47 protein-coding genes and 2 pseudogenes (2 of these 49 only partly in view) are annotated in these 57,671 nt (G+C 70.8%); 27 read left to right on the top strand and 22 right to left on the bottom strand.

What is annotated here, in order from left to right; genetic code table 11:
* From QFZ76_RS43360 to QFZ76_RS43315, 10 genes are all read right to left on the bottom strand, one after another.
* On the bottom strand, window positions 1–67 hold the 5' portion of the coding sequence (locus QFZ76_RS43360) for a nitrate- and nitrite sensing domain-containing protein (RefSeq protein WP_307678829.1). 1,937 nt of this gene lie to the left of the window's left edge; 67 of the gene's 2,004 nt are visible here — the first part of the coding sequence; the start codon lies at window positions 65–67; its stop codon lies off the left edge, out of view.
* Window positions 68–110: 43 nt separating this feature from the next.
* Window positions 111–920: an MHYT domain-containing protein gene (locus QFZ76_RS43355; protein ID WP_307678828.1), complete on the bottom strand. Its 810-nt coding sequence runs from the start codon at window positions 918–920 to the stop codon at window positions 111–113.
* 358 nt (window positions 921–1,278) lie between these two features.
* Window positions 1,279–2,982, bottom strand: coding sequence for an ABC transporter ATP-binding protein (locus tag QFZ76_RS43350; RefSeq protein ID WP_307678827.1), 1,704 nt, complete (start codon window positions 2,980–2,982; stop codon window positions 1,279–1,281).
* Window positions 2,969–13,945, bottom strand: coding sequence for a non-ribosomal peptide synthetase (locus QFZ76_RS43345; RefSeq protein WP_307678826.1), 10,977 nt, complete (start codon window positions 13,943–13,945; stop codon window positions 2,969–2,971). Before QFZ76_RS43345 ends, QFZ76_RS43350 begins: the two co-directional genes overlap by 14 nt.
* Before the next feature lie 57 nt (window positions 13,946–14,002).
* Window positions 14,003–15,790 carry an ABC transporter ATP-binding protein gene (locus tag QFZ76_RS43340; RefSeq protein WP_307678825.1) on the bottom strand — a complete coding sequence of 596 codons (1,788 nt, stop codon included), beginning with the start codon at window positions 15,788–15,790 and terminating at the stop codon, window positions 14,003–14,005.
* A 3-nt stretch (window positions 15,791–15,793) separates the two neighbouring features.
* Complete coding sequence (locus tag QFZ76_RS43335; protein WP_307678824.1) at window positions 15,794–16,852, bottom strand: iron-siderophore ABC transporter substrate-binding protein; 1,059 nt, start codon at window positions 16,850–16,852, stop codon at window positions 15,794–15,796.
* Window positions 16,853–16,963: 111 nt separating this feature from the next.
* Entirely contained in the window at window positions 16,964–17,803 is an 840-nt protein-coding gene (locus QFZ76_RS43330) for an ABC transporter ATP-binding protein (RefSeq protein WP_307678823.1), read from the bottom strand.
* Window positions 17,804–17,842: 39 nt separating this feature from the next.
* Window positions 17,843–18,919: an iron chelate uptake ABC transporter family permease subunit gene (locus QFZ76_RS43325; RefSeq protein ID WP_307678822.1), complete on the bottom strand. Its 1,077-nt coding sequence runs from the start codon at window positions 18,917–18,919 to the stop codon at window positions 17,843–17,845.
* Window positions 18,916–19,974: an iron ABC transporter permease gene (locus QFZ76_RS43320; protein WP_307678821.1), complete on the bottom strand. Its 1,059-nt coding sequence runs from the start codon at window positions 19,972–19,974 to the stop codon at window positions 18,916–18,918. The genes QFZ76_RS43325 and QFZ76_RS43320 overlap by 4 nt, the downstream gene beginning before the upstream one ends.
* A gap of 177 nt (window positions 19,975–20,151) precedes the next feature.
* Window positions 20,152–21,507 (bottom strand): lysine N(6)-hydroxylase/L-ornithine N(5)-oxygenase family protein, encoded by a 1,356-nt coding sequence (locus QFZ76_RS43315; RefSeq protein WP_307678820.1) that lies wholly within the window; start codon window positions 21,505–21,507, stop codon window positions 20,152–20,154.
* Window positions 21,508–21,755: 248 nt separating this feature from the next.
* Here QFZ76_RS43315 and QFZ76_RS43310 point away from each other — a divergent pair, with 248 nt between their 5' ends.
* Window positions 21,756–22,703, top strand: coding sequence for a methionyl-tRNA formyltransferase (locus QFZ76_RS43310; RefSeq protein WP_307678819.1), 948 nt, complete (start codon window positions 21,756–21,758; stop codon window positions 22,701–22,703).
* A gap of 131 nt (window positions 22,704–22,834) precedes the next feature.
* Entirely contained in the window at window positions 22,835–23,599 is a 765-nt protein-coding gene (locus QFZ76_RS43305) for an ABC transporter permease (RefSeq protein ID WP_307678818.1), read from the top strand.
* Window positions 23,600–23,627: 28 nt separating this feature from the next.
* On the opposite strand, the gene QFZ76_RS43300 is transcribed toward QFZ76_RS43305, so the two are convergent.
* Complete coding sequence (locus QFZ76_RS43300) at window positions 23,628–23,960, bottom strand: helix-turn-helix domain-containing protein (protein ID WP_307678817.1); 333 nt, start codon at window positions 23,958–23,960, stop codon at window positions 23,628–23,630.
* A 130-nt stretch (window positions 23,961–24,090) separates the two neighbouring features.
* Between QFZ76_RS43300 and QFZ76_RS43295 the strand changes: the two genes are divergently transcribed.
* Window positions 24,091–24,804 carry an anti-sigma factor antagonist gene (locus tag QFZ76_RS43295; RefSeq protein ID WP_307678816.1) on the top strand — a complete coding sequence of 238 codons (714 nt, stop codon included), beginning with the start codon at window positions 24,091–24,093 and terminating at the stop codon, window positions 24,802–24,804.
* 20 nt (window positions 24,805–24,824) lie between these two features.
* Here the strand turns inward: QFZ76_RS43295 and QFZ76_RS43290 are convergent, their stop codons facing one another.
* Window positions 24,825–26,084 (bottom strand): MFS transporter, encoded by a 1,260-nt coding sequence (locus tag QFZ76_RS43290; protein ID WP_307678815.1) that lies wholly within the window; start codon window positions 26,082–26,084, stop codon window positions 24,825–24,827.
* A 435-nt stretch (window positions 26,085–26,519) separates the two neighbouring features.
* Between QFZ76_RS43290 and QFZ76_RS43285 the strand changes: the two are divergent.
* A pseudogene (locus QFZ76_RS43285) lies at window positions 26,520–27,550 on the top strand (glycosyltransferase family 9 protein).
* A 67-nt stretch (window positions 27,551–27,617) separates the two neighbouring features.
* The gene (locus tag QFZ76_RS43280) at window positions 27,618–28,163 is read left to right on the top strand and encodes a kinase (protein ID WP_307678814.1); all 546 of its coding nucleotides are present in this window, start codon (window positions 27,618–27,620) and stop codon (window positions 28,161–28,163) included.
* A 42-nt stretch (window positions 28,164–28,205) separates the two neighbouring features.
* Here the strand turns inward: QFZ76_RS43280 and QFZ76_RS43275 are convergent, their stop codons facing one another.
* Complete coding sequence (locus QFZ76_RS43275) at window positions 28,206–29,417, bottom strand: glycoside hydrolase family 1 protein (RefSeq protein WP_307678813.1); 1,212 nt, start codon at window positions 29,415–29,417, stop codon at window positions 28,206–28,208.
* 26 nt (window positions 29,418–29,443) lie between these two features.
* Window positions 29,444–30,793: a mucin-1 gene (locus QFZ76_RS43270; RefSeq protein ID WP_307678812.1), complete on the bottom strand. Its 1,350-nt coding sequence runs from the start codon at window positions 30,791–30,793 to the stop codon at window positions 29,444–29,446.
* 181 nt (window positions 30,794–30,974) lie between these two features.
* Between QFZ76_RS43270 and QFZ76_RS43265 the strand changes: the two genes are divergently transcribed.
* The 4 genes from QFZ76_RS43265 (at window position 30,975) to QFZ76_RS43250 (ending at window position 35,329) form a co-directional block, all read left to right on the top strand.
* A complete protein-coding gene (locus tag QFZ76_RS43265) occupies window positions 30,975–31,997 on the top strand; it encodes a LacI family DNA-binding transcriptional regulator (protein ID WP_307678811.1) in 1,023 nt (340 codons plus the stop codon).
* Between the two features lie 77 nt (window positions 31,998–32,074).
* Complete coding sequence (locus tag QFZ76_RS43260) at window positions 32,075–33,415, top strand: sugar ABC transporter substrate-binding protein (protein WP_307678810.1); 1,341 nt, start codon at window positions 32,075–32,077, stop codon at window positions 33,413–33,415.
* 63 nt (window positions 33,416–33,478) lie between these two features.
* Window positions 33,479–34,483, top strand: coding sequence for a carbohydrate ABC transporter permease (locus QFZ76_RS43255; RefSeq protein ID WP_307678809.1), 1,005 nt, complete (start codon window positions 33,479–33,481; stop codon window positions 34,481–34,483).
* A gap of 3 nt (window positions 34,484–34,486) precedes the next feature.
* The gene (locus tag QFZ76_RS43250) at window positions 34,487–35,329 is read left to right on the top strand and encodes a carbohydrate ABC transporter permease (RefSeq protein WP_307678808.1); all 843 of its coding nucleotides are present in this window, start codon (window positions 34,487–34,489) and stop codon (window positions 35,327–35,329) included.
* A gap of 331 nt (window positions 35,330–35,660) precedes the next feature.
* Here the strand turns inward: QFZ76_RS43250 and QFZ76_RS43245 are convergent, their stop codons facing one another.
* The gene (locus QFZ76_RS43245) at window positions 35,661–36,371 is read right to left on the bottom strand and encodes an SDR family oxidoreductase (protein ID WP_307678807.1); all 711 of its coding nucleotides are present in this window, start codon (window positions 36,369–36,371) and stop codon (window positions 35,661–35,663) included.
* A 128-nt stretch (window positions 36,372–36,499) separates the two neighbouring features.
* Between QFZ76_RS43245 and QFZ76_RS43240 the strand changes: the two genes are divergently transcribed.
* Together QFZ76_RS43240 and QFZ76_RS43235 are read left to right on the top strand one after the other, a co-directional pair.
* Window positions 36,500–36,892: a MerR family transcriptional regulator gene (locus QFZ76_RS43240; RefSeq protein ID WP_307678806.1), complete on the top strand. Its 393-nt coding sequence runs from the start codon at window positions 36,500–36,502 to the stop codon at window positions 36,890–36,892.
* 382 nt (window positions 36,893–37,274) lie between these two features.
* Entirely contained in the window at window positions 37,275–37,703 is a 429-nt protein-coding gene (locus tag QFZ76_RS43235) for a VOC family protein (RefSeq protein WP_307678805.1), read from the top strand.
* A gap of 97 nt (window positions 37,704–37,800) precedes the next feature.
* Here the strand turns inward: QFZ76_RS43235 and QFZ76_RS43230 are convergent, their stop codons facing one another.
* The gene (locus QFZ76_RS43230) at window positions 37,801–38,184 is read right to left on the bottom strand and encodes a helix-turn-helix domain-containing protein (protein WP_307678804.1); all 384 of its coding nucleotides are present in this window, start codon (window positions 38,182–38,184) and stop codon (window positions 37,801–37,803) included.
* A gap of 101 nt (window positions 38,185–38,285) precedes the next feature.
* On the opposite strand from QFZ76_RS43230, the gene QFZ76_RS43225 reads away from it, so the two are divergent.
* A complete protein-coding gene (locus tag QFZ76_RS43225) occupies window positions 38,286–38,687 on the top strand; it encodes a RidA family protein (RefSeq protein ID WP_307678803.1) in 402 nt (133 codons plus the stop codon).
* A gap of 421 nt (window positions 38,688–39,108) precedes the next feature.
* Here QFZ76_RS43225 and QFZ76_RS43220 read toward each other — a convergent pair whose 3' ends face one another.
* Window positions 39,109–40,497: a glycoside hydrolase family 43 protein gene (locus tag QFZ76_RS43220; protein ID WP_307678802.1), complete on the bottom strand. Its 1,389-nt coding sequence runs from the start codon at window positions 40,495–40,497 to the stop codon at window positions 39,109–39,111.
* A gap of 254 nt (window positions 40,498–40,751) precedes the next feature.
* Between QFZ76_RS43220 and QFZ76_RS43215 the strand changes: the two genes are divergently transcribed.
* The 4 genes from QFZ76_RS43215 (at window position 40,752) to QFZ76_RS43200 (ending at window position 44,573) form a co-directional block, all read left to right on the top strand.
* Window positions 40,752–42,176 carry an amidase gene (locus QFZ76_RS43215; RefSeq protein WP_307678801.1) on the top strand — a complete coding sequence of 475 codons (1,425 nt, stop codon included), beginning with the start codon at window positions 40,752–40,754 and terminating at the stop codon, window positions 42,174–42,176.
* 26 nt (window positions 42,177–42,202) lie between these two features.
* A complete protein-coding gene (locus QFZ76_RS43210; protein WP_266450852.1) occupies window positions 42,203–42,421 on the top strand; it encodes a hypothetical protein in 219 nt (72 codons plus the stop codon).
* 142 nt (window positions 42,422–42,563) lie between these two features.
* A complete protein-coding gene (locus QFZ76_RS43205; RefSeq protein WP_307678800.1) occupies window positions 42,564–44,051 on the top strand; it encodes a flotillin family protein in 1,488 nt (495 codons plus the stop codon).
* Between the two features lie 75 nt (window positions 44,052–44,126).
* Window positions 44,127–44,573, top strand: coding sequence for a type II toxin-antitoxin system PemK/MazF family toxin (locus QFZ76_RS43200; protein WP_307678799.1), 447 nt, complete (start codon window positions 44,127–44,129; stop codon window positions 44,571–44,573).
* Here QFZ76_RS43200 and QFZ76_RS43195 read toward each other — a convergent pair.
* Entirely contained in the window at window positions 44,558–45,382 is an 825-nt protein-coding gene (locus QFZ76_RS43195; RefSeq protein WP_307678798.1) for a TIGR02452 family protein, read from the bottom strand. The two genes, QFZ76_RS43200 and QFZ76_RS43195, sit on opposite strands and share 16 nt — an antisense overlap.
* Before the next feature lie 312 nt (window positions 45,383–45,694).
* On the opposite strand from QFZ76_RS43195, the gene egtA reads away from it, so the two are divergent.
* The 5 genes from egtA (at window position 45,695) to QFZ76_RS43170 (ending at window position 50,532) form a co-directional block, all read left to right on the top strand.
* Window positions 45,695–47,095 (top strand): ergothioneine biosynthesis glutamate--cysteine ligase EgtA, encoded by a 1,401-nt coding sequence (gene egtA / locus QFZ76_RS43190; protein WP_307678797.1) that lies wholly within the window; start codon window positions 45,695–45,697, stop codon window positions 47,093–47,095.
* Window positions 47,092–48,432 (top strand): ergothioneine biosynthesis protein EgtB, encoded by a 1,341-nt coding sequence (gene egtB, locus QFZ76_RS43185; protein WP_307678796.1) that lies wholly within the window; start codon window positions 47,092–47,094, stop codon window positions 48,430–48,432. Before egtA ends, egtB begins: the two co-directional genes overlap by 4 nt.
* Entirely contained in the window at window positions 48,432–49,223 is a 792-nt protein-coding gene (gene egtC, locus QFZ76_RS43180) for an ergothioneine biosynthesis protein EgtC (RefSeq protein WP_307678795.1), read from the top strand. Before egtB ends, egtC begins: the two co-directional genes overlap by 1 nt.
* On the top strand, window positions 49,220–50,182 hold the full coding sequence (gene egtD, locus QFZ76_RS43175; RefSeq protein ID WP_307678794.1) for an L-histidine N(alpha)-methyltransferase: 963 nt from the start codon (window positions 49,220–49,222) through the stop codon (window positions 50,180–50,182). Before egtC ends, egtD begins: the two co-directional genes overlap by 4 nt.
* Window positions 50,183–50,316: 134 nt before the next feature.
* Complete coding sequence (locus QFZ76_RS43170) at window positions 50,317–50,532, top strand: dodecin (protein WP_307678793.1); 216 nt, start codon at window positions 50,317–50,319, stop codon at window positions 50,530–50,532.
* A gap of 51 nt (window positions 50,533–50,583) precedes the next feature.
* Here QFZ76_RS43170 and QFZ76_RS43165 read toward each other — a convergent pair whose 3' ends face one another.
* Window positions 50,584–51,075, bottom strand: a complete 492-nt coding sequence (locus QFZ76_RS43165) for a hypothetical protein (protein WP_307678792.1) — start codon at window positions 51,073–51,075, stop codon at window positions 50,584–50,586.
* A 98-nt stretch (window positions 51,076–51,173) separates the two neighbouring features.
* Between QFZ76_RS43165 and QFZ76_RS43160 the strand changes: the two genes are divergently transcribed.
* The 4 genes and pseudogenes from QFZ76_RS43160 to QFZ76_RS51985 all read left to right on the top strand — a co-directional run bounded on the left by QFZ76_RS43160 (window position 51,174) and on the right by QFZ76_RS51985 (window position 54,180).
* Window positions 51,174–52,388, top strand: a complete 1,215-nt coding sequence (locus QFZ76_RS43160; RefSeq protein ID WP_307678791.1) for a right-handed parallel beta-helix repeat-containing protein — start codon at window positions 51,174–51,176, stop codon at window positions 52,386–52,388.
* 55 nt (window positions 52,389–52,443) lie between these two features.
* Window positions 52,444–52,854 (top strand): (2Fe-2S) ferredoxin domain-containing protein, encoded by a 411-nt coding sequence (locus tag QFZ76_RS43155; RefSeq protein WP_307678790.1) that lies wholly within the window; start codon window positions 52,444–52,446, stop codon window positions 52,852–52,854.
* Window positions 52,855–52,926: 72 nt separating this feature from the next.
* Window positions 52,927–53,097 carry a 50S ribosomal protein L32 gene (rpmF, locus tag QFZ76_RS43150; protein WP_095750490.1) on the top strand — a complete coding sequence of 57 codons (171 nt, stop codon included), beginning with the start codon at window positions 52,927–52,929 and terminating at the stop codon, window positions 53,095–53,097.
* Between the two features lie 6 nt (window positions 53,098–53,103).
* A pseudogene (locus tag QFZ76_RS51985) lies at window positions 53,104–54,180 on the top strand (GTP-binding protein).
* Here the strand turns inward: QFZ76_RS51985 and QFZ76_RS43135 are convergent.
* Window positions 54,123–54,854 carry a DNA polymerase beta superfamily protein gene (locus tag QFZ76_RS43135; protein WP_307678789.1) on the bottom strand — a complete coding sequence of 244 codons (732 nt, stop codon included), beginning with the start codon at window positions 54,852–54,854 and terminating at the stop codon, window positions 54,123–54,125. The pseudogene QFZ76_RS51985 and the gene QFZ76_RS43135 overlap by 58 nt on opposite strands.
* A 156-nt stretch (window positions 54,855–55,010) precedes the next feature.
* Here QFZ76_RS43135 and QFZ76_RS43130 point away from each other — a divergent pair, with 156 nt between their 5' ends.
* The gene (locus QFZ76_RS43130) at window positions 55,011–56,021 is read left to right on the top strand and encodes an LLM class flavin-dependent oxidoreductase (protein WP_307678788.1); all 1,011 of its coding nucleotides are present in this window, start codon (window positions 55,011–55,013) and stop codon (window positions 56,019–56,021) included.
* Here QFZ76_RS43130 and QFZ76_RS43125 read toward each other — a convergent pair.
* Window positions 55,996–56,955: a DMT family transporter gene (locus QFZ76_RS43125; RefSeq protein WP_307678787.1), complete on the bottom strand. Its 960-nt coding sequence runs from the start codon at window positions 56,953–56,955 to the stop codon at window positions 55,996–55,998. The two genes, QFZ76_RS43130 and QFZ76_RS43125, sit on opposite strands and share 26 nt — an antisense overlap.
* Window positions 56,956–57,040: 85 nt before the next feature.
* On the opposite strand from QFZ76_RS43125, the gene QFZ76_RS43120 reads away from it, so the two are divergent.
* Complete coding sequence (locus QFZ76_RS43120; protein ID WP_307678786.1) at window positions 57,041–57,628, top strand: TetR/AcrR family transcriptional regulator; 588 nt, start codon at window positions 57,041–57,043, stop codon at window positions 57,626–57,628.
* On the opposite strand, the gene QFZ76_RS43115 is transcribed toward QFZ76_RS43120, so the two are convergent.
* Window positions 57,625–57,671, bottom strand: partial view of a 1-acyl-sn-glycerol-3-phosphate acyltransferase gene (locus tag QFZ76_RS43115; RefSeq protein WP_307678784.1) — the 3' portion only. The gene runs 751 nt beyond the window's last position; only the last 47 of its 798 coding nucleotides appear in the window; the start codon falls outside the window, past its right edge; the stop codon is at window positions 57,625–57,627. The genes QFZ76_RS43120 and QFZ76_RS43115 overlap by 4 nt on opposite strands.

Genomic DNA, 57,671 nt, shown 5'->3' with positions numbered 1-57,671 from the left:
GCAGGGCGACGATCTTGGCCCGGACCGACCTGGGACGCAGCCGTTCCGTTGTTCGGGTGACACGCATGGGATACCTCGAGAGGTGTGGTGCGGCGCTGCGGACGTACGGCTCAGACGGTCGCCGTGGTGGCGGGCGCGGTGACGGTCGCGGTGGAGAGCTCCACCTCGCGCAACAGTTCGGCGGCGACGGACTCGGCACGCTTGCCGGTCGGAGAGAGCGCGACGTACGCGGACGTGAGGAAGAGGAACGAGCCGAGCACGACGGCGAGCGGGAAGAGGAACTCGGTGGCCGTGGCCCCGGACAGTTCCGCGCTGCTGGGCGCGAGGCTGACGTCGACGGCGTACATGGCGGTGTAGTGCATGCTGCTGACCGCCAGCCCCATGACGAGCGCGGCGACGGCGGCGAGGACGGGACCGCGCACGATGAGGGTGAGGGTGAGCGCGGCGGTCGCGGCGACGACCGCGATCGCGACGGAGGCGACGACGAGGAGCGGGTCGTAGTCGACGGTGCCGTGCAGGTTGAGCGCGGCCATGCCGGTGTAGTGCATGGCGGCGACGCCCAGTCCGGTGCCGAGCCCGCCGAGCGCCACCGACACGACGCGCGAGCGCCCGTACCCGGCGGTGAAGACGCCCGCGCTCACCACGGCGATGGCGATGACGAGGCTGAGTACGGTGAGCGGGACGTCGTAGCGGATGGGCGTGCCCTCGACACCGAAGCCCATCATCGCGACGAAGTGCATGGTCCAGATGCCGGAGCCGATCGCGAACGAGGCCAGCGTCAGCCAGTTCCGTTTCGAGGCGCCGTCGGCCTCGAGGGCCCTGACGGTGCACCGCAGGCCGAGCGCCGAGCCGACACAGGCCATGACGTAGGAGAGAACGGGTGTCACCCATCCGGCGCTGAAGTGGTCCATGTGTCCCACGAGGAAACCCCTCTCGCCCGCCGGGCGGAGAGCTCAGCGCGCACGTAAGTACCGCCGGTAACAGAGACTCGGAGGAACGAGATCGCGCCACTGCTTGCCGGAGGTCGGTGAGGGTTAAAGTACTGCGGTGTGGGTTACGGACCCGTTTGCACGCAGGTGCTTCACATACCCCTTACGGGGCCTGTACGTTCGCCGCCGACACGGCTCGCCCGCGCCACAGGCCACAGGAGCGGCCGCAGATCCGGGCAGAAAAACGTCCAGGACGGCAGCGCTCCGTACACCCCGAGCATGGCCGAAAAGTGTCCAAGGAGCGGTCATCGAGACCTGGTTGGCCGCGACGACCCTCCGCTGCGGCGCGTCACCGGGCCACCGCCAGGCAGTAGTCCTCGTCGGTGGCCAGGAGGTTGCGATGGGTGTCCTCGGCCGTGATGACCCCGTCGTCCAGGACAAGGACACGGTCGGCGGCGTCCAGGAGGGCCGGGCTGCTGGCGATCACGATGGTGGTGCGGCCCCGGCGCAGCTCGGCGAGGTTGCGCGCGATGAGCTGTTCGGTGACCGCGTCGACGGCCGTCGTCGGGTCGTGCAGGACAAGGACGTCGGTGTCGGCGGCGAGGGCGCGGGCCAGTGACAGGCGTTGGCGCTGCCCGCCGGAAAGGTTCGCGCCGCGGTCGCGGACGGCGTAGTCGAGGCCTTCGCGGTGGAGGGCGACGACGTCCGTCAGCATGGAGGCCTCGACGGCCTCCGGGACCGTCCGGCTGGTGCCCGACGGGTCGATGTTCGTGCGCAGGGTGCCGGCGAAGATCTCCCCGTCGTACGGGTTCACCAGCATGTGCTCGCGGACCGCCTCGACCGACAGGTCCGCGAGTTCCTGCCCGCTGACCCGCACCACTCCCTCGTACGCGTCGGGCGGGACGTTCACGGCCAGGATGGACGCCAGGTCGGCCGCCGCACGCGGCTGGTAGACGGCGATCGCCACGAACTCGCCGGCGGACACGTGGAACTTCAGTTCGCGCAGGGACCCGTACCGGATGCCGTCGATCTCGAGGTCTCCGCCCGCGGCCGGACGCTCCGGGCCCGGGGTCGTCACCGGCGGCGCGGCCAGCACCAGCGCCATCCGCTCGGCCGACGCGCGCGCCATCATCACGTACTTGGGCATGTCCGAGAACAGCTTGAGCGGCTCCATGATGAACTGCGCCAGCCCCACGGCCATGACGAGCTCTCCGATGGTGATCCGGCCCTCGAACGCCAGCCAGCCCGCCGTCAGGGTCACGGCGGCGGCGAGGACCGCGTTGAGGGCCAGCGCGGTGCCCGCGTACACGCCGTTCACCCGGGCGACGGTGATCGCCTGGTGCTTCGCCTCCGTGCTGACCTTCCGGTAGGACCGGAACGCCGCGTGGTTGCCGCCGAAGCCGTGCAGCGGACGCAGGCCGATGATCAGGTCGGCGACCTTCGCGCCGGCCCGCGCCACCCGGGCCTGCTGTTCCTGGGTACTGGCGCCGATCCGCTTGGACATCACGCTCAGGATCGACAGGATCGCGACGGTTCCCACGATCACCAGCAGGCCGAGCCGGATGTCGGCCAGGCCCAGCGCGACGGCCGCGACAAGCACCGCGACCAGCGAACTGATCAGCAGCGGCACCACCTCGATGATGTCGGCGGTCTGGTCGGCGTCCTCGGTGGCGATGGTCAGCACCTCGCCGGACTTGAGGTCGACGTCCCGGGCCACCGGCTGGAGTCCGCAGGCCGCGACGCGCACCCGCCAGCGGTGCGCCTCGGTCGTGTTGGCCTTCTGCAGGACGCGCATCCCGAACCGCCACGACAGCGACACGGTCGTGATGATCACGGCCAGGGCGCCGATCGACAGGCCGAGCGAGCCGAGGTTCCGGTCCCCCTTCATCGTGTGTTCGACGATCAGGCCGAGCGCGATGGGGAAGGCGGTCTCCCCCGCCTGGTACAGGCCCATGAGGACGGTGCCCCAGACCATGGCGCCGACGTTGCGACGGAGTGCGGTCCGGATGATGTCGGCCCCCGGGCGGGGCCGCTGCGTGTCAGGAGTTGTCATCGAGGTGGTCATCGAGGTGGCGGGCAATCGCTTCCGGGGTTCGCAGGGTGAACAGGTCACGGATGGTGATCACTGGACCGTACTCCCGGCGGAGCAGCCCGATCAGCCGCACCGCCAGCATGGAGTGCCCTCCGAGGGACACGAAGTCGCTCACCGCGCTCACCTCGTCGTCGTCCAGGTCCAGTGCCTCGGCGAAGAACTCGCACACCGTGGTCTCGGTCTCGGTCTCGGGCCCGCGCTCCTCGGCCGTGGTCAGCGCGCCCAGCGGCTTGGCCTCCGGCAACGCCTTCGTGTCAGCCTTCCCGTTCACCGTCAGCGGGATGCTGTCGACCTGGGCGTAGTGCGTCGGGCGCAGGAAGTCCGGTAGCCCAGTGCCCACTTCGGCGGCGACCGCCGCCAGGTCGGCGGAGCCGTCGAGCACGAGGTAGGCGGCCAGCCGGTACGCCCCGTCGACCTGCGGGTCGGGCTGGGCGACCGCGGCGACGAACCGCACCGCCGGATGCGCCGCGAACGAGGCCTCCACCTCGCCGAGTTCGACCCGGTGGCCGCGGATCTTGACCTGCTGGTCGGTGCGGCCCAGGTACATCAGGTTGCCGTCGGGCCGCCGGATCACGAGGTCCCCGGTGCGGTACATGCGCTCGCCGGGTGCGCCGAACGGGCAGGCGACGAAGCGGTGCGCGGTCTGGGCGGGCTGCCCGAGGTAGCCGCGTGCGATGCCGATGCCCGACACGTACAGCTCGCCCGGAACCCCGTCCGGCAGGGGCCGCAACCACGGATCCAGTACATACACATCCGTGTTGTCGATCGCCACCCCCACCACCGGGTCCTGGCACTCGAAGGTGCCGACGCCGAGGGTGTTGATGGTGTACTCGGTGGGTCCGTACAGGTTGTAGCCGACCGTCCCCTCGGTCTCGGCGAGCCGCTGCCACAACGTCGGGGTGACGGCCTCGCCACCCAGCAGCACCAACGCAGGGCGCCGTGCCGGGTTGTCCAACAGCCCCTCGGCGACCAGCTGTTGCGCGTAGGTCGGGGTCACGTTGATGACGTCGATGCCGTGCTCCAGGCAGTACTCGACCAACCGGGGCGCGTCACGCCGCAGTTCCTCGTCGCAGATGTGCACCTCGTGGCCGTCGGCGAGCCACAGCAGCTCCTCCCACGACATGTCGAACGCGAACGACACGGTGTGCGCGATCCGGAAGACCCGGTGCTCGTGCTCCGCCAGCACCGGCTCGAAGATCCGCCGTTGATGGTTGATCAGCATGTTCGTGAGCCCGGCGTACTCGGTCACGACTCCCTTGGGCTTGCCGGTCGATCCGGAGGTGTAGATCGTGTACGCGGGGTGCCGCAGGCGGTCCGGGTCGTCCGGCGCGAACGTCACGAACGGGTCAGCCTCCGGCAGGGGGCGGTCCAGCTCGATGAGGTCGCCGGTCAATCGGGGCGACACGGCGCTCACGGTGAGGATCACGTCCGGGCGGGCGTCCGCGACGATCGCGGCGATCCGCTCGTCCGGGTGGTCCAGCTCCAGCGGCACGTACGCGGCACCGACGCGCAGTACGGCGAACAGCGCCACGATCGAGTCGAGGGAGCGCGGGATCGCGAGACCCACGGTCGTCTCGGGTCCGATGCCGCGCCGGGCGAGCACACCCGCCACCGCACGGCTGCGGTCCCGGAGCCCCGCGAAGGTCATGGTCGAGCCCTGGGCGACGAGCGCCACCCGCTCCGGGTCACGGTCCGCCGCCTGGTCGAACCGGTCGACGACGGTGTCCGTGCCGACGTCCGTCCGCGCCTCCTGCGAGGGCCGCGGCCCCACCCCCCGCAACGCACCGACCGGCCCGGTCGACCTGGCGAGGTCGTCGAGTACGCGCAGATAGTCGTCGAGGAGACGACGGGCACCCGCGGTGTCGTCGTCGCGGTACTCCAGCTTCACCGTGAGCCGGTCGCCGGGCGTGACGACCCAGGTGAACGGATAGTGGGTGGAGTCATCGGCCTTCACCGAGGTGATGCCGTGCCGGGCGTTCATCTCGGCGAAGGCGTCCATGTCCAGGAAGTTCTGGAGCACGAACAGGTTGTCGAACAGGGCGTCGTGACCGCTGGCCCGCTGGATCTCGCCGAGCCCCAGGTGCTCGTGCTCCATCGCCTCGACCCTGGCCGCCTGTACGGCCGTCAGGTAGGCGCGGACCGTGTCGTCCGGCCGTGCCCGCGTCCACATGGGCACGGTGTTGAGCAGCACGCCGACGATGTCGCCCAGGCCCTCGCCCTCCCGGCCGGAGACGGTCACGCCGAACACGGCGTCGCTGCGGCCCGTGTGCGCGCCGAGCAGGAGGCCGAACGCGCCGGTCAGCACGGAGTTCAGGGTGACGCCGTGCGCCCTGGCCGCTTCCCGCAACAGGTCCGACTGTTCGGCGGACAGGGTGTGTACGAGCGCGCGCGGCAGGTCGTCCGGAAGGGACGGCGCCGGTCCGGCGAGCAGCGTCGGGCCGGGGAGGCCGGCCAGGTGCTCCGCCCAGAAGCGTTCCGAGACGGCCGCGTTCTTGGCGTTCTTGGCGTCGAGCGCCCGGGCGTAGTCCTCGAAGCTCGGCGTCGCCGGCGCCGCTGCCGGCGCCTCACCCGCGAGGACGGCCTGATAGGCGTCGAACAGGTCCCGCAGCACGATCTCACGGGACCAGCCGTCCCACAGCAGCAGGTGGTAGCTCAGCAGCAGACCGTCACGGTCGTCGGGCAGCCGCACCACGGTCAGCCGGATCAGCGGCGGCTCACCGGGGTCGAACCCGGTGTCGCGGTCCCGGGCGCGCAGGGCTTCGACCTCCGCCTCCGTCGCCGACTCGACCGTACGGACGGCGACCCGCCGTCCCGCGCTGAGGACCTGGACCGGGTTTCCGTCGTCGTCGGTGGTGAAGCCGGCGCCGACGACCGGGTGCCGCGCGATCACGTACGCCATCGCCTCGGCCAGCGCGTCGGTGTCCAGGCGCCGGTCGAAGGTGAACCAGCTCTGCGCGACGTAGTGTCCGGCCGAGCCCGCCATCTGGGCCTGGAAGAACAGGCCCCGCTGGAGCGGGGTGACCGGTGCCGTGCGCTCGGCCGTCGCGGAGGCCTCCGCGATGTGCTCCAGTGCGCTGCGCCAGTGCTCGGTGATCTCGTCGGGGATGCCCTCGGCGAGCGTGAAGGCCGCGTGCAGGCTGCCGGTGGCCGCGTCGGTCCACGCGTTGACCTCGACGGCGTACGGGCTGCCCTGATCGCCGCCCGTGATGTGCAGCGCCTGGGACTCGCTGCCCCGGCCGAGGTAGTTGAACAGCACCTGCGGGCGGGCGTTCAGCAGCGGGGCCGTCTGCGGGTTGAGATACCTGAGCCGGCCGTAGGCAACGTGCCCGCACTCGTCCGGCTGGCGTTCGGCGACCTCGCGTGCCGCCGCGACGGGGTCGGTGTGCGCGGTGAGCCGCACGGGCGCGATGGAGGTGAACCAGCCGACCGTACGGGTGTAGTCGTGGTCTTCAAGGACCGGGACCCGGCCGTGCCGCTCCAGCTCGATGGCGAGATCGCCGGGCGAGGGCTGGATGTGGGTCAGCGCGGTGCGCAGCGCGCCGCACAGCAACTCGGTGAGACCGACGCCGAGTGCGGCGGGCGCGGTACGCGTCAGGCGGTCACTCGCTTCGGGGGCGAGTACGACGGTGGTCTCGCGCAGCCCCTCGACCGAGGGGAGCAGCGGGGGTGCCTGGAGGGTGGTGACCCAGTGTCCCAGGTCGTCGATCACCTGGGCGGACTGGAGCGTCAGGGCTTCGGCGTACTCGGCGTACGACGTGGTCGGCGGCGCCAGGGTCTCCCCGCGCAGTACGGCGGCCAGGTCGTCCAGCAGGACCAGCCAGGACACCGAGTCGACGGCGAGGTGGTGCACCGTGACCACCAGGGTCCGGCTCGTCTCCAGCCACGAGAACGCGATGACGTCCCCGGACTCGGGGTCGAGGCGCCCGGCGGCCTCGTTCGCCGCCGTTGCCGCATCGGTCGTGTCCGGCCGTACGACGGTGACCTCGCGGGCGGGTCCGGTGCGCAGTGCCCACACCCCGTGCTCGACGCGCAGCCGCAACCGGAGGGCCGGGTGCGCGGCCACGACGGCGTTCGCGGCGCGTTCCACGTCGGCGACCCCGGTGCCCTCGGGGGCCACCAGCGTCCTGGCCTGGGCGAACCGGGCGAGCGAACCGCCCAGTTCGCGCTGGCGCAGGATGATCGGCGTCGGGGGCAGCGGGCCGTTCTCGGAGCGGGTGGGGGCGGACGCGGAGGCCTGCGGGGTGCTCGTTCCGAGGTGCTCGGCGAGCGCGCGCGGTGTCCTGAGCAGGAACACGTCCCGTGGCGCGATCGGCAGGCCGAGCGCCCTGGCCCGGTTGATCACGGTGATGGCGACGATGCTGTCGCCTCCGGCGCGGAAGAAGTCGGTGTCGGCGTCCACGGTGATGCCGGGCAGCGTGTCGGCGAAGACGTCGACCAGGGCAGCGAGTGCGGAGTCCGGTGACGAATCCACGGGCCGGTGGGGGCTGGTCGCGCCCCGCGGCGGAGCCGCATATGGATTCAGCCCCGCGCCCTCGAGGGGCGCGGCCGCGCGCTCGATCAAAGCCTTCCGGTCCAGCTTGCCGTTGACCGTCAGCGGCAGGGCGTCGACCCGCAGCACCCGGCCCGGCACCATGTGTACGGGCAACTTCGTGGACAGCGACTCGACGAGGTCACCAGGCACCCGGCCCACGACGTGCGCGACGAGGTGGTCGCCGCTGTCCGCGACGGTGACGGCCACGTCGACCACACCGTCGAGTTCCCTGACCGCGGCCTCCACCTCGCCCAACTCGATCCGGAACCCCTTGAGTTGGACCTGGTCGTCGGCACGCCCCGCGAACTCCAGCTCGCCGTCGAGGGTGCGGCGGGCGAGGTCGCCCGTGTGGTACATCCGGGAGCCGTCGCCCGCGAACGGGTTCGCCACGAACCGTCCCGCGGTGAGCCCCGGCCTGCCCAGGTAGCCGAGCGACACCTGGTCGCCGGCGACGTAGATGGCGCCCACCCGGCCCGGTGGCACCGGGCGGAGCCGGTCGTCGAGCAGGTAGGTGGCCAGGCCGGGTAGGGGACCGCCGATCGGACTGACGTCGTCGCCGAGGCCGAAGTCCTCGTCCGTCAGCACCCGGTGGGTGACGTGGACGGTGGTCTCGGTGATGCCGTACATGTTGACCAGCTCGGGCGAGCCGGTGCCGTGCCGCTCGACCCAGCCGCGCAGCCGCCCGAGATCCAGCGCTTCGCCGCCGAAGATGATCCGGCGCAGTGACGTGACCGGCTCGTCGGCATGCCGGTCGGCCTCGATGAACTGGTAGAACGCCGACGGTGTCTGGTTGAGCACGGTGACTCCGCGTACGCGGACCAGCCGGTGGAACTCGACCGGGGAGCGGGTCAGCCCGTACTCCGGCACCAGCAGCTCACCGCCGTGCACCAGGGCGCCCCACAGCTCCCAGACGGCGAAGTCGAAGGAGAAGGAGTGGAACTGGACCCACACGTCGTGCGGGCCGAAGTCCATGTCGGGCCGGGTGTTCGCGAGCAGGGTCACCACGCTGGAGTGCGGGACGACGACGCCCTTGGGCCGGCCGGTCGATCCGGAGGTGTAGATCACGTACGCGGGGTCGTGCCAACTGACCTCGGGCTCCGGGGCACCGGTGGCGGCCGGCGGCAGCTCGTCTCCCTGCACGAGCACCCGCGCCGACACGCCCGCCCGGTCCAGCAGTGCCGTGAAGCGGTCCCGCTGCTCACGGTCCACGAGGACGACCTGCGGGGCGGCGTCGGCGAGGATGTACTCCAGCCGTTCGTCCGGGTACGCCAGGTCCAGCGGCACGTACGCGCCGCCCGCGGCGACGATCGCGACCAGGGCGACGACCTGCTCGATGGAGCGAGGGACGGCGACGGCGACCCGCTTGCCCGGCCCGACCCCGGCCGCGCGCAGGGCCGACGCCAACTCGTTCTTCGCGTCGGCCAGTTCGCCGTACGTCAGGGACCGGGTACCGCCGTCGAGAGCGCACTGGGTGACGGCGGTGGCGGCCGGGTCGCGGTGCGCGGCGGCGTCGAACAGGCCGCCCAAGGTCGTCGGTGTGATCCGCGCGGGACGCCGCTCGCCCTCCCGCGCCAGGTCGTCGACCAGGGCGTCCGGCCGGGTGAGCAGGCCGGTGAGGGTCCGGGTGAACGTACGCAGGATCGCCTCGGCACTCGCCTCCCGCAGCAGCTCGCCGTCGTAGATCAGGTTGAAGCGCGGACGTCCGTCGAGCGCGCGCTCCACCACCAGCGTCAACGGGTAGTGCGGAGCGCCCTCGTTCACGATGTCGGTGATGACCAGCTCATGGTCGGGCCCCCGCAGACCCTCCACATCGGTCGCCACGTCGAACACCACCAGGGTGTCGAAGAGGGAGCCGGCGCCGGCCTGGCGGCCGATCCTCGCCAGGGAGACGTGCTGGTGCGGCAGCACCGCGCTCTGGTGTTCCCGCACGGAGGCGAGGAGGTCACGGAACGTGGTGGTGCCGGCCCACCGAGCGCGCACGGGGATCGTGTTGATGAACAGACCCACCATGTTCTCGATGCCGGGGACGTCGGCGTCGCGCCCGGACACGGTGGAGCCGAACACCACGTCCGTGCCGTGCAGGAGGCCGCCCAGCGTCACCGCCCAGGCGCTGTGCACGGCCACGCTCAGCGGCACGCCGGCCGTCCGGACGGCCGCGTCGATGTCGTCCTCCGGCTCCACGGCGGTGTCGTCGAACCGGTCGGACGGGGTGTGTCCCTCGGCGACCAGCGACGGGCCCGGCAGCTCGGCGAGCTCCTCGCGCCATACGCGGTCGCTCTCGCCCTCGTCGCGCCCGGCGAGCCAGTGCACGTAGTCGGGGAAGCCGCCGAGCGGGTACAGGGTGCCCGGCGCGTGGTACTCGGCCAGCAGCGCGCGGAGCATCGGCGGCACCGACCAGCCGTCGGCGATGATGTGGTGCACGGTCTGCACCAGGACGTTCCGGCCGGAGCGCGCGCGGATGAGCGTGTACCGCATCAGCGGGCCGGTGGCCAGGTCGAACCCGGCGCGGCGGTCCCGCTCGGCCAGGTCGCGTATCTCGTCGTCGGTGATGCCGGGGCGGTCCAGCGTGGTGAAGGGCGCTTGCACGCCGCTCTCCAGGACGGAGACCACACGGCCGTCGGCGAGGGCCACGAACCGCGCGGCCAGGTTCGGGTACAGGGTGAGCAACCGGGTGGCCGCCGCCGCGAGCCGGCCGGCGTCCACTTCGCCGTCCAGCGTGAGCAGTTGCTGCTCGACGTAGGCGCCCGCCGAGTCGTCGTCGAAGACCGAGTGGAAGTACAGGCCCTCCTGCAACGGCGTCAACGGCAGGATGTCGCGCAGCGCCGGGCCGTCCAGGGCGTCGACGTCGGCCTGCGTGAGCGGCACCAGCCCGAAGTCGCTGGGAGAGTGGCCGCCCTGGTCGAGCGCGGCCAGCCCGGCCAGAGCCACTCGGAAGTACTCGCCGAGCGTCGCGATGTCCTCGTCGGTGAACATCCCGTCGGGCCAGGAGATGGCGGTCACCAGCTCGAACTCACCGCTGGTCGAGGCGGGTTCGGCGATCGCGTTGAACTCCAGGGCGCGCGGCAGGCGCATCCCCGGGTCGCGCTTCTCGCCCAACTGGCCTGTAGTGCCCGCGAGTTGCCAGTCACCGGAGGCGCCCGCGTCGAAGCGGCCGAGGTAGTTGAACAGCACCTGCGGTGCGGGGGCGTCGAACTCGGTGTGGGTCAGGTAGCGCAGAGCGCCGTAGGAAACGCCGTTGTCCGGCACTCGGGCGAGGTCTTCCTTGACCGCCTTGAGCGCGGCGGCCAGGTACTCGGGCGCGGTGAAGTCCGTCGTCGCGCCGGGGTCGACGGTCACCGGGAACAGGGTGGTGAACCAGCCCACGGTCCGCGACAGCTCCGGCTCGAAGCCGGCACTGCCCGCCACGAACTGTCCTTCGCGGCCGTGGCCTTCGAGTTCGATGTGCGCGAACGTCTGCTCCTGCCCGAGGTCGCGGCGCCACCGGGCGAGGGTGACGGCGAGCGCGGTCAGCAGGACGTCGTTGACGCCCGCGTGGAACTTCGCGGGAATCTCGCCCAGCAGGGCGGCCGTGACCTCGGGACCGACCGAGACGGTCCGCACCCGCTCCAGCGCGACGGTGTCGGCTTCGGACAGCGGGCGCCTGCCCACCGGTTGGTCCGCTCCCGGCAGGGGGCACCAGAAGTAGGAACTGTCCGCGTCGAACGCGGCCCGCTCCAGCAGCTGCGTCCAGCGCCGGAACGACGTGCCGACCGGGGGCAGCTCGATCGGCGCGCCCGAGGCGAACTGCCGCCACGCGGTGGCCAGGTCCTCCATCAGGACCCGCCAGGACACGCCGTCGATCACCACGTGATGGGCGACCAGGACCAGCTGTCGTGCCTCGCGGCGCCAGACGGCACGCAGCATCACGCCGCCCGCCGGGTCCAGTGCGTCGGTGGCGAGCGCGACGCACTCGTCGAGCGGCCGGTCGCTCTCACTCCATGCCCCTGCGGCCTGGTCCGCCTCCGGGATGTCGAAGCTCCAGCGGTCACCGCGCACCAGCTTGGCGCGCAGCATGTCGTGCCGCCCGACCACGGCGGCGAGGATCTCGTCGAGGGCCTCGGCGGTCAGGTCCGCCGGGGTGTTCAGCACCACCGACTGCACGAACCCGTCGATGGCGTCCGTGGTCTTGCCGAGCCACTGAACGATGGGCGATCCCACGACGGAGCCGGTCGCGACATCGCCGTGGTCCACGATGGAGACGTCCTCACGGCTCGCCACCGCCGCCAGCGCCCCCGCCGTGCTGTGGGCGAAGATCTGCCGTGCCGTGACATGGAGACCCGCGTCGCGCAGCGCGCTCAGCAGGGAGATCGCCAGGATGCTGTCTCCGCCGAGCTGGAAGAAGTCCTGGTCGACACCGACCTCGTCCAGCCGCAGCACCGCGGCGACCGCCGCGCACACCGCGCGCTCGTCGTCGGTGGTGGGCGGTATGAGGGAGCCCGTCCCGATCGTGGGTTCCGGCAGCGCGTTCCGGTCGAGCTTGCCGTTCGCGGTGAGCGGGAACTCCCGCATCACGACGATGTGGGCGGGCACCATGTACTCGACCATGTGCAGGGTGGCCCAGGCCTTGACCTCGTCCGCCCGCAGGTCCTCGTTCCCGGCGGCCGGGATCACGTATCCCACCAGATAGGTGCCGCCGGCCGCGTTCTTCTTCGCGACGACACAGGTGTGCCGTACGCCCGGGTGCTCGGCGAGACCGACCTCGACGTCCTCGATCTCCAGCCGCATACCGCGGATCTTGATCTGGTTGTCGGCGCGGCCGAGGAAGTCCAGTGACCCGTCCGGGGCGAACCGTGCGAGGTCGCCGGTCCGGTACAGCCGGGACCCGTCGTTCGCGAAGGGGTTCGCCACGAACCGGGAGGCCGTCAGGCCGGGCGCGTTGACGTACCCGCGCCCGAGGAGGAATCCGCCCACGTACAGCTCGCCGCCGACGCCGACCGGGACCGGGCGCAACTCGTCGTCCAGCACGTACAGCTGGGTGTTGGGGTTGGCCTTGCCGATCGACGTCGACAGGCGTTCGGCCGCGCCCCGGTAGATGACGTGCGAGACACCGATCGTCGTCTCGGCGGGGCCGTAGCCGTGGTACATGGGGATGTCGAGCCGGGTGCGGAACCGCTCGTACAGCTCCGGGGTCAGTACCTCGCCGCCGCACCACACGTGCCGCAGGCTGTCCAACTGCCCGGAGTCGCCCGCGATCTCAAGGAGCACGTCCAGCATGGACGACACCAAGTAGGTGAAGGTGACTCGGTGTTCGGCGATGATGCTCAGCAGGTGGTGCGGGTCGCGTTCGCCGCCGGGCCGCAGGACCACCAGTCTGCCGCCGGACACCAGCGGCAGGAAGATCTCGTTGATGGAGATGTCGAAGGACAGCGGTGCCTTGAAGAGCGAGGCGTCGTCGTGGCCGAAGCCCAGGATCTCGTCGACCTGCCAGAGCAGGCGCTCGCTGATCGCTTCGTGGCGGATCATCGCGCCCTTGGGCCGCCCGGTCGAACCGGACGTGAAGATCACGTAGGCTAGGCCCGCGCCGGGGACGGTGATCCCGGTCCCCTCGGTGGAGCAGGAACCGAACCGCCAGTCGCCGAGGTCGACGGCCACGGCTTCCGGTTCACTCGGGTCGTGCTCGCCCGAGTCGTTGAGCTGTACGACGACCCGGGCGTCGTCGATGACGACGGCTCGGCGCGCGGCGGGCCACTGGGGGTCGAGCGGCACGAACGCGCATCCGGCCTGGAGCACGCCGAGCAGCCCGATCACCATGTCGGCGGAGCGGCCCAGGGAGATGCCGACGACCTGTTCGGCGGTGAGCCCGCGTTCGATCAGGTGGTGGGCCAACTGGCTGGACAGCTCGGCTGCCTGACGATAGGTCAGCGAGCGGTGCTCGTCGATGATGGCGACGGCGTCCGGCCTGGTCCGCGCCTGTTCGCGGAACATTTCCACGATGGTGAGGCGGACCCGGTCGGCCTCGGTGTCGTTCCACTCGGCCAGCGCGTCGAGCCTCGCCGCCACTCCGGACGGGCTGATGGTGCCGATGGGCCGGTCGGGGAAGTCGGTCAGGTCGTCAAGGGCGAGCTGCGCGTCACCCGCCGCAACCCCTTCCGGGACGGCGATGCTCCGGCCGTCCGCGTCGACCTCCCAACCGCCGGGTCCGGTCCCGCCGTTGTCGACCCACCCGAGGACATCGGCGAACAGGGTGCCCGGGGTGAGGTCGATGCCGTCGGGACTCCGGCCCGTCGCCCAGTACGACAGCCCGATGGCACACGCTTCGGCGATGGTCCGGTCGGAGTGGTCGCCGGTCCGCCGGCGCACGTCGGCCAGGCGTGCGGGAGAAAGCAGTACGTGACGAGCGCTCGGTTCCATCATCGAAGACTCAACGCCCTTTCCAGGTGCGAAAGTTAGCCTAGCCTAACTTAGGATTGCCTAACTACCTTCTCGCCAAGCCCGCCACAGTCGCGCGTACCGGCCGCCCAGAGCGACCAACTCCTCGTGCGTCCCCTGCTCCACGACGCGTCCCGCGTCCAGCACGGCGATGCGGTCCGCCGCCATCGCCTGGGTCAGCCGGTGCGCCACGAACAGCGTGGTCCGGCCCGCGCACGCGGCCAGCACGGCCCGCTCCAGCTCGGCGGCGCCCTCGCTGCCCGCCTCCGCGGTCGACTCGTCGAGCACCACCACCGGCGCCCGGCTCAGCACCAGCCGGGCCAGGGCGATCTTGGCGACCTTGGTGACGTCCAGGCGCTCGCCGCCCTCGCCGACCAGGGTGTCCAGTCCGTCGGGCAGCGCGTCGACCCAGCCGTCGGCGCCGACCGTGCGCAGCGCGTCCATCAGCTCGGCGTCGGTCGCCTCCGGCGCGGCCAGCCGCAGGTCGTCGGCGAGCGAGCCGGAGAACACGTGCGTCTCCTGCGTCAGGATGCTCACCAGGGCCCGCGCCCCGGCCTCGTCCAGACCGGCGAGATTGGTCGGCCCGACGCGCACCGACCCGGCCTGAGGGGTTCCGATGCCCGCGATCAGCGCGGCCAGGGTCGTCTTGCCCGCGCCCGTGGCCCCCACCAGCGCGAGCGAACCCCCGGCCGGAATGGTCAGGTTGACATCCCTGAGGACCGGCTCCTCGGCGTCGGGATAACTGAACGTCAGTCCCTCCACCGTCACGGGGTACGCCCCGGCGTCGGCCGGCGCGACGGAGGTGTCGCCCACCAGCCGTTCCTCCGCGGACTCCCCGAGCACCCCGACCAGCCGGGTCAGGCTCGCGCCCGACTTCTGCGCCTCGTCGAAGGTGAACATGATGGCGCCCAGCGGCGTGAACAGCCGGTGGAACAGCAGCGGGGCCGCCGACACCTCGCCCAGGCTGGCGGCGTCGGCCTCCAACAGGGCGTAGCCCACCACAAGAATCAGGACAAGGCCGATGAACTCGGCGCGGTTCTCCCGGCCGACGAACCGGCCGAAGAACCGGAACACCTCGATGCCGAGATCGCGCACCCGCCACGACTCGCTGGTGACCTTCTCGCGGAAGGCGCCTTCGAGGCGGTACGCCCGGACCGTGTCGATCCCGTTCAGACCGCTCATCAGCGCCTGCGCACGGTCGGCCTGGGCCACCCGCTGCTTCCGGTAGAGCGGGGCGGACCGGGGCAGATACCAGCGCAGGGCCAGTGCGTACGCGGGCAGCGCGCCGGCGCCCGCCAGGCCGAGCCGCCAGTCGAGGCCGAACATGCCGGCCGTGGCGATGACGACCAGCACGCCCGCCGAGAACACCGTGGGGACGGCCGTTCGGATGCCCTTGGAGATCACGGCCACGTCGTCACCGACCCTGGACAGCACGTCCCCGCGGCCGACCTGCTCTATCCGTGCGCTCGGCATCCCCAGCACCGCCCGGACGGCGCCTTCGCGCAACCGCGCGAGCAGATCCGCGCCCAGCCGTCCGATGAGGTAGGTCGACACCGCGGTGGCCGCCGCGCCGAGCAGGGCGGCGGCCACCATCAACACCCCGATCCTGACCAGGATCGAGCGCGATTCACCCTCGACCACCCCGTCGACCACCCGGCCGAGGAGGAGCACCGGGAGTACCTGGAGCGCCGCCCCGGCCACCGTGGTGAGCACGGTGGCGACCGTCAGCCACGGCACCTCGCGGCAGTGCACCGCGACCCATCGGGTGGCCTCGCGTCCGGTCGCCGTGCGCAGGGTCGCCGGGGCGACGCGCGTGTCGGTGGTGCTCACTACCTACTCGGCCGACTTGACGAGCTCGTCGATCGCGTACGGCATCGACAGCAGGGTGCCCTGGGAGATGGCCGCGCCGACCGCCGGACCCTCGCTGTCCAGCAGGTACGACACGTTGCCCTTCTTCACGGCGTCCAGGTTGGCGAAGAGCTTGAACTTCTTCAGCGCCTCCGTGTCCGCCTTGTCGTTGATGACGAAGATGTGGTCGACGTCGATCAGGTCGATGCGCTCGGGGGAGAGCTGGGTGTAGAAGCTGCCGTCCGCGATCTTGTCGATCTCGGTCTGGTACTTGAAGCCGATGCCCGTCACCAGCCGTCCGCGCACGTCGGTGGAGGTGAACGGCGCCACGGAGTCCTCGTACCAGGACAACGCGACGGCGGTCTGGTTCGCGAAGGCGGGGTGCGCCTTCTTGGCGGCGTCGAGCCGGCCCTGGATGCCCTCGACCATCTTCTCGCCCTCCTCGGCCTTGCCGAGCGCCTTGGCGATGTGCAGCGCGTTGTCCTGCCAGGGCGCGCTGAACGGCTCCTTCTCGGCCTTGGTACGGCCCACCGTCGGGGCGATCTTGGAGAGCTTGTCGTAGGCGGCCTGGTCGATCTCGGAGTAGACCGCGATGATCAGGTCCGGCCGCAGGGCGGCGATCTTCTCGTAATTGGGGCCGGAGTCACCGTTCTTCATGATGACCTCGGGCTGGGTACTGCCCCACTTGTCCTTCACCCAGGGCCACTGGGTGTTGATGTCGGGGGTCTTGCCCGGCGGGTTCGGGTACTGGTCGACCATGCCGACCGGCTTGATGCCGAAGGCCAGGATGGTCTGGTCGTCCGTGTAGCCGACGGAGACGACCCGCTGGGGGGCCTTGGTGACCTCCGTGGATCCGAACGCGTGCTCCACGGTGACCGGGAACGCGCCGGCGGCGGCAGCCGGGGTGGTCTCGCTCGCCTTGTCCTCCGAGTCCGACGAGTCGGAACCGCATCCCGCGAGGAGGCCGACGCCGAGTGCCGCGGCGGACAGAACCGCCGCCAGTCGCCGTCGGGATCTCTTGAACGTCGATCGATGGAGGAGCATCCCAAGTCCCTTGCTTTCGCGCTGTCCCGTGCGCCCCCGTCTAAAGGGCAGGCAAACCTTACCTTGGGCAGGTGAGGTTAGCCTAGCCTAACTGGGTAACTTTATGGGGAACTAGTCGAGTTGGACGTGTGTGCGACCGATCGGGACGATGAGCGGCCGGTCGCCCACCGGGTCGTCGATCACTTTGGCGCGCAGTCCGAACGCCTCGTGCAGCAGTTCGGCGGTGATCACGTCACGCGGGTGCCCCTGCGCCAGGACCGACCCCTCCCGCATCACGATGAGGTTGTCGCTGTAGCGCGTGGCCAGGTTGAGGTCGTGCAGCACCATGACCACCGTGCACCCCGACTCGTGCAGGTCGTCCACCAGATCGAGCACGTCGACCGCGTGCGCCAGGTCCAGGTAGGTGGTCGGCTCGTCGAGGAGCAGCAGGTCGGTTCCCTGAGCCAGGGTCATGGATATCCAGACGCGCTGGCGCTGTCCGCCGGACAGGGAGTCGACCGGACGGTCGGCGAGGTCGGACACCCCGGTCATCGCCAACGCGCGCTCCACGACGGCGACATCGTCGGACGACCACTGCCGCAGCCAGCTCTGGTGCGGATGCCGGCCCCTGGCGACCAGGTCCGACACCGTCAGCCCCTCCGGCGCGACCGGCGCCTGCGGCAGCAGGCCCAGCTTCTTGGCCACGTCCCTGGTCTTGAGCTTGACGATGTCGTCGCCGTCCAGCACGACCGTCCCCTTGGTCGGCTTGAGCAGCCGCGACAGGGTCCGCAACAGGGTCGACTTCCCGCAGCCGTTGGGGCCGATGATCGTGGTGATCACCCCTGGCGGGATCTCCACGTCCAGATCGTCGATGACGATCCGGGTGCCGTACCCGACCGTCACGCCCCTGGCTGCCAGCCGTGCGGCGTCGACGACCCCGGACTCGATCTCGGTGATGTACTGAGCGCCCACGAGGCCCCCCTGTTTAGGTATGCCTAACTTTTGTACCATCTATCGGCGGTTCGCCCGCACCAGCAGATAGACGAGGAAGGGGCCGCCGATCGCGGCGGTGACCACGCCGACCGGAAGACCGATCGGCAGCGCGGTGCGCGCGACCAGGTCCGCGCCGATCAGCAGCAGCGCTCCCACCAGGCCGGAGGCCACCATCGGCGGCGTCGGGTACCTGGCCAGCCGCATCGCCACCTGCGGTGCCACCAGCGCGACGAACGGGACCGGGCCCGCCGCGCTCACCGCCACACCGGCCAGCAGGACCGCGCACAGCAGCAGGACCGCCCGCACCATCGAGTACCGGACGCCCAGGCCCGCTGCGACCTCGTCGCCGAAGTGCATCGGCTTGAACTGGAACGCGACACAGGCCACGACGACCAGGAGGGCGAGCGTGCCCCAGAGCGCGATCCAGACCTCGCTCCAGGACCGGTTGTCCAGCGAGCCGACCAGCCACGCCTGGGCCCGGGCCACGTCCCTGATGTCGGCCGTGACCAGCAGCCAGGTGGTGATCGCCTCCATCACGGCGCTCACCGAGATGCCGATGAGGATGAGCCGGAAGCCGTCGATCCCGCGCCGCCAGGCCAGGAAGTACACCAGCAGACCCGTGCCGAGACCGCCGGCGAGCGCCGCCGCGGACAGGCCCACGGAGTTGATGATCGCCGCGGAGGCTCCGCCGGACACCGTCACCAGGAACACCGAGACCGCGCTGGCACCCCCGGTGATCCCCAGGATGTCCGGGCTGGCCAGCGGATTGCGCGCGATGGACTGCGTGATCGCCCCGGACACCCCCAGCGCGATGCCGACGACGAGCCCGGCCAGGGCACGCGGCATCCGCAGGTCCATGATCACGAACTCGTCGACCTGCTCACCCCGGCCGAGGATCGTGGCGATCACCCGGGACAGGCCGATGGGGAAGTCCCCGACGCCGATGGACAGGCAGAAGACCAGGAAGGTGGCCGTCGCCAGCAGCAGCGTCACGAACGCCATCCAGGGCCGCCATACGAACGACACCCGGCCGAACCGCACGCCCGGCGCCACCGATGGCTTCGCGTCTGTCGGCTTCACGCCTGTCCCGTTCATGCGCTCCTGAACTTTCCGCGCCACACCAGACCCGCGAAGAACGGGGCGCCGAGCAGAGCGACGACGACACCCGCGTCCAACTCGCCCGGCCGCACCACCAGTCGCCCCACGATGTCGCAGACCAGCAGGACGACGGCGCCGAGCAGACCCGCGTACGGCACCAGCCAGCGATAGTCCGGCCCGGTCAGATACCGGGCCACGTGGGCCACCATGAGCCCGAGAAACGCGATGGGGCCGCAGGCCGCCGTCGCCGCGCCTGCGAGCAGGGTGATGGCGAGGATGCCGGTGATCCGGCTCCGCGCGATGTTCAGTCCCAGCCCCCGCGCCACGTCGTCGCCCAGGTTGAGCAGGTTGATGGCGGGCAGCGTGGCCAGGGCCAGCACCAGCCCGACCGCGATGAACGCGGTCACCGGCCAGATGACGTCGAACCCGACACCGGCCACGGAGCCCGCGTTCCAGAACCGCAGCGCGTTCAGCGACGCCTGGTTCGACAGCGCGACCGCCGTGGTCATCGCCATGAGGAAGACCGTGATCCCCTGCCCGGCCAGTGCGAGCGTCAACGGGTTGCCGGCTCCCCGGCCGATGCTCGCGAGACCGAACACGACGACACCGGCGAGTGCCGCCCCCAGGAAGGCGAACCAGACGTACTGGAACGGGTTGGAGAACCCGAACACGGCGATCACCGACACCACGGCGAACGAGGCGCCGGTGTTCACCCCCAGCAGGCCCGTGTCGGCGATCGGGTTGCGGGTGTACCCCTGGATCAGCGCCCCGGCGACCCCCAGGGCGACCCCCGCCACGATCCCGAGCACCGTCCGCGGGACCCGTACGGTCTGCACGATGAGCCTGATCTCGGTGAGCCGCTGGTCGGAGTCCGGCGCCGCGAACAGCCCGTGCCACACCTCGGCGGGACTCAACGCGCGCGCACCGACGGCCAACGACACCGCGCCCGTGACCACGAGGATCACCACAAGCGTGCCCAAACCCACAACCCGCCGTCGGCGGGCCTCTGTTGTGCCCCTGGGCGCGGGGCGCTCAACTGCAGTCGTGCCCATGTCGACGTACGTTATCCCTTTGATCAGCTCGGTACGCATGGCCGGTCGGGCACGGCACGCTCAGGAAGCGGTGTGCCGGGGGGTTCCTTTCCCGGGGTCGCACACAGGTGCCGCGCCTGCCGGGTGCGGTTCCACCAGGCGGGGCGCGGCGGTGTGGGGGCTGGACGGGTGGGCGGACTAGCGGGCGGTGCTGGCGATGCCGTCGGCGACCGGACGGGCCTCGTCCGAGGCTGACTTGACGCCCCGGTCGAGCAGCGAGTCCAGGATCTCGCCGACCCTGATCGCGGTGTTGGACAACAGGGACGACGTGATGCCGTGCGTGTGCTCCGTGCCGCCCTGCAGGTAGATGCCGCAGCGCAGGCCCGGGTCCGTGGCGATGCGGTAGTCCCGCTCGACGTGGACGCGGCCCTCCTCGTCACGGAGGCAGCGGTCCGCGACCTCACCGAGGAGACCGATGGGGTCGGCGGGGCTGTACCCGGTGGCGAAGACCACGACGTCCGCGTCCAGGGAGCTTTCCTCGCCGGTGACGAGGGACTTCACGGTGGCGCTGACCTTGTCCGGTGTCTCCTTGACGCCGGTGAGCCGGGAGACGTTGACGAAGCGCAGCCGCTCGGTGCCGAGGACCTTCTCCTGGTACATCTGCCGGTACAGGTCGTCGATGAGGTCGATGTCCACCACGGAGTAGTTGGTGTTGCCGTGGTAGTCCATCAGCCGGCGTTTGACGTCGTCCGGTGCCGCGTAGTACTCGTCGACCGCCGCGGGGTCGAAGATCCGGTTGGCGAAGCTGCTGTCGTCGGCGGGGCTGTAGCCGTAGCGCGAGAAGACCGCGCAGACCTCGGCCCGGGGGAAGCGGCGGTGCAGGTAGGCGACGTTCTCGGCGGCGCTCTGTCCGGCGCCCACGACGATGAACCGGGAGGGCGAGGCGTCCTCCAACTCGTCGACTTTCGCCAGCAGTTCGGAGTTGTGCCAGACGCGGTCGCCGCGCTCCACGCCCTCCGGCATGAGAGGACGCAGCCCGGTACCGATGACGAGGTTGCGGGCCCGGTGCACCGCGAGCCCCTCCCCCGACCGGACCGTCACTTCCAGGTGCTCCACGGCTCCGTCCCGGACGACGGGCGCGACGCCGACGACCTCATGGCCGTAGGAGACCATGCCGTCGACCTTGGCCGCGGCCCACTCGAAGTAGTCGTGGAACTCCACCCGCAGGGGGAAGAGGTTCTTGTGGTTGATGAAGTCGATCAGCCGGTCCTTGCTCTTCAGGTAGCAGAGGAAGCTGAACTCGCTGGTCGGGTTCCGGAGCGTCACCAGGTCCTTGAGAAAGGACACCTGCATGGTCGCGTCGTCGATCAGCATGCCGCGGTGCCATCCGAAGCACGGCTGCTGCTCGAAGAAGTGAGCGGTGATCGCCTCCTGCCCGCCGACGCGTGCGTTGTGCTCACTGAGTGCGATCGCCATGGCCACATTGGACGGTCCGAAGCCGATGCCAATGAGGTCGTGGACCGGTGATGCGTCATCAGGAAGAACCTGTGACATGTCACTCCCATCGTGCGGGGCAGTTGCCTGTCAGGCGTGGGGAAAGTACGACAGGTGGGCACACCGACGGAGCGGCCCGCCGGGGAACTTAGGTGAGCCTAAGCTAATCCTGTGAAGCTGTCGATAGGGCGAAACGGACAACCCGTCGGCGATACCTGCCAACTGGGGCCCCATTTGCACCCGTTGTAAACTAAGGTAAGCCTTGCTTTACTATCCTCTGGTCATTCCCTGCCTTGAGGAGGAACCCCATGCGGGTCGCCATGTTCGGTTACCAGACCTGGGGGCACCGCACCCTGCAAGCCCTTCTCGACTCCGACCACGACGTGGTTCTGGTCGTGACGCATCCCAAGAGCGAGCACGCGTACGAGAAGATCTGGAGCGACTCCGTCGCCGATCTCGCCGAGGAGCACGGCGTCCCGGTGCTGATCCGCAACCGCCCCGACGACGACGAGCTGTTCGAGCGCCTCAAGGAGGCCGCCCCGGACATCATCGTGGCGAACAACTGGCGGACGTGGATCCCCCCGCGCATCTTCGACCTGCCGCCCCGCGGCACGCTGAACGTGCACGACTCGCTGCTGCCGAAGTACGCCGGCTTCTCCCCGCTGATCTGGGCCCTGATCAACGGCGAGCCCGAAGTGGGCGTCACCGCGCACATGATGAACGACGAACTCGACGCCGGTGACATCGTCCGCCAGGAGGCGGTTCCGGTCGGACCGACGGACACCACCACCGACCTCTTCCACAAGACCGTTGACCTCATCGCCCCGGTCACCATCGGTGCGCTCGACCTCATCGCCGCCGGGCAGACGGAGTTCACCAAGCAGGACCGGTCCCAGGCCAGCTTCTTCCACAAGCGGTCCACCGAGGACATCCGCCTCAACTGGGACTGGCCCGCCGAGGACCTCGAACGCCTCGTCCGCGCCCAGTCCGAGCCGTACCCCAGCGCCTTCACCTTCCACAAGGGCAAGCGCCTCGAGGTCCTCGCCGCCGTGGTGTCCCAGGGCCGTTACGGCGGCACACCCGGCCGCATCTTCTATCGCGAGGGCGACGGCGTGGTCATCGTCGCCGGAGCGGACGCCCGTACCGGCCGCAACCGCGGCCTGGCCATCACCCGCGTACGGACCGAAGACGGACGGGAGTTGGGTGCGACCGAGTACTTCACCTCCATGGGCGGATACCTGACCAGTCGTCCCTGACCACCGGAACGGTCCTGCGCGGACCGTTCGGTGTTCACAGGCGTCGGCCCCACCACGGTCCCGGGGGCCGGCAGACCGCCGCCGCGCGGATCCCAGTCCGCGCGGCGGCGCACCCCGCCTAAGGTGAAGCCGTGATCGCGTCGGCCTCCACCCTGCTCCCGGTGAACCCGGCTCTGGGCATCGCGCTCGCGGTACTGCTCGTCGCGGCCGCCGCGGTGGCGGCACTGGCCCGGCTGGGACACACCCGCGCGATCGTCACCGCCGGGCTTCGGGCGACGGTGCAGCTGGCCGCGGTGGCCGTCGTCATCCGGTGGGCGCTCGACTCGCGTCTGCTGCTGTTCGCCTTCATCGCGGTGATGTTCGGTGTGGCTACGTGGACGGCCGGCCGCCGCATCACCGACAACGGCACCTGGTGGTGGGCCGCCGTTCCGATCGGCGGCGCCGCGTTCCCGGTCGTCGTCCTGCTCGTGGCCATCGGCGTGCTCCCGGTCAAGGGCATCGCTCTCATCCCCGTCACCGGCATCCTCATCGGCGGTGCGCTGACCGCGACGGTGCTCGCCGGCCGGCGAGCGCTGGAGGAGCTGGAGACGCGCCACGGCGAGGTCGAGGCCGCGCTGTCCATCGGGCTCCTGGACCGGGAGGCCCGGCTGGAGATCGCCCGGACCTCGGCCGCCGGAGCGCTGATCCCGGCCCTCGACCAGACCAGAACGGTCGGACTGGTCACCCTCCCCGGCGCGTTCATCGGCATGCTGCTCGGCGGCGCGTCACCCCTGCTGGCCGGAGCGGTCCAGCTGTTCGTGCTGATCGCCCTGCTGGCGGTGGAGGCCGTCGCGGTCGCCGTCGTACTGGAGTTGATCGCCCGCAACAAGATCAGCAGACGGTCACGCGGCACATGACCCACATGACGGCCTGTTCCCCGAGTCGTCACTTCCTGCTGGGGAGCTCACCGCCGCGATCGGCATCGTGCTGGGCAAGGAGATAGAGAAGCCCCGATACCGTCAGCCCCGAGTCGGCGGGATGACGCAGTATCGTCCCCTCTTCGATGCGATACGTGTTGGACCGCCCCTGACGCGTGCGGCTGAGATAGCCGTCCGCCTCCAAGTCGGAAACGATCTTCTGGACGGCACGTTCGGTGAGCCGGCATCGCGCGGCGATATCGCGGATGCGCGTGGTGGGATCGTCAGCGATCGCGGCCAGCACGCGGGCGTGATTGGTCAGGAAGGTCCACCCCATGTGCCGTTCAGGTACATCACCCATGCCTACAGGGTAGGAGCCGCGATTCGCGCGTTCAAAAGCCTGAATGAGATTTCCTGAATCTCTTGACGTACGAGATTCGCCGGGCTCACGCTGGATCGCAGGACGCACGTCGCCTCGGGGAGTGGCCACGATGTCTGAACGTACGCTTCCTACGCAGCTCACAGGCGAGGACGAGACCGCCTCCGCGGACACCTGCCCGGTGAGCGGTCACCAGCAGTCCATGCTGGGTATCGAAACGCGGCCCGAGGGCGACCGGACGGCCGTGGTGGTGACCGGCGAGATCGACATCGCCGGCGTGCAGGCGCTCGGCGATGCACTCTCCGGGGCCCTCCGCCGATCGGTCCGCGGAATTGATCTCGACCTGAGCGGCGTCGATTTCTGTGACTGCTCCGGCCTCAATGTCCTGGTGCGGGTGCGTCGGCACGCCCGGGAGAGTGGCAAGGACCTGGCCGTTCGGGCCACCAGTGCCGCGGTGCGCAGACTCCTCGCGGGCACCGGGACTCTGTCACTTTTCGCTGTGTCCGGTGCCAGGGCAGCACGCCCGGAGACCGAGCCGGAGCTGCGTGCCGAGATCATGCACCTGGAGCGGGCCATGCACACCCGGCCGGTCATCGACCTGGCCCGCGGAGTGCTGATGGCCTCCTTCGGACTGAGCGCCGAGGAGGCCTGGACGGTTCTGGTCGAGGCATCCCAGAACACCAACACCAAGCTGCGTGACGTGGCCCACAACCTGGTCGACGCTGTCAACGGAGAGGGAGCGCCGGAACCGGTTCGGCAGCAGGTGGCCGCGACGGTGACCAGACTGCGTACGTCACCAGCGGCCCCCGGCGACAAGGAGGAGTGAGCAGCACCCCGGGCCGGCCGTCAGGCAGCGGCCCTCAGCGCTTCCTGCCCCACCACGTCGCCGGGCTTCGACGGCAGGGCCACCGGCTCCGGGGTCCGGCGTGTACGCAGGACGAGGCCCGCGCCGATCGTGCCGGCGATGAGCAGGCCGCCGGTCACCAGAGCGCCGCGCGCTCCGGCCGTTTCCATGAGCAGACCCAGCGCCGGAGGCCCGCCGAGACCCCACACGGTGCCGATGCTGCTCCACACCCCGAGCACCCGTCCCCGCAGGTGAGCGGGCGGATCGGTCTGCAGTACGGCGGTTCCGGCGGTGTCGGAGACGGACTCCACCACGGCCATGGGCAGGACGAGCACCAGCAGCACGGCCAGTGACGGCGACAAGCCCGCCGCCACCTGCAGCAGCCCACCCGCGGCGGCCAGTGTGCCCACGAGCCGCACCGAGGGCCTGCGCAGCCGGGCACCGAGGACCGCCCCGAGGATGCCGCCGACGGCGAGGACGGTGGAGACCGTGCCGAACGCGCCGGCGCCGCCCGCGAGCGGCCCGGTGACCAGCACGGCGAGGGTGAGTCCGTAGTTGCGTCCGAAGACCGCGCTGATGCCGGTGACGCAGGCGAGTGCGACCAGGCGGGGCCGACGCGCGAAGAAGGCCAGCCCCTCTCGTACGGTCATGTCGTCACGCTTGTCGCGCGGCTCCGGAGCAGCGGGGTGCTCCTTCCCGGCGCGCCCGGCCGCACCGTACGCCGGCCGCAGGAACGGAATGACCGAGGTGACGAAGAGGAACGACAGTCCGTTGACCGCGTACGCGGCGGATGTGCCCAGCAGGCCCACCGTCACGCCGGCCAGTGCGGCGCCGGCCAGCCGACCCGCGTTGTGCACCAGCGCGCCCACGCCGATGGCGGAGGGGACGTCCTCCTCGGGAACGAGGTCGTTGCCCAGCAGGGCGCAGGCAGGTCCGTCGACGGTGGCGATCGCGCCGGTCACGGCGGCCAGCACCAGCAAGGTCGTCATGTCGAGCCGGTCCAGCGCCACGAGCACGGCGGTCGTGAAGGCGACCGCGCCGAGGAGTGCCTGGCTGACACCGGCCGTCAGCTTGCGCGGCCAGCGGTCGACGGCCGCCCCGCCGAGCAGGCTCATGAACAGGGCGGGGGCGGCCTGGACCGACATGGACAGCCCGGTCGCGGCAGCGGAGCCGGTGATCTGGAGCACGAGCAGGTTCTGCACCGTGAGCTGCATCCAGGTACCGGCGTTCGACACGAAGTTCGCGACGGACCACCAGCGCATGCTGCGGTATCTCAGGGACCGCCACGGCGAGCGTGACGCCTGCCCGGACGCAGGCGAGGCGGGGGCAGGGGCAGGGGCAGATGAGGAAGACACAGTGCGGTACCCGAGAGGCGAGGTGGGAGGTCAGACAGGTCGGCGAAACCGAGGGACGCCGGCTGCGCTGCGCGGTCACTCCACCGAGTCGGTTACGGCGCGGACCATCGTGACAGACGGGACCGGCGAGTCGATGACGGTGCACCCCGCGGCACCGCCGCCAGGACGCCAAGTTCCCTCCACCTGCGGGTGTTTGCCGTGGTGAGTGTGGTTGCTCACAGACCTCCTCCTGCCCGGTTCGGCCGAGGACACGGGGACTAGGGATCAAGGTGTGCAACCTGCCGGCGCGGGAACCCCGTGCCAGTGCCGACGAGTCCTTGCTCAAACACGGGGACGCCCCTGGTGAAGGCACTGGTCGTACGGCTCGACAGCTTCGGCGACGTGCTGCTCGCCGGGCCCGCCGTCCGCGCGGTCGCCGCCCGCTGCTCCCGGGTGACGATGCTCTGCGGCCCACGCGGCGAGCCCGCCGCCCGGCTGCTGCCCGGTGTCGACGACGTGATCGTGTGGGCGGCGCCGTGGGAGGGCGCGGACGCGCCCACCGTGCCCGAGGCGGACGTCGATGGCCTGGTGCGACGTCTGAGTGCGGGCGCGTTCGACGTCGCGCTCGTCCTCACGTCGTTCCGCCACAGTCCCGTGCCCATGGCCCTGTTGTTGCGGCTGGCCGGCGTCCGACGGATCGGCGCCGACGCCGACGCCGACGCCGACGCCGACAGCATCGACCATTCGGCCGTCTCCTCGACGTACGTCATCAGCGGCTCCCCGGCCGCCACGAGGCCGAGGCCGCGCTCGACACCGCCGCCGCGATGGGTTTCCGCCCGCGCCCCGGGGACGACGGCCGCCTGCGCGTTCTGCCGCCTCCCGACACGATCGCCCTGACCGGCAGCGGCCCGTACGTCGTCGTCCACCCCGGAGCCGACGCTCCCGACCCTGCCTGGAGTCCCGATCGCTGAGCCGAGGCCGTGGCCCTCCTCGTCGAGGCGGGTCATCGTGTCGTCGTCACCGGCGGCCCCGGCGAGGCGGAGCTCACCCGGCGGGTCAGCGGGGACATGGCGGTGGACCTCGGCGGCAGGACCGCGCTGCGCACCCTGGCGGGCGTCCTGCGCTCGGCCGACGTCGTGACGAGCGGCACCACCGGCCCCGCCCACCTGGCCGCGGCCGTCAGAACACCGGTCGTGTCCCTGTGCACGCCCGTCGTTCCGGCGGAGCGGTGGGGGCCGTACGGCGTCCCGAGCATGCCTCTCGGTGATCGGGCCGTGCCCGGAGCGGACAGCCGGGCCCGGCACAGCTCCGTCCCCGGTCGTCCGGGCCTCGACGAGGTCACCGGCCAGGACGTGGTGTGCGCGGTGCAGAAACTGCTCACCGCGCATGCCTGACGTACTGGCTGTTGCGCAACCTGTCGAAGAACGACCTCAAAGCCATGAGCTGCGAGCACGGAGTAGGTTGGCCACTGTGGTGGTGGGCACGGAAGAGACCCGGCTGATCGTCCTGCGGGGCAACAGCGCTTCGGGCAAGTCGAGCGTGGCGGCCGGCATCCGGGACCGTTTCGGCCGCGGCCTGGCCATCGTCGGCCAGGACAACCTCCGCCGGATCGTGCTGAGAGAGCGGGACGTGCCGGGCGCGGCGAACATCGGCCTCATCGACACCGTCGCCCGATACGCCCTGGACGCCGGGTATCACGTCGTCCTGGAGGGCATCCTGTACGCCGACCGCTACGGCGAGATGCTCGCGCGGCTGCGCGCCGACCACCGCGGCCCGACCCACGGCTACTACCTGCACGTGCCGTTCGGCGAAACCCTCGTACGCCACGCCACCAAGCCGATTGCCGAAGAGGTCGGCGAGAGGGACCTGCGCGACTGGTACCGGGAACTCGATCTGCTGCCCGGCGACGTCGAGACCGTCATCGGCACCGACAGCACCCTGCCCGAGACCGTCGACCGCATCATGCTCGACACCGGCCTGGCCGGCCGTCCCGCACTCGATCGCTGAACTGCCCGGCCCGGCACCGGTCGAGAGCCGAACGCAGGTCGATCAGGAGGCGGCTCGGGGCAGTACGCCGACATGGGCGAGTCCGCCGAGCCAGGCCGCGGAGGGCTTGGGGGTGCGTTCGAAGGTGTCGGGGTCGACGGAGATGAGGCCGAAGGTGGGTTTGTAGGAGCCCCATTCGTAGTTGTCGAGTGCGCTCCAGTGGAGGTAGCCGCGTACGTCGAGGCCGTCCTCCAGAGCGGCGGATACTGCCTGGAGCGCGCCGGTCGTGTAGTGGATGCGGCGTGTGTCGTCGTCGGTGGCGATGCCGTTCTCGGTGACGATCAGGGGGACGTCGCCGACGATCCCGGCGGTGTGGCGCAGGGCGTATCCGATGGCTTGCGGGTAGTACTCCCAGCCTGTGAGGGTGCGTTCGGCGTCGTCGGGCGCCGGGATGGGGCCGTCGGTGGTGATCCTGGTGCGGGTGTAGGACTGGACGCCGATCCAGTCGTCGTCGCGGGCGGCTTCGATGAAGACGTCTTCGCGGGGGTGGCTGTAGGCGGCGGTGGCGGCTTCGGCACCGGGGAGTGCCTGGTACACCTGGTTGGCGATCGACCAACCGACCTGGATGTCGGCGGAGATCGCCTTGACGGCGGCCGTGGCGCGGTGGTGGGCCTGGATCAGGGCGCCGGTGGTGGCCTTGTCGGGCAGCGGGAGGCCGGCCGCGGGGGGTGCTTCGGTGCCCAGTTCACGGACGGCGCCGGCGACCGCGATCATGTTGGGTTCATTGATGGTGCACACGTGCCGTACGCCGGTGCCGATGACCGGCGCGGTGGCGCGCACGTACCGCTCGAACAGGTCCACCGCCCCGTCCGCGGTCCAGCCGCCGCGCTCGGCGAACCAGCGCGGGACGGTGAAGTGGTGGAGGGTGACCATCGGGCGCAGGCCGCGTTCGATCGCCCCGTCGACCATGCGCCGGTAGTGGGCGATCTCGGCCTTGGAGAAGTGGCCGGGGGCGGGCTCGATGCGGGCCCATTCGATGCTGAAGCGGTAGTCGGTGAAGCCGAGTTCGGCGAGCAGGTCCATGTCCTCGCGCCACCGGTGGTAGCTGTCGGCGGCGTCACCGCTGGGCTCGGCGATGGAGCCGCCGCTGTGTTCCGTCTGCCACCAGTCGCTGTTGACGTTGTTGCCCTCGATCTGGTGGGCGGCGGTGGAGGCTCCCCACAGGAAGCCGTCGGGGAAGCGGAGACCGTCGGCGGTGACGTTCACGGCGGGCATTGCGGGCCTTTCCGGAGGGAGTTGGGTCAGCGCGGGGACGGGCCGGGCCAGATGGCGGAGGCGTCGTCGCGGTGCGGGTCGGGCAGCCGGATCGGGCGGACGGGGATGGTGTGTTCGCGTCCTTCGCTGACGGCCGTCCACGGGCCGGGGTGCCCGGAGTAGCACAGGGTCGTGAGGGCGAAGACGTTGTCGGCGTAGACCTCGACGTACTCGCCGACGGTGAGGATGCGCAGCGTGGCGGCGGGGTCCGTGAGGACGGTCTCGCCGAGCCGGGTCCCGTCGGGGCCCGTGACCCAGAGGTTCTTGCCGTCGCAGCCCACGGCGAGGGCGGGACGGTCGCCGTCCGGGGCGTCGGTGCGCAGGGTGATCTCGACCCGCCCGGTGATACCGATGTCGCCGACCGCGTGCAGGGCGGGGCGGTCCGTCTCCTCGCCGAGCCAGGCGTTCAGACCGGGCCACCATTCGAGGCGGGGGGCCGAATCGCCCTCCACCACAAGTGACTTCGGCTGGGTGAGCATGCCGCGGCAGCGCTCCCCGGTGTCGCTGAGGCCGACCTGGCGGGGCGTGGTGTGCAGCACGACGCGGGAGCCGTCGGGCGCGGCGATCACGCGGGGGGCGTAGGCGCCGGTCGGGCCGAGAGGGCCGCGCCGGGTCCAGGGGCCGCGCAGGCTCGGGGCCGTCCACGCCTCGAAGCCGCGGGTGGCGCCGATGGAGCCGAGGAGCAGCCAGCTGCCGTCGTCGAGGCGTTCCAGGACCGGGCACTCCAACTCGTCCACGTCGCCGGGTGAGATGAGCGGCGGATGCACGGTCCAGTGCTCCAGGTCGTCGGAGGTGGCCAGCCCGACGCAGCCGCTGACCTCCACCGGCAGGGAGGCGTCGCTGGCGCAGACGACCATGACCCAGCCGTCCGACGCGTCGTCGCGTACGACGAACGGGTCGCGCCAGCCCATGCGTTCACCGGTGCGGTACCAGCGCGGGTCCGCCTCGACGACCGGCGCGGTGCCATGGCGCCGCCAGCCCGTGCCGTCGGTGCGGTCGGAGTACGCCAGTCCTACCGACTGGAGCGGCCAGCCGCCCGGTGTGAGACCGGAGACGCCCGTGTAGAACATCGCCATTCCGTCGCCGTGCCGCAGAGGGTGCATCGTCCACACCGCCTGCTGGTCGAAGCGACCGGGCAGTCCGTTGCCGAAGGCGGTGCCCTGGGGCTGCCAGTGGACCAGGTCGGTGGAGGTGGCACGGCCGTAGGAAGTCTCCATCCGCAGATGGTCGAACTCCGGTGTCCAGGGGCCCTGCAGGTGCAGCACCGCGTACGTGCCGTCCTCGTCGCGCAGGAGGGCGAAGTCGTTCACGCAGAGGCCGGGCGGGGCGTATCGCATGCACAGGTCCTGTCGGCTCCACAGCGCCCAAACGTGTGCGCTGACGCTTGATAACAAAGAGGTCTCTTGCAGATCGGCCCCAGTAAATATGAACGCAAACGCTTGCGCAACAAGGTGGCCGGGTTTACGGTCACGTCACCCACAGATCACACCGACGTGAAATCAACGGGAGGAATGCGCCGTGACGGCCAGCATCACCGATGTCGCCCGCGCCGCCGGAGTCTCGGCGTCCACCGTGTCCCGCGCGCTGCGCGGCCGACCGGGGGTCTCCGAGGAAGTGCGGGCGCAGATCACGGCCGTCGCCGCCCGGCTCGGGTACACCGCCTCGCGTTCCGCGTCCAGTCTGGCCAGCGGCCGTACCTTCACCATCGGGGTTCTTGTCCCGTACGTGGGCCGCTGGTTCTTCGGCACCGTGCTGGACGCCGCCGAGCGCGAGTTCAGCGCCGCCGGGTACGACGTACTGCTGTACAACCTGGGCTCGCCGGAGACACGCAAGCGCTTCTTCACCAAGTTGCCGGTCCGCAAGCGGGTGGACGCGGTGCTGTCGCTGCTCATCCCTGACGAGGAGGAGTCGGCCGCACTGCGCTCCCTGGGGGTGCCGCTGGCCACCACGGTCGGCGGCACCCGGCCCGGCTTCACCGTCGTCGGCATCGACGACCGGGCCGGCACCGAGAGCGCCGTACGGCATCTGGTCAATCTCGGCCACCGCCGGATCGGCATGATCAGCGGAACCAGCGGGCCGCTGCACTGGACCACCCCCATCGAGCGGCGCAACGCCTACCTGGACGTGCTGAGCGACGCCGGTATCGAGCACGACGCGGCCCTGGAGGCGGACGGCGACTACACCGTCGAGGGCGGCGAGCGGGCCATGACCGAACTGCTGGCCGTCTCCCGTCCGCCGACCGCCGTGTTCGCGCAGTCCGACGAGATGGCGATGGGCGCCTTGCGGGCCCTGCGGCGCCATCGGCTGAGGGTGCCGCAGGACGTGTCCGTCGTCGGCTTCGACGACCACGAACTCGCCGACGTGGTCGGCCTGACCACGGTCGCCCAGCCGGTCGCCGAGCAGGGTGCCGAGGCCGCCCGGCTGCTGCTGCGTCAGCTGGACGAGCCCGACGCCGAACCACCCGCCGCGCAGGTGCAGATGCCCATCCGACTCGTCCTGCGCGAGACCACCGCCCCGCCGCGCCCGCGCGGCCCGCAGTAACTCCCCGAGCCCCACATCCGCATGTCCGGACAGCACGTCAGCACGCCGAACCCTCGCCACAGCACGGAGGCACAGCCATGAGCTCGACCAGCAGAAAGTACCGCCGCACCGCCTGTACGGGCCTGGCCCTCCTCCCCCTGGTGGCGCTGGCCGCCTGCGGCGGGGGTGGCGGTACCGATGCCTCCGCCGAGGCCGGAAGCGGCAAGGGCACCATCAGCGTCTGGGCCCACCAGGGCCAGAAGAACGAGACCAGCGCGCTGCAGAACGCGGTGAAGTCCTTCAACTCCTCGCAGAGCGCGATCAAGGTCGACCTGAAGCTGATCCCCGATGCCGACTACACCAAGGTCATCACGGCCACCAGCGCCTCCGAGCTGCCGGACGTGATGGAGTTCGACGGCCCGACCATGGCGAACTTCGTCTACAACAAGAAGCTCGCTCCCATAGACACGTACGTCTCCGCCAAGACCATGGCCAACGCCACCGACGCGAGCAAGGCGCAGGGCGAGGTCGACGGCAAGCACTACGGCCTCGGCATGTTCGACTCCGGGCTCGGGATCTACGGCAACAAGAAGCTGCTGGACGCGGCCGGGGTGAAATACCCGACCGGTCTGTCCGACGACTGGACGGCCGCTCAGTTCACCGCCGCGCTCAAGGCGCTGAAGGCCAAGGACTCCGACGGCAAGACCCTCGACCTCCAGGAGAGCGGCGGCTACGCCAACGAGTGGGGCACCTACGGCTTCGCCCCGATCGTCTGGTCCGCCGGAGGCTCCCTCCTCAAGGACGGCAAGGCGGAGGGCGCCCTGGACACCCCGGCCGTGGTCTCGGCCATGAAGACCTTCCAGTCCTGGAAGACGTACGTCGACCCCAACACCGACGGCAACGCCTTCGCCAAGGGCCGCGTCGCCCTGAGCTGGGTCGGCCACTGGATGTACCCCGCCTACAGCGAGGCCCTCGGCGACGACCTCGTCGTGCTGCCGCTGCCCGACTTCGGCAACGGCCCCAAGACCGGCCAGGGCTCCTGGGCCTGGGGCATCGGCGCCGACACCAAGAACGCCAAGGCCGCCGGCACGTTCCTGGACACCCTCCTGGACGACACCAACGTCAGCGCCATGACGACGGCCAACGGGGCGGTGCCCGCCACCAAGACCGCGCTCGCCAAGAGCAGCCTCTACAAGCAGGGCGGCCCGCTCCAGCTCTACGCCGACCAGCTCGCCAAGCCGTGCGGCGACAAGGACATCACCAAGTCCTGCGTCGCCGTCACCCGCCCGGTGACCGCCGGCTACCCCGTGATCACGTCGAAGTTCAGCGAGGCCCTGAACTCCATCTACGGCGGCGCCGACCCGAAGAGCGCCCTGGAGAAGGCCGCCCGCGCCATCGACCAGGACTTCTCCGACAACGCCGGCTACCAGATCCCGTAGGACCCATCGGCCGGGGCGGGAGCGCACACGCCGCGCCCGCCCCGCCGGGAACAGGACCCTCCCGTGACATCCGTGGAACCCGCGCACACCGCGCTGCCCGGCCCGGAGCAGGCCCCATCCACATCCGTGAAACCCGCGCCGTCGACGCGATCAACACGGCCGGGCCGCAAGAACCGCGACTGGCTGCACGGACTGCTCATGTCCGCCCCGGCCGTCGTCGGACTCATCGCCTTCGTCGGCGTCCCGTTCGGCTACGCCGTCGTCCTCTCCTTCTACAACGTCCGCCTCGGCTCCCCGCTGGAACCGACCTGGTTCGGGATCGAGCAGTACCGGCGGCTGTTCACCGACCCCAACCTGTCCGGCCCGTTCCTGCGGGCGCTGCTGAACAACCTGACCTTCGCCGCGGTCGTCGTACCCGTGCAGACGGCCCTGGCGCTGGCCCTGGCGATCCTGCTCAACCGCAAGCTCAAGGCCATCGGATTCTTCCGGTCCCTCTTCTTCATGCCGGTGGTCTTCCCGATGGCGCTGGTCGCCGTGATCTGGCGCCTCATCCTCGCCCGCAGCGACCAGGGCATGCTCAACTCCGCGCTGGACGCGGTGAGTTTCGGCAACTGGGGCGCCTTCGACTGGCTCGGCGACGGTGCCACCGCGATGGGCTCGATCATCGTGCTGTCCATCTGGCAGGGCGTCGGCTTCCAGATGGTCATCCTGCTCGCCGGCCTCCAGCAGATCCCGGGCGAGCTCTACGAGGCCGCCGAACTGGACCGCGCCTCCCGCTGGCAGCAGTTCCGCCATGTCACCCTGCCCGGTATCCGCGGCACCCTGGTCTTCGTCGCGATGCTCACCTCGGTGCTCTCCTTCCGGGTCTTCGACCAGGTGTACGTCCTCGTCCGCGGCGGCGGCCTGGACGAGGACGCCACCCGCACCGTGATGTACCAGGCCGTCACCACCGCCTTCGACCAGAACAACATCGGCCAGGCGTCCGCGATCACCGTCGTCTTCTTCCTGATCGTCGTCGTCCTGACGCTCATCCAGCGCCGCGTCGTCCGGCCCGGAAACGAGGACTGACCCATGGGCACCACCTCTACGCCCCTGCGCCGCTTCCTGGACTACGCCGTACTCAGCGTGCTGGCCTTCGTCTTCGTGCTGCCGGTGATCTACCTGTTCCTGGGCAGCCTCAAGCCGTCCGACGAGGTCCTGAACGGCCTGTCCGGCTTCCTCCCGACCAACCTCTCCTTCGACAACTACACGGCCGTCCTCGACAGCCTCAACTCCGACAGCACCGGCTACTTCTGGCGCTTCATGGGCGTCTCGCTGCTGCTGGCGTTCGTGGTGGTGACAGGCGGCCTGTTCGTCAACTCCATGGCGGCGTACGGGCTTTCACGGCTGAAGTGGCGCGGCCGGAACGCCGTCTTCACGCTCGTCCTGCTGCTGATGCTGGTCCCGTTCGAGTCGGTGGCCGTACCGCTCTTCTACATGTTCAACGACCAGCGCAACACCCTCTACATCCTGGCGCTCCCGTTCATCGCCAACGCCTTCTCGGTCTACCAGTTCCACACGTTCTTCCGCTCGATCCCGCCGAGCATCGAGGAAGCGGCCCGGATCGACGGCGCGGGACCGTGGCGCACCTTCTTCGCGATCATCGTCCCGATGTCGAAGCCGGCCTTCGCCTCGGTCGCGATCCTCACCTTCCTCATCCAGTGGGGATCGTTCCTGTGGCCGGTGCTGATGATCTCCGACCCGTCGGTCCGCCCGCTCCCCCTGGAGATGAGCGTCTTCCAGGGCCAGCAGCCCCCGGACTGGGGCCAGATCCTGGCCTTCGGCGTCCTCCTGGTCCTGCCCGTCCTGATCGTCTTCGCCTTCTTCCAGCGGTGGTTCGTCCAGGGCGTCGCCAGCTCCGCCGTCAAGGGCTGAGCGAGAGCCGGCGACGTGCGCGCCTCGGCAGGACCCGCATCGGTGTGTGGTCCGGACGGGCTCCGACGCGCCGGGCAACTCCTCGACCCGGGATCTGTGGAGGTCGGCCGGTCTGGACGGCGGTGGACGTACGAAGCGATGCTCGCCGAACTGCCCGACCATCCGGGCAGTCCGCCGGACACTCCCCGCTTCGAACCCTCAGACATCTCGGGTGTGCTGCTCGCCCCGGGGATGGTGCATCTGATGTTCGAGACCACGCTCGGCGAGCGCAGGACCAGACACATTCGATCCGGCGCAGGGGGACGGAGCCATCCCGGTACGGGGAGGCCGGTCAGCCGGCGGTCAGGGCGTCCGCGTAGAAGTGCTGCGGAGCGGCGGCCAGGGACGCCTTGACGTGGGCGCTCCACTCGTCCGCGACCACCTCCAGGTCACCGGCCTCCACCCCGTCCAGTCCGGCGCGCGCGATGTCGGCCGGGTCGGCCTTCTCGCCCGTGTAGGAGGCGGTGAGGTCGGTGTCCGCGGCGCCCAGGTGCAGCCCGGTCACCAGTGTCTTCTGGCCGGCCAGTTCCAGCCGCACCCCGTTGGTGAGGCTCCACTCGGCTGCTTTGGCCGCGGCGTAGGCGTTCGCCCCGTCGTGTGAGAACCAGGACAGCGCGGAGAGGACGTTGAGGATCGCGCCGCCGCCGTTGGCGGCCAGGACCGGCGCGAAGGACCGCACCACGTTGAGCGTGCCGTAGAAATGGGTGTCCATCTCCCGGCGGATGGAGTCGAGTTCACCCTCGACCAGATTGGTGTACGTACTGATGCCCGCGTTGTTGACCACGAGGTCCACGTCCTGCGCGGCACGTGCGGCGGCGGTCACCGAGGCGGGGTCGGTGATGTCGAGACGCAGCACCTCCACACCCGCAAGGGTCACGGCCTCGGGGCGCCTCGCCGTGGCGTAGACCTTCTTCGCCCCCCGAGCCAGCAGCTGCTCCGCGAAGTGGCGGCCGATGCCACGGTTCGCTCCGGTCACCAGGGCGGTTGATCCTGCGATCTGCATGGTCTGCTTCCTTCATACGGCCGAGGCGGGGGTGTGGCGCAGTTGTTCGCCTTGCCGCTCGGACACGACTACGCTAAAACCTCACGTTGACGTCAGATGCAAGTCTTGGCGGAAGGAAAATTCAGGCCATGCGAATCGGGGAACTCGCCAAGCGCTCCGGGGTGAGCGTCCGCGCTCTGCGCTACTACGAGGAACAGAGGCTCCTGGACGCGGACCGGACCTCCGGAGGACAGCGCGATTACGCGGACGGGGCCGTGGACCGCGTCCGGCTCATTCAGCAGCTCTACGCGGCCGGGCTGTCCAGTAAGACGATCGTGGAACTTCTGCCGTGCGTGGACACCGGCAAGGCGACGGAGAGCATGCTCGACCGCCTCCTGACCGAGCGCGACAGCATTGGCGTCCGCATGGACGAGCTGGCGCGGGCCAAGGCGAAGTTGGACCGCGTGATCGAACACGTCATGGCCGCCGGGCTGATCCGAGACCAGGCCGACAGCGCCGCAACCGCACTGGTCGGCCCCTGACTCGGAGCCGTCCGTTCCGCACGCCCCCGGCGTCGGCCCTCGCGCGGTGGCCCGCTCGCGGCGCGCGGTCGCGGTCGGCCGCTCACCTGACCGACAGCAGGGGGATCACGGTTGGCCAGCTCTGGTAGGCCGCACAGCCGACGTTGGCGAGGACGCGAACAGGGTTCCGGTGATGGCGCCGAGCAGCGGACCAGGACTGCTGGGTCGTCAGGCCGGCCGTTTACCGGGGCATTCGTCCCTGAGAACAGTGAGAGGGCGCCGCTCCGCCACCAGGGTCATGTCGTCCTTTGATATCCAAGATGGCCCGGGGCCTGACGGGGTTGCGGGCGCCCCCTGGGGAAGTGAGCGGCAGAGTCCCCAGTCCCCTTGGTACGGTGCACCGATGTCAGCGATCAAGCAGTTCCAAGTCACCTTTGACTGCGCAGAACCTGAGCGTCTCGCTCGTTTCTGGTGCGAGGTGTTGGGGTACGTCGTACCACCGCCACCAGAGGGGTTTGCCACTTGGGATGATTTCCAGCGTTCGCAGCCACCTGAGGAGCGGGATTCATGGTTCGCCTGCATAGATCCCTCAGGTGTGGGCCCGCGGCTGTACTTCCAGCGCGTCCCCGAAGGGAAGACCGTCAAGAACCGGGTGCATCTTGATGTGCGGGTCGGCACCGGACTCGTGGGTGAAGAACGCCTCGCCGCACTTGAGGCCGAATGCGCACGACTGGTCCCGCTCGGCGCAGTACACGTGCGAACGCTGTATGACGGCAATGACTCGTGCATCCCAATGCTGGACATCGAGGGCAACGAGTTCTGCGTCGACTGAGCGTATGGCGTGAGTCATCCGGTCCGGTACGGCGCTGAGCGCGTCGCCGGTCTCGCCCGGGGGCTGGTTGCACAGGCGAAGCACAGGCCAGTGCCTGTCAGGCGTCGAAACGGCCGCGCGCGCCCTCGATGTGACCGAGGTACTGGTGGGTCCACCCACATATGGCATCGACCGTGGCGCGCAGGGCCTGGCCCGGCTCGGTGAGGGTGTACTCGACCCGCGGCGGCACGGTGGGGTACACCTTCCGGTCGACCAGGCCGTTGCGCTCCAGCATGCGCAGGTTCTGGGTGAGCATCTTGTGGCTGACGCCCTCGACCTCGTTCCGCAGCTCGCTGAAGCGCAGGGTGCGCTCGCCGAGCGCCTCGATGATCAGGAGCGCCCACTTGTTCGCGACGTCCGAGAAGATCTCCCGCGCCAGGGAGTCCGCGCGCCTCAGATCCGCGTCCTCGGGCAGGCCCTTGAGCAGTTGCTTGGTCACCATCAGGTTCCTCAGTCACCGAAAAGTGCGTTCTTCTAGGTCAGCGTTCACTCTCCTACAGTTTCCGAGTAACCACAAGAGAGCAAACCGGAAGGGCGAGCACCATGGCCACCATTGATGTCTTCAACCACAACGTGCCGGCCGAGAGCGACTTCGGCTACTCCCAGGCGATCAGGTCCGGCGAGCTGATCCACATCTCCGGACAGCTCGCGTTCGACGAGGCGGGCGAGTTCCTCCACGCGGGCGACTTCGCCGCCCAGCTCAAGCAGACCTACGCCAATACGGACAAGGTCCTGGAGCACTACGGCGTCACCCGGAACCAGGTCGTCTCGCAGACCCTGTACGTGGTGAACCTGCGGCAGAACGCCGCGGCGACGGCGGAGGGCAACCTGGCGTACTTCGGCGACCACCGCCCGGTCGGCACGGTCTTGGGCGTCACCGAACTGACCTTGCCCGGCCAGGTCATCGAGATCAGCTTCGTCGTCGACACGAGGCTGCCCGCCTGAGCTCGCCCGCAGCGCGCGGTCCGGCCTTGGCACATTCCTCGGCCGGGGCCCGGGGGAAGCGAGGCGGTAGACATCCGATGCGTCTGATGCGTCAAGCAGCAGTGCGTCTCGCTCGCCCGGACGGTTCATGTGGCGGTGCTGGTCAGGGCAGTCCGATCAAGTCCAGCGGACGGGTGAAGGCGTGATGCCCAGCGGTGCGCAGCGTGGCCACGTCGGGGTTCCGCCGGTAATGCTGCCGGATTGGACGCCAACGGCGATGTGAGGGTGGGTGTCCCGGCGGCCGGTGTACCGCCTCAGCGGGCAGCCCCGACTCACCCTGCCGCCCGATCGTAGCCACCACCGGCCTGCACCCCCCGGCCGACCTCGCCGAGAGGTGTTCCGCAGCCGCCGGCACAACTGCCCAGGCCGGCAAAGCCGCAGCTCAGGCCCAGGCAGCCACCGGCACGAACGAACTGTCCCCCCGGAACAGATCCGTCCCGTCGGTCCGTTCCACCCGGAGTTGGTAGTTGTAGTGGCGCAGGTAGTAGCCCGGGTAGTTGTACGACTCGAAGCGCAGGGAGCCGCTCGTCGTGCCGGTGCGGGCGATGAACGTGGCGTCCTTCGCGAAGGTCGACGTTCCGTTGTTCGCGTCGAAGCGGGCGCGGAAGTCCCAGTGGCGCAGGTAGTTGCCGGCGGCGTCCCGGAAGGAGTAACCGCTCGCGTCGGCGAGGCCGGCGACGACCGTGAAGGTGGAGGCCTGCTTCTCGGCGGTGGAGCTGGAGCTGCTCACCACAGGGAGGTTGAGCAGGGACGACTGGGACTGCCAGTAGCGGGTGGAGAAGTTGGCCGACTGGAACGAGCGCGTCACCCCCTTCGCCAGGCTCGGCCCGCCCGACACCGTCTCCTTGACCACCGTGAAGTGCCGGGCCGTACCGGAGACGACGGGCAGCGCGGCCGGGGCGGACCAGGTGGCGAAGGTGTCGTAGCTGTCGCTGTAGTAGTAGGTGCCGTCGCCGTAGCCGTCGAAGAAGATCCGCCAGCCGCCGTTGTCGAGCTGTACCAGCGCCGGGCCCTCGCGGTAGCTGCCCCAGCCCGCCCAGTCGCCGGTCCTCCTGATCGTGTAGGGGCCGGTTAGGTTGGAGGCCGTCGCGTACTCGATGTATTTCGCCGTCTCGTTCTTCGTGAAGGCGTGGTACGTCGAGCCGATCTTCACGAGGTACGTGTCGATGTGGTTGGCGCCGATGCCCGACAGGGCGACCGGTGAACTCCACGCGGTGAGGCCGGAGTTCGTGGCCTTCAGCAGATACGGGGTGAAGATCCACTCGTCGTTGGCCGTCGAGCAGGACACGATGACGTTCACGCTGCCGTCGCTGTCGACGAACCACTCCGGCGCCCACGCCCGGGACAGGTTGGCGATCGGGACCGTGTAGTCGTACAGGAAGGTCCAGTTGACCCGGTCGGAGCTGCGCGCGAAGCCGATGGTGGTGCTCGGGTCCTGCCAGGTGTGGGTCGTGTAAGTGATGTAGTAGTAGCCGTTGGTGTGCTTGAAGACGCTCGCGTCGCGGATGCGGTTGCTCGGCGGCGTGTAGGCCGACGACTTGGCCAGGCGGAAGTCGGTGGCGTCGTCGGACTGGTAGACGTTCACGGTGCCGTCGTTGCTGTTGAGGAACGGCACGATGGTGTAGCGGGTCGCGGAGCCGTTCGGCGGGGCGGCGGCGGAGGCGGTGCCGAGCAGTCCGGGCGCCTCGCCCAGGACGAGCGCCGAGGCAGGCAGGACGGCCATCGCCCGCAGCAGTGTGCGGCGCGACGGCGTGGGGGGTCGAGTGGTCACGGGCGGCTCTCCCTCGGACACAAACACATGCGGCTCTTGCGTTCGATATTCCGAACTCGGTTCGGAAAGTCGATCAGAAGGTAGGGGTGAGGGTCGGGGGCGTCAATGGTTTGCGCACGAGTCCGTGGGCCCTGTGGGAAAGCTGTGGCGTGCACCGATGCCGACCGTGCGCCGGCTCTCCCGCGCGGGGCGTTCCGTCGCGCCCCGCCGGACGTTACCGTTCAGTAGACAGCGCCGTCCCGGAGGTGCCCCGCATGACGTTCGACCGTTCCTCAGGCCTCGCGGAGTCCGCCCGTGCGCTCGCCGACGGGGAGGTGACGTCCCGGTCGCTCGTCAAGGCGGCGCTGGCCCGGATCGAGGCCACGCAGACCTCGCTGAACGCCTTCCGGATCGTACGGACCGAGGCGGCGCTCGCCGAGGCCGAGGCCGCGGACAGGGAACTGGCCGCGGGGGTGCGCAAGCCGCTGCTCGGGGTGCCGGTGGCGGTCAAGGACGACATGGACGTGGCGGGCGAGCCGACCGCGTTCGGCTGCCGGGGCGAGTTCCCGCCGGTCGCCAAGGACGGCGAGGCGGTACGGCGGCTGCGCGCGGCCGGAGCCGTGATCGTCGGCAAGACCAACACCTGCGAGTTCGGACAGTGGCCGTTCACCGAAGGGCCCGCGTTCGGTGCGACCCGCAATCCGTGGAACACGGAGCACACGCCGGGCGGCTCCTCCGGCGGTTCGGCCGCCGCCGTCGCCGCCGGTCTGGTGCCGGCCGCGCTCGGTTCGGACGGCGCCGGCTCGGTGCGGATCCCGGCCTCCTGGACCCACCTGATCGGCATCAAACCGCAGCGCGGCCGGATCTCCACCTGGCCGCGAGGCGAGTCCTTCCAGGGCATCACGGTCAACGGCACGCTCGCCCGTACGGTCGCCGACGCCGCCCTGCTCCTGGATGCGGCGGCCGGCAACCACGACCTCGACCCGCACCGGCCGCCGGCCGTCGACGCCCTGCAGGCCACCCGGCGCGACCCCGGCCGGCTGCGCATCGCGCTCTCCCTGAAACCGCCGTTCACCGCGCTGCCCGCGCGGCTCCAGCCGGAGGTGCGGGCCAGGGTCGTCCAACTCGCCGAGCAGCTCAGCGACTTGGGGCACATCGTCGAGGAGGCCGATCCGCCGTACGGGCAGATCGGGCTGACCTTCGTGCCCCGCGCCACGGCCGGACTCGCCGAGCGCGTCCGCGAGGCGCCCTTCCCCGCCCTCCTCGACCGCCGCACCCGCGACGCCGCCCGGCTGGGCGGGCTGCTCGGCGGGGTGCCACTGCGGGCGGCGCGGCGGGCCGAGGCGGTCCTGCACCGGCGTATCGGCACGTTCTTCACGACGTACGACGTGATCCTCGCGCCGACGACGGCCGCTCCCCCGCCGCGCATCGGCGCGCTGCTGGGCCTCGGCGGACTGGCGACCGACCGCGCGATGATCGCCGCCTGTCCGTACGCCTGGCCGTGGAACGTGCTGGGCTGGCCCGGGGTGAACGTCCCGGCCGGGTTCGTCGGCGGCGGTCTGCCGGTCGGCGCCCAGTTGCTCGGTCCGGCGAACAGCGAGCCGCTTCTGGTCTCCCTCGCCGCGCAGTTGGAGGCGCGACTGCGCTGGCACACGGCCTGGCCGCCGGAGCACGCGGTCACGGATTCCCCGGCCGCGTAACGGCGTTCGGCCCGTACCCTGTGACCATGGACGACGCGTCGATGGTCGGGCTGATGGGGCGGGTCACGGGGGCGATCGGGCCCGGGCTCGTCGGCGAGGTGATCGTCCGGGTGCGCGGCGGTGCCGAGCACTTCCTCGCCTACCCCGCCACCGGCACGGACCGCATCGAGCGGGGCACGGTGGTCATGGTCGTGGAGTACCTGCCGCCGAGGACCGTCTACGTCCAGGCGGCGTACGACAGTTGAGGCACGGCGGCCGTTTCCCCGCAGGTGAGGCTGGTTTGTATCAAGGTTTCGACAAGGATGCGTCAGCGTCTGTACCCCGGCGTCGCACAGGCGCACACTCCCTTTCGTTCGGTGCCGAAAGGGCACCATCACAAGGGGGCGTATGCCGATGGTTGTCGGCGTCGTTGCGGGGGTGGCGGTTGCCGCCGTCCTCGTTCTGATCGGTCTGTTCAAGATGATGTGGCGTGTCGCGGAACCGAACGAGGCACTGATCATCTCCGGCTCCAAGCACAAGACGGAGGGCCTCGAGGCGGGCATGGGCTTCCGTATCGTCACCGGACGCGGCACGCTCGTGCTGCCCGGCGTGCAGGCGGTGCGCAAGCTCTCGCTCGACCTGAACGAGACGGAACTGCATGTGGACTGCGTGACCCACCAGGGCATTCCGCTCAAGGTGCGGGGCGTGGTCATCTTCAAGGTGGGCGACGACTTCGTGTCGATCGCGAACGCGGGCCGCCGTTTCCTCGACCAGCAGAAGCTGATGTCGGAGCGGGTGCACAACGTGTTCGCCGGTCATCTGCGGTCCATCGTGGGCGGGTTGACGGTCGAGGACATGATCCGTGACCGGGAGAAGCTCACCGGCCAGACCCGGGCGGCCTGCGGCACGGAGATGGAGAAGCTGGGTCTGATCGTGGACTCGCTGCAGATCCACGAGATCGAGGACCCGACCGGGTACATCCAGAACCTGGCGATGCCGCACGCGGCGGCCGTCCAGCGGGACGCGCGGATCGCGCAGGCGGAGGCGAACCGGCTGGCCACGGAGGCCGAGCAGCAGTCGTACGCGCGGATGGCCGAGGCGACCCGGGACAGCGAGATCCTCCAGGCCGGCTACCAGGCCGAGCGGGACAAGGCGGGTGCGAAGGCCCGCCAGGCCGGACCGCTCGCCGACGCCGCCGCCCGGCAGGAAGTCGTCGTCCAGGAGACGCGGGTCGCCGAGCTGGAGGCACAGCGGCGTGAGCAGCAGCTCCAGGCGGACGTCCGCAAGCCGGCGGACGCGCAGGCCTACGAGAAGCGGACGATGGCCGAGGCGGAGCGCGACGCACGCATCTCCGCGGCCCAGGCCAAGGCGCAGGAGACGGAGCTGGCGGCAGCGGCCGAGGCGACCCGGGTCAAGACGGCCGCGGGCGCGGAGGCCGAGGCCACCAAGGCCCGGGGCACCGCCATGGCGGCGGCCACGCGGGCCACCGGTGAGGCAGAGGCGGCCGCGGCGCAGGCCAGGGGTCTTGCCGAGGCCCAGGCGGCCAAGGCCAAGGGACTCGCGGAGGCGGACGCCATCAAGGCCCGCGCCGCCGCCCTCGCCGAGAACCAGGAAGCCGTCGTCGCCCAGCAACTCGCCGAGAACTGGCCGGAGATCGTGCGGGCCGGAGCGTCCGCCTTCGACAGCGTCGACAACATGGTGGTCCTCAACGGCGCCGACGGCATGGCCGACATGCTCACCAAGGCGCTCACCATGGGCGGCACGGGCCTCGGTCTGGCCCGGCAGCTGCTCGCCTCGATGAACCAGAACGGGCAGGCGCCGAGCGGGACTTCGCCCCTCAACGGGGTCGCGCCGCCGCCGGTACAGAAGGTGCCGGTGGAGAAGGACGCTGGATGACGCGCGAGGGGTGAGAGAACCGGCTCGGGGACGCGGGCTCCAACGTTCGGCGGCGCGGGCTCTAACGTTACGCCCGTGACTGCGTCTATCGATGAGAACGTCCCCGGCCGGTTCGGCCCCTCCGCCACCACCCAGGCGGACCCCCGTGAGGTGGGCCCGGTGCGCACGGAGTACTCGCCCGCGCACGACGGGGACCCGGATCCCGGCGAGATCGTCTGGACCTGGGTCCCCTTCGAGGAGAACGACGGCCGGGGCAAGGACCGCCCCGTGCTCGTCGTCGCCCGCGAGGCCGGCGGCACCTTCCTCGCCGTCCAGCTGTCGAGCAAGCGGCACGACGGCCACCGGGAGTGGGTGCCGATCGGCAGCGGGCCCTGGGACCGGTCGGGGCGGGACTCGTGGGTCGACGTGGACCGCGTACTGCGCCTGCACGAGGGCGGCATGCGCCGGGAGGCGTGCGCCCTGGACCGCATGCGGTTCAACCTGGTCCGGCACCGCTTGGGGGAACGCTACGGCTGGAGCTGACGCTCCGGAAACGCTCGTACGAACGCCTCTCGGACCACGTTGCCGGTCGTCCGGTCCAGGATTCCGAACGCCACGTGCTCGAAGGCCCCGGCGAACCGGCCGCCGGGGCCGAGCAGCGCCCGGAACGCGCCCGCCACCTGCGCCGGATCGTTCTGGAACACCCCGCACCCCCACGCACCGAGGACCAGCCGCCGGTAGCCGTGGGCGGCCGCGACCTCCAGCACCCGCTCGGCCCGTACCGCCAGGGCTCGCGGCAGCTCGGCCACGCGCTCCGGTGCCGTACGGACGATGACTCCGGCGTTGGGTGCGGCCGCCGTCAGGAAGCCGGCGGTGTACGGCGCGTCCAGAAGACGGCCGCGGTCGTCGCGGAAGACGGGCACGGCCGGGGAGTGGATGACACGATCCGTGTAGAACGGGTCGCGGTGGGTGCGGTGATGGTCGTAGAACTCGCGGACCTCGACCAGGCAGGTGTACAGCGCGGAGGCCCGGCACAGGGCCTCTTCCTGGGCCTGGGCGCCGTTGAGATAGCCGCCGCCCGGATTGCGGGCCGAGGAGAAGTTCAGGACGGCCACCCGCCCGCCCAGCCGACGGGCCGCCTCCAGGCTGCTTTCGCCCGTGACCTGGAACAACGTGTCAGCCGTGGAGATCTCCGGCACCCGCACCGGCTCCGGCCCGTACATCCGCGTGCCGTCCCGGGCCGCCTCGATCTCGGCGGCGACGGACACCTCGCGGCCGTCCGGGGCGCGGTAGATCCCCGCCGCCACGATCTGTTCCGTGTGCTGCGCGACGGCACGCAGGCGCGCGCTCATGGCGCGACCCCCGTACGCGCCACGACCGCGCGCCGCGCGATCTCCCCCGTCATCTCCCCGTCATCTCCCCCGTCGTGCTCATAGACGCATCCTGAGTGATTCTGGTCCTGCGGTGCAACGGAGTTTCCGGGGTCTGTCCGCCCCCGGAAAACTCCTGGAGAACACCCAGGAAACGGAAATTTCCGGCCCCGATTGCGATGATGTGCACCCTTGTGCGAACGGACGCGAGGGTCTTGGGTGGAACGAGTGACGTCGGCCCGCCTCACCAGATCCCGGGCCGACGGCATGGTGGAATCTCAGGAGGATCCCGACATGTCCGATACGCCGAGTGACTGTACGGAGCCCCGTACCGCGGTCACCGAAGCCGAGGTGGAGGCCCTGGTCCGGGGCATCTGCTTCAAGACCGGTCCACCCCGAAAACTCGGGGTCGAAGTGGAATGGCTCGTCCACGAGCTGCGCACTCCGCAGCTCCCCGTGACACCCGAACGACTCGCGGCGGCCTACGCCGCACTGCGTACCGTGCCCCTGAGGTCGGCGCTCACCACAGAGCCCGGCGGCCAGCTGGAACTGAGCTCGCCGCCCGCCGCCTCCCTGATGGAGTGCATCGGTATCGTCTCCGCCGACCTCACCGCCGTCCGTGCGGTACTGGCCGAGGACGGCCTCGGTCTCGTCGGCATCGGCCAGGATCCCTGGCACACGCCCCGCAGGTTCCTGCGCGAGCCGCGCTACGACGCCATGGAGGCCTGCCTCGACCGCACCGGCCCGGCCGGCCGCGCCATGATGTGCACCTCCGCCTCCGTCCAGGTCTGCCTGGACGCCGGTCACGAGGAGCCCGGTCCGCTCGGTCTCGGGCGGCGCTGGTGGCTGGCGCACCAGCTGGGCGCGGTCCTGGTGGCCGCGTTCGCGAACTCCCCCGCGGCCGGACACGAGCCCACCGGCTGGCTGTCCAGCCGGCAGCTGCTGTGGATGGAGATAGGCGCCGGCCGGGCGGGCGCTCCCCCGCTCGACGTGGATCCGCGCACCGCCTGGGCCCGGCATGTGCTGGACGCCCCGGTGATGTGCGTACGCCGCGACGGCGGCCCGTGGGACGTGCCCGAGGGGCTGACGTTCCGGGAGTGGACCAGGTCGGGGGCGCCCGAGCCGCCGACCCGGGAGGATCTCGACTACCACATCAGCACGCTGTTCCCGCCGGTCAGACCCCGCGGGCATCTCGAACTGCGCATGATCGACGCCCAGCCCGGCGACGACGGCTGGATCGTGCCGCTGGCGGTGACGACGGCGCTCTTCGACGACCCGGAGGCCGCCGAGACCGCCTACCGGATCGTGAAGCCGCTGGCCGAGCGGTCCCTGTCGCTGCCCGCGCCGCACAATCCGCTGTGGACCGAAGCCGCCCACCGCGGCCTGAACGACCCCGAGTTGCACGAGGCGGCCGTCGCCTGTTTCGCGGTCGCCCTGGAGGCCCTGCCCCGGCTCGGCGCCACCACCGAGGTCGTCGACGCCGTGCGGGAGTACCGGGACCGGTTTGTGGTTCCCGGCCGCTGCCCCGCCGACGACCTGCTCGACCACATGCGCGACACGGACCAGAGCCCGCGCGACACGGGCCGACACCCGCGCGACACGGACCGACACCTGCGCGGTACGGACCACCCCCGGTCCCGGCAGCACGCCACCGGGGAGACGCCCACCGCCCACGGGAAGGACATCCGCACATGACCGACCCCGCCCCCTCCCTCGACGCCGACGCCTCCCACGACGCCGAGGCCTTCCGCGACCGGGCGCTGAGCACCCTCGTCACCGCCCGGGAGCGCACCACCCTGCTCACCAGCTGCGTGGAGGAGCCGGACCTGACCGCGCAGCACTCGCCGCTGATGTCGCCGCTCGTGTGGGACCTCGCCCACATAGGCAACCAGGAGGAACAGTGGCTGCTGCGGACCGTCGCCGGGCAGGAGGCGATACGGCCCGAGATCGACAGCATCTACGACGCCTTCGAGCACCCGCGTTCCGAGCGCCCCTCGCTGCCCCTGCTGGCGCCCGCCGAGGCCCGCTCGTACGCGGCGGACGTACGCGGCCGGGTGCTGGACGTACTGGAGCGCACCGCGTTCCACGGGACGCGGCTGACGGAGGCGGGCTTCGCCTTCGGGATGATCGCGCAGCACGAACAGCAGCACGACGAGACGATGCTGATCACCCATCAGCTCCGCAGAGGCCCGCAGGCCCTGACCGCCCCGGACCCGGACCCGGTGCCGCTGTACACCGGCCCGGCCGAAGTCCTGGTCCCCGGCGGCCCGTTCATGATGGGCACGTCCTCCGAGCCGTGGGCACTGGACAACGAACGCCCGGCGCACCCGCGCGAGGTGGCGCCGTTCCACATCGACACGACTCCGGTGACGAACGGCGCCTACCAGGCGTTCATCGAGGACGGCGGCTACGACGACGAGCGCTGGTGGACGGCGGCGGGCTGGGCCCACATCCGGCAGCACTCCATCCACGCGCCGCTGTACTGGCGCCGTGACGGCAGGCAGTGGCTGCGGCGCCGCTTCGGCGTGACCGAGGTCGTCCCGCCCGAGGAGCCGGTCCTGCACGTGTGCTGGTACGAGGCCGACGCGTACGCCCGCTGGGCCGGGCGCCGGCTGCCCACCGAGGCCGAGTGGGAGAAGGCGGCCCGGCACGACCCGGCCGGCGACCGCTCGACGCGCTACCCGTGGGGCGACGCCGACCCGGGGCCCGAGCACGCCAACCTGGGCCAGCGGCATCTGCGCCCGGCGCCGGCCGGCAGCTACCCGGAGGGCGAATCCCCGCTCGGCGTACGGCAGTTGATCGGTGACGTGTGGGAGTGGACGGCGAGCGACTTCCTGCCGTACCCGGGGTTCCAGGCGTTCCCGTACAAGGAGTACTCGGAGGTCTTCTTCGGCCCCGACCACAAGGTGCTGCGCGGCGGCTCGTTCGCCGTGGACGCGGTGGCCTGCCGGGGCACGTTCCGCAACTGGGACTACCCGATCCGCCGGCAGATCTTCTCCGGGTTCCGCACGGCCCGTTCGGGAGCCGTCTGATGTGCCGTCATCTGGCGTATCTGGGCCCGCCGGAGCCGCTCGGCCGGATCCTCGTCGAGCCGCCGCACAGCCTGTACCGGCAGTCGTGGGCGCCGAGGCGGCAACGGTACGGGACGGTCAACGCCGACGGTTTCGGCGTCGGTTGGTACGCCGACGGTGACGCCGTACCGGCCCGCTACCGCCGGGCCGGGCCCATCTGGGCGGACCAGTCCCTCGCCGACCTGGCGAGGGTGGTCCGCTCGGGGGCCGTGCTCGCCGCCGTACGGGACGCCACCCTGGCGGGCGCGGACGCGGAGGCCGCGGCGGCACCGTTCGCCACCGGCCCATGGCTGTTCAGCCACAACGGTGCGGTCACGGGCTGGCCGGGTTCGCTGGCACCCCTCGTGGCGGGCCTGCCGGCCACGGACGTGCTGTCGCTGGAGGCGCGCAACGACTCGGCGCTCGTGTGGGCGCTGGTCCTGGCCCGGCTGCGCGAGGGCGACGAGGCGGGCCAGGCGCTCGCCGAAACCGTCCTGGAGGTCGCCGCGGCGGCCCCCGGCTCCCGGCTCAACCTGCTGCTGACCAACGGCGAGAGCATCACGGCGACGGCCTGGGGCGACACCCTCTGGTACCTCTCGGAGCCCGGCCGCCGCACGGTCGTGGCCTCCGAGCCCTACGACGACGACCCGCACTGGCAGGAGGTCCCCGACCGCACCCTGCTCGCCGCGAGCCGCACCGACGTGCTGCTCACCCCGCTCAAGGAGCCGAGCGACGCACTGGCCCCCGCACTTCCGAAGGAGCCCCGCACGTGAGTCCGTTCCTTCTCACCCGCACCCTGCCCGAGGACGCCACGGACGCCGCCCTGCGCGCCGACGTCCTCCAGGGCCTGACCCACACCCCCAAGACACTGCCGCCGAAGTGGTTCTACGACGCCCACGGCAGCGAGCTGTTCGAGCAGATCACCGAACTGCCCGAGTACTACCCGACCCGCGCCGAGCGGGAGATCCTCGTCGCCCGCTCCGGGGAGATCGCGGCGGCGACGCGCGCCCACACCCTGATCGAGCTGGGCTCCGGCTCCTCGGAGAAGACGCGCCACCTCATCGACGCCTGCACCGACCTGCGCGCGTACGTCCCGGTCGACGTCAGCGAGAGCGCCCTCACCCAGGCCGGGCACGCGCTCATCGACGAGCACCCCGGTCTCCAGGTGCACGCCCTCATCGCCGACTTCACCGCGCGGCTGACCCTGCCGGACACGCCCGGCCCGCGGCTGCTGGCGTTCCTCGGCGGCACGATCGGCAACCTCCTGCCGGTCGAGCGGGCCGCGTTCCTGGCCTCCGTACGTGCCCTGCTCTCCCCGGGCGACGCCCTGCTCCTCGGCACGGACCTGGTCAAGGACGAGAAGGTGCTGGTCAGGGCGTACGACGACGCGGCCGGGGTGACGGCCGCGTTCAACAAGAACGTCCTGACCGTCGTCAACCGCGAGCTGGGTGCCGACTTCGACCCCGCGGCCTTCGACCACGTGGCCCTGTGGGACGCCGAGCACGAGTGGATAGAGATGCGGCTGCGCTCCCGTACGGCACAGACCGCGAAGATTCCGGCGCTCGACCTGGCGGTCGACTTCGCGGCGGGCGAGGAACTGCGCACCGAGGTGTCGGCCAAGTTCCGCAAGGAGGGCGTGCGCGCCGAACTGTCCGCGGCGGGTCTCGACCTGGCCCACTGGTGGACGGACGAGGAGGGCCGGTTCGCGCTGTCGCTCAGCGTGGCGCGGTGACGTGTGTGCCCCAAGCCGTCTCGCGCTCCGCCGCGGCTTGGGGCACGGTGGAGTGACGCGCCAGGGCGCGCCCAGACGCGCCCCGACGCGCCCGACACCGGTGACACCGCCGTCACCGCGGAGAGGAGCCCCGCATGTCGAACCACACGTACCGGGTGACCGAGATCGTCGGCACCTCGCCCGAGGGCGTCGACCAGGCCGTACGCAACGGCATCTCCCGTGCCTCGCAGACCCTCCGCAACCTCGACTGGTTCGAGATCACCCAGGTGCGGGGCCAGATCGAGGACGGGGAGGTCGCGCACTGGCAGGTCGGCCTGAAGGTCGGCTTCCGCCTGGAGGAGTCGGAGTAGAGGCCGGGCCGGCGGTCGGACCGACGGCCCCGGCGTTCCCTCGCCGGAGCCTCAGGTCCGGCCCTCCCGCTCCTGCGCCACCTTCAGCTCCGCGGACTGGGCGGCCCAGCGCGCCCGTACGACCCTGAACCCGGCCCGTTCGGCGTCCTCGCACACCAGCTCGTCGTCGTCCACCAGCACCCGGATCTCACGGGTGCGGGCGAGCCGGCGGAGGATCTCCAGCTTGGTGCGCCGGGCGGGCCTGCGGTCGTCGTTGCGCCGCATGTACACGCGCCCCTCGGGCAGCCCCTGCGCGGCGAGCCAGGCGAGCGTGTCGCGCCGGCAGCGCTCGGGCCGCCCGGTGAGGTAGACGACCTCGCACTCCCGCGCGCTGTCCAGGACCAGTGCGATGCCCTGGGCGATCGGCGGATCCTGCGGCGCGGCCGCGAAGAACCCGTCCCAGTCACGGGGCTTGGTCTCCAGGAACCGCTGCCGGTGGGCGGTGTCGGCGAGGGTGTTGTCCAGGTCGAACACGGCGAGCGGGAGGCTGTTGCTGTCGGTCACGCACTCCACCCTAGACACCCGGCAACACCCGGCAACCTTCGCGCCCCGGGCGGCCACTGCTGTGCGACATGGCACGCACGGCAAGGGCAGGAGACCTCATGCGCGACAGGCGCAGCACAGCGATCTGGACGGCGGCACTGGTGAGCGCGGCACTGCTGGGGACATTAGGTCCGGCCGGCACGGCATCGGCCGCCCCGAGGACCCTGATCGTCGCCACGAGCGGCAACGACTCCGCACCGGGGACCCTCGCACAGCCCCTGCGGACCGTTCAGCGGGCCGTCGACCTGGCCGCCCCCGGCGACACCATCGCCGTGCGCGGCGGCACGTACCCCCTCACCGACAACATCACCATCACCACCTCGGGCACCGCCTCCGCGCCCATCACCCTCGGCGCCTACCAGGGCGAGCGGGTCGTCATCGACGGCGAGCAGCTGCCCGCGAGCCACACCCCCGTCGGCGGGAGCATCGCGCGGCCCGATCGCGGGGCGATCCACCAGGAGGCGTCGTACTGGCGGATCTCGGACCTGGAGATCGTGAACGGCCCGTACGGCGTGTACTGCGACGGCTGCAACGGCAATGTCTTCGCGCGGCTGAAGACCCACGACAACTACGAGTCCGGCTTCCAGCTCCAGGGCGCCTCCAGCAACAACCAGATCCTGAACCTGGACAGTTACGCCAACCGCGACCCGCGCAAGAACGGCGAGAGCGCGGACGGCCTCGCCATCAAGGAGGGCACCGGAACGGGCAACGTGGTGCGCGGCGCCCGGCTGTGGAACAACGTCGACGACGGCTTCGACAACTGGAAGTTCACCTCGCCGGTCGTCGTCGAGAACACGGTCGCGTACGGCAACGGCTTCAACCGCTGGGGCTTCCCGGACTTCGCGGGCGACGGCAACGGCTTCAAGCTCGGCGGCGGCAGCCCGGCGCCCGCGGTGGCCCACACCCTCCGCAACAGTGTCTCGTTCCAGAACGCGGCGCACGGCATCACGGACAACAGCAACGCCGGTGCCCTCGCTCTGACCCGCAACTCCACCTATGGCAACGCGGGTACGGGCTTCGACGTGGACGTCTCGGGCGGCAAGGCCGTCCTGACCGCCAACCTGTCCGTGGCCGACGCCCGTGCCGTGGCGCTCGGGTCGGCGACCGTCTCCACCGGCAACTCCTGGAACCTCGGCGGCACTTGGAACGCCGCCTCGGTCCTGTGCACGGACCCCGCGCCCCTCACGGGCGCCCGGGCGGCGGACGGTTCCCTGCCGTCGGCGCCGTCGTTCCTCGTCCCGCGGAACGGGGCGAGCATCGGGGCGCGGTTCTGACGCGAAGGGCACCCCGGCGGCAACGGGTGATCGGGGGAGGCCGCATGCTTCTCCCATGCCTTCGACGCCCCGTACGCGCCTGACCGGCTCCGGTTCCGGTTCCTGCACCCTCGTCGTCTGCCGGGGCTGCTGCTGCGGCAACGCCCGCAAGCAGCCCGGCACCGACCCCGCGTGGCAGCTGGAACTGCTGCGCGCCGGCGCGGCCGAGCACGGCTTCCAGGTGCGTACGACCGACTGTCTGGGCCCCTGCGACCAGGCCAACGTCATCGTGGTCCGCCCCTCGGCCGCCGGACGCCGGGCCGGCGGGCGGGCCACGTGGATCGGGTTCGTGACGGACGACGACAGCACGGAGGAGGTCGTGCGGTGGGCGGCCGCCGGCGGCCCCGGGGTCGCCGAGCCGCCGCTCACGCTGGAGATGCAGTTCATCCGGCCGCCGCGGGACGCCCGCGTGCGGTCCCGGCGATAACATCGCCCAATTGTTAATGGGATCCATTTTCATGTAGCGTCCTCGATGCCCACCCCACCGAGGAGGACTGTCATGGCCGTACCCAAGCGGAAGATGTCCCGCAGCAACACCCGCCACCGCCGCGCGCAGTGGAAGGCCGCCACGCCGACGCTGGTGCCCGTCACGATCGACGGCGTGCGTCACCTCGTACCGCAGAACCTCGTCAAGGCGTACGAGCGCGGGCTGCTGCGCCCCGAGGGCTGAGCGCCGGTGTCGTACGACCTGTTGCCCGTGACCGTGCTGTCCGGGTTCCTCGGGGCGGGCAAGACCACGCTCCTCAACCACGTCCTCGCCAATCGGGAGGGCCTGCGCGTCGCGGTCATCGTGAACGACATGAGCGAGGTCAACATCGACGCGGCGCTGGTGCGCGGCGGTCAGGCGGCGCTCTCGCGGACCGAGGAACGCCTGGTCGAGATGACCAACGGCTGTATCTGCTGCACCCTGTGCGACGACCTGCTGGAGGAGGTCGACCGGCTGGCCCGCGAGGGCCGCTTCGACCACCTGCTGATCGAGTCCAGCGGGATCTCGGAACCGATGCCGGTGGCGGCCACCTTCGCCTTCGCCCGCGACGACGGCGCCACCCTGGGGGAAGTCGCCCGGCTGGACACGATGGTCACGGTCGTGGACGCCGCGAACTTCCTGCCCGAGCTGGCGAACGGCGACGAACTCGCCGAGCGCGGGGTGCTCGCCGGAGAGTGTGCATGAGGTCGAGTTAGCTCGATCGTGTGATGGTCGGCTCGCAAGCTTGCGGGGCCCTGGGCCGATCGGGTTAACGCGATCGTGCGATCTGGGACGCCGGGTACGGCGCCAGCGTGCGGGGCCCCCGCTCCACCAGAGAGATGGTCCGGGGCCTCCCCGTCGCCTCTGGCCGTACCCACCTGACCAGGTCGCACAGGGAGCTGGCCTCCCGGGACCGGACCACGCACAGGATGCGTGTCGCCGCCCCGGGGTCGAGTACGCCGGGGACCAGTGCGCCCAAGACCGTTCGGGGCGTGCGGCTGAATGGGCTCACTCCTGCTCGGTCTTCAGGAACGGTTCTTCACCCTGTCCAGCCGTCCGCGCGTAACGGGCCTGTGGGCCGCCCGGGATCACCAAGCCTCGTATGCGCAGGAACTGGTCTTCATCGGCACCCAGTTGGACGCCGACGGGCTTCGGGCCGCCCTCACCGCCTGTCTTCTGCGCCCGGCCGAACCCGGCCCGCCGGCCGACCCGTTCCCCGCCTGGGACACCTACGGCATCGACGAGGCCTGCGAGTACGAGCACGAGGCGGAGGTCTCCGCGGTGTAGAACGCGCCGCGGACCCTGTGCAGCCACGCCTCGACGGCCGCCTCGTCGGGCCGCTCGGGCAGCACGGTGGGCGTCTCGTCGAAGGCGGCCCCGTAGTGCCTGAGCAGGGGCAGCGCGGCCGACGGGTCGGCGGCGACGCGCTCCCCGAAGGCGTGGTACTCCTCGGGGTCCTCGACGCGGATCTCCAGCCGGCCGGTGGTGTACAGCACCAGGCCCTGGTGGCACAGCCGCTTCAGGTGCCGGGCGTGCTTCGCGGTGCGCTTGCGGGTGTCCGCGGAGAACGAACCGTCACCGCGGCCCTCCAGCCGCCGGAACTGCTGGGTGGCGTAGCCGAGATAGGCGTCCCGGACCCGCCCCGCGCTCAGGAACGACGTGCGGATGCCGATCAGTTCCTCGCCGAGGGGTGTGCGCACCTCGTACAGGTCGTCCGGGAGCCACACCAGCTCCATGGCGGTCGGATTGCCGCCGAGGGCGAGGCGGCACCACTTGGCGGCCTCGTGCAGGGTGCGGTCCGGTGCGGTGGTGACGTGGGACTCCTTCGGCGTGCGGAGTCCGTGCAGGGCCTCCGTGGGCGCGGCGAACATGCCGAGCCGGTCGATGTCCGAGCCCTCGTGGGCGAGGCCGTAGGCGGTCGAGCCGACGACGCCGGACAGCAGGATGTTCGCGACGGCCATGGCCGGTCCCCCCTCTTCACGCGCTGCACCCGGCGGTGCCGGGCCGTGCCGCCCCATTGTCCTGACGTGCGGGGACGCGGTCACCGGGTTTTCGGCGAGGCGCCACCGGCGGGAAACCGGCGGGAATGCCACGACCCGTCACGCGTTGAACCCGGTGTGAGTTCCTCGATCGCCACCACCCGCTTCTCCGTCCTCGACCGCTCCCGCACCCGCGAGGGCCGCACGGACGCCGAGGCACTGCGCGACACCGTGCGGCTCGCGCGGGAGCTGGAGGGGCTCGGCTATCACCGCTTCTGGGTGTCGGAGCACCACGGTGTGCCCGGGGTCGCCGGTTCCGCGCCGACCGTGCTGGCCGCCGCCGTGGCCGCCGCCACGCGGACGATCCGGGTCGGCACCGGCGGCGTGATGCTGCCCAACCACCAACCCCTGGTGGTCGCCGAGCAGTTCGGGGTGCTGGAGTCCCTCTTCCCCGGTCGGATCGACATGGGGCTCGGCCGTTCGGTGGGCTTCACGGACGGGGTGCGCAAGGCGCTCGGGCGGGACAAGGACGTCGCCGACGACTTCGCGGGGCAGCTGGACGAGCTGCTCGGCTGGTTCCGGGGCACGTCCCCGACCCGCGTGCACGCACGCCCCGCCGAGGGTCTGCACGTGCCGCCCTTCGTCCTCGCGATGGGCGAGGGCGCCGCCATCGCGGCCCGCGCGGGCCTGCCGATGGTCATCGGTGACCTGCGCAACACCGACACGATGCAGCGCGGCATCGACCACTACCGCTCGCACTTCCGCCCCTCGCCCTGGGCGCGGGAGCCGTACGTCGTCATCTCGGGCTCGATCGCGGTGGCTGCCACACCCGAGGAGGCCCGGCGGCTGCTGATTCCCGAGGCCTGGTCCATGGCGTACTCGCGCACCCACGGCACCTTCCCGCCGCTTCCGCCCGCCGAGCGTGTGGAGACGCTGACGATGAGCGCCAAGGAGCGCGGCTTCTACGAGTCCGGGCTCGCCGGGCAACTCGCCGGCACCGAGGAGCAGGTGACCCACCAGTTGGAGACCCTGCTGAAGGAGACGGGAGCCCAGGAGGTCCTGGTCACGACCAGCACCTACGACCGCGAGGCCCTGCTGGACTCCTATCGGCGGCTGGCCCGGATCACGACCGGCATGTCGCCCGCGTAGGAGGCTTGCGGCCGTCACCGGGCTCGCCCTGATCTTCGTCGGGGTGGTGGCCGTGCACCTGCGGCGCATGAGGACTCGCGGAGTGCACGACGGCGACCGCCCCGAGGGAGACCGCCAGTCCGGCAGCGGTCTGCGGGGTGAACGGTTCGTCGAACATGGCGGCGCCCCAGACGGCCGTGACGGGAGCCATCAGGAACATGAGCGTGTTGACCTTGGTGACGCCGGAGCGGCGCAGCACGAGCCAGTACAGCCCGTATCCGCCGAACGTCGACAGCGTCACGAGCCACCCGATCGCGATCCAGAACGACGACGTGGAGGGCGGCGTGGCCGACCCGGTCGCGAGGGCGGCGCCGGTGAAGACGAGCGCGCTGGTGACGCAGTGGACGGTCATCGACACCGCGGGCGTGACGTGCGTACGGGAGCGCTGTTCGAGGAACGTGGCCGCCACCAGCGAGAGCATCCCCGCGAACGGCACGAGATAGGTCCACCAGGCCACGCCGCTGTTGGCCCCGGCGTCGGCCGTGGTGACCAGGCCGACACCGGCGAGCCCCAGGCAGAGGCCGAGCCACTGCCGGCCGGAGACGTACTGGCGCAGCAGTGGGCCGGCGAGCGCGCCCGCGACGAGGGGCTGGGTGCCGTCGATCAGGGCGGTGGTGCCGCTGGAGACGCCGAGCTGGATCGCCCAGTAGACGGTGAGCAGATAGCCGCTCTGGGAGAGCAGCCCGATCAGGGCCTGCCGGCCGAGATCCCGCGCGGTCAGTCCTCGCCAGGAGGTCCTGCTCCGAACGAGGGCCGCCACCGCGAGCACGGCCGCCAGTGGCAGGAACCGCCACATCAGGATCGTCACGGCACCGGCGTCCTCGGTGCCCAGCTTGGCGCCCACGAACCCCGAGCTCCAGCACAGCACGAAGGCGACGGAGAGCAGGAGGTTCACGACTCATCACCCCACCGACAGCGACTATACAGATCGGTATACCTGCTTACGTGAGCCACTATACAGATCGGTATAGTCTTGAGTCATGGGCACCACGCGGATCACGATGACCCCCGGCGCGCGCCGCGCCCTCGCGGCCGCCTCGCGGCTCTTCTACGAGCAGGGCATCCACGCGGTCGGAGTGGACCTGATCGCCGCCGAGGCCGGGGTCACGAAGAAGACGCTCTACGACCGGTTCGGGTCCAAGGAGCAGATCGTCGTCGAGTACCTCGCCGACCGTGACGAACGCTGGCGGGCGTTCGTCACCCAGTGGCTGGAGCGGACCGAGCCGGGATCCGCCGACCGGGTGGTGGCGGTCTTCGACGCTTCGAAGGCATGGATGGCCGAGAGCAGCCCGAAGGGATGCAGCATGGTCAACGCGCACGCCGAGATCAGCGATCCCGCCCACCCGGCCTACGCGATCATCACCGGCCAGAAGCAGTGGATGCTCGCGCTCTTCGCCGACCTGGTCCGGGACATCGCCCCGACCCGGGCCGACGAACTGGCCCGCACGCTCATGCTGATCCACGAGGGGGCACTGGTCGCCCACGGTCTGCGGATCTTCCCCGACCCGATCGGGCACGCGCGCGACCGGGCGGGCGAACTCCTCAAGGACGCCGGCGACAGACCTTAGGCCGCGTGGGCATGCTCCGGCTCGGGCAGCGCTTCCCACTGCG

This window comes from Streptomyces sp. V4I2 (assembly GCF_030817655.1).
GTDB classification, from domain to species: Bacteria; Actinomycetota; Actinomycetes; order Streptomycetales; family Streptomycetaceae; genus Streptomyces; species Streptomyces plumbiresistens.
The sequence above is the reverse complement of the archived record's forward strand: the minus strand, read 5'-3'. Positions and strand labels throughout refer to the sequence as shown.

Excerpts from the sequence above, each read along its gene's own strand:
- QFZ76_RS43215 (WP_307678801.1), top strand. The coding sequence starts at position 40,752 with ATGACGTTCGACCGTTCCTCAGGCCTCGCGGAGTCCGCCCGTGCGCTC.
- QFZ76_RS43170 (WP_307678793.1), top strand. The coding sequence starts at position 50,317 with ATGTCGAACCACACGTACCGGGTGACCGAGATCGTCGGCACCTCGCCC.
- QFZ76_RS43205 (WP_307678800.1), top strand. The coding sequence starts at position 42,564 with ATGCCGATGGTTGTCGGCGTCGTTGCGGGGGTGGCGGTTGCCGCCGTC.
- QFZ76_RS43270 (WP_307678812.1), bottom strand. The coding sequence starts at position 30,793 with ATGCGATACGCCCCGCCCGGCCTCTGCGTGAACGACTTCGCCCTCCTG.
- QFZ76_RS43325 (WP_307678822.1), bottom strand. The coding sequence starts at position 18,919 with ATGAACGGGACAGGCGTGAAGCCGACAGACGCGAAGCCATCGGTGGCG.
- QFZ76_RS43350 (WP_307678827.1), bottom strand. The coding sequence starts at position 2,982 with ATGACAACTCCTGACACGCAGCGGCCCCGCCCGGGGGCCGACATCATC.
- QFZ76_RS43155 (WP_307678790.1), top strand. The coding sequence starts at position 52,444 with ATGCCTTCGACGCCCCGTACGCGCCTGACCGGCTCCGGTTCCGGTTCC.
- QFZ76_RS43315 (WP_307678820.1), bottom strand. The coding sequence starts at position 21,507 with ATGTCACAGGTTCTTCCTGATGACGCATCACCGGTCCACGACCTCATT.
- QFZ76_RS43320 (WP_307678821.1), bottom strand. The coding sequence starts at position 19,974 with ATGGGCACGACTGCAGTTGAGCGCCCCGCGCCCAGGGGCACAACAGAG.
- QFZ76_RS43230 (WP_307678804.1), bottom strand. The coding sequence starts at position 38,184 with ATGGTGACCAAGCAACTGCTCAAGGGCCTGCCCGAGGACGCGGATCTG.
- QFZ76_RS43310 (WP_307678819.1), top strand. The coding sequence starts at position 21,756 with ATGCGGGTCGCCATGTTCGGTTACCAGACCTGGGGGCACCGCACCCTG.
- QFZ76_RS43295 (WP_307678816.1), top strand. The coding sequence starts at position 24,091 with ATGTCTGAACGTACGCTTCCTACGCAGCTCACAGGCGAGGACGAGACC.
- QFZ76_RS43120 (WP_307678786.1), top strand. The coding sequence starts at position 57,041 with ATGGGCACCACGCGGATCACGATGACCCCCGGCGCGCGCCGCGCCCTC.
- QFZ76_RS43345 (WP_307678826.1), bottom strand. The coding sequence starts at position 13,945 with ATGATGGAACCGAGCGCTCGTCACGTACTGCTTTCTCCCGCACGCCTG.
- QFZ76_RS43300 (WP_307678817.1), bottom strand. The coding sequence starts at position 23,960 with ATGGGTGATGTACCTGAACGGCACATGGGGTGGACCTTCCTGACCAAT.
- QFZ76_RS43135 (WP_307678789.1), bottom strand. The coding sequence starts at position 54,854 with ATGGCCGTCGCGAACATCCTGCTGTCCGGCGTCGTCGGCTCGACCGCC.
- egtC (WP_307678795.1), top strand. The coding sequence starts at position 48,432 with ATGTGCCGTCATCTGGCGTATCTGGGCCCGCCGGAGCCGCTCGGCCGG.
- QFZ76_RS43250 (WP_307678808.1), top strand. The coding sequence starts at position 34,487 with ATGGGCACCACCTCTACGCCCCTGCGCCGCTTCCTGGACTACGCCGTA.
- QFZ76_RS43210 (WP_266450852.1), top strand. The coding sequence starts at position 42,203 with ATGGACGACGCGTCGATGGTCGGGCTGATGGGGCGGGTCACGGGGGCG.
- QFZ76_RS43240 (WP_307678806.1), top strand. The coding sequence starts at position 36,500 with ATGCGAATCGGGGAACTCGCCAAGCGCTCCGGGGTGAGCGTCCGCGCT.
- QFZ76_RS43225 (WP_307678803.1), top strand. The coding sequence starts at position 38,286 with ATGGCCACCATTGATGTCTTCAACCACAACGTGCCGGCCGAGAGCGAC.
- QFZ76_RS43275 (WP_307678813.1), bottom strand. The coding sequence starts at position 29,417 with ATGCCCGCCGTGAACGTCACCGCCGACGGTCTCCGCTTCCCCGACGGC.
- egtB (WP_307678796.1), top strand. The coding sequence starts at position 47,092 with ATGACCGACCCCGCCCCCTCCCTCGACGCCGACGCCTCCCACGACGCC.
- QFZ76_RS43160 (WP_307678791.1), top strand. The coding sequence starts at position 51,174 with ATGCGCGACAGGCGCAGCACAGCGATCTGGACGGCGGCACTGGTGAGC.
- QFZ76_RS43260 (WP_307678810.1), top strand. The coding sequence starts at position 32,075 with ATGAGCTCGACCAGCAGAAAGTACCGCCGCACCGCCTGTACGGGCCTG.
- QFZ76_RS43195 (WP_307678798.1), bottom strand. The coding sequence starts at position 45,382 with ATGAGCGCGCGCCTGCGTGCCGTCGCGCAGCACACGGAACAGATCGTG.
- QFZ76_RS43335 (WP_307678824.1), bottom strand. The coding sequence starts at position 16,852 with ATGCTCCTCCATCGATCGACGTTCAAGAGATCCCGACGGCGACTGGCG.
- QFZ76_RS43235 (WP_307678805.1), top strand. The coding sequence starts at position 37,275 with ATGTCAGCGATCAAGCAGTTCCAAGTCACCTTTGACTGCGCAGAACCT.
- egtA (WP_307678797.1), top strand. The coding sequence starts at position 45,695 with ATGTCCGATACGCCGAGTGACTGTACGGAGCCCCGTACCGCGGTCACC.
- QFZ76_RS43290 (WP_307678815.1), bottom strand. The coding sequence starts at position 26,084 with ATGCGCTGGTGGTCCGTCGCGAACTTCGTGTCGAACGCCGGTACCTGG.
- QFZ76_RS43245 (WP_307678807.1), bottom strand. The coding sequence starts at position 36,371 with ATGCAGATCGCAGGATCAACCGCCCTGGTGACCGGAGCGAACCGTGGC.
- rpmF (WP_095750490.1), top strand. The coding sequence starts at position 52,927 with ATGGCCGTACCCAAGCGGAAGATGTCCCGCAGCAACACCCGCCACCGC.